Here is a 57154-nt window from a genome sequence, read left to right as displayed (position 1 = left end):
CTTTTGACGCGACCTTTTTGCACCGGGCCGGGATGGTGGCGCAGATCTGCACCGCAGAGGGGATGGAGGCGGCGATTGAAGCCGAGGTCGCCGCCGTCCTCGACTGCGCGCCGGGCGCGGTCGCCTCGGCCAAGGCGCTGTGCCGTGCCCTCGCCGGTCCCGACCCGCGCGCGGCGGCGACCCTGACCGCCACTGCGCTGGCCGATTGCTGGGAGACCGAGGAGACCCGCGAAGGCATTGCTGCATTTTTCGCCAAGACCACCCCTTCATGGCGACAGCCGGCCTGATCCCCGGCAAGACGATCCGCCCGCCGCTTTTTCCGGGCGCGGCCCCTGTCCCGAACCGCCGGGCTTCGGGACAGCAAAGCTGCCGCTGTGGCGCAAGCCCCCGAGACGCGGCACGCTGAGACGCGGCAGGCTGAGACGCGTCACCCGGCATTGCGACGCGCGAAGAACTGGCACGCACAAAACCGGCACACAAAAACCGGCAGGCAAAGGATCTGGCGCGCGGACAACCTGGCGCGCCGCAGGAAACAACACCCGCGCCCCACGGACGCCCGCGCGTTCCGGCCTCCCCCCCCGCGCCAGGCATCCGGCGTGACGGTTATCCGGCGTGACGGGCATCCGGCGTGACAGGCCATGGTCACAAAATCCTAACCTTGATCCGGCAATTCAGCGCTTTGCCCCCGGGGTACAGACGTGAATTTACCAGTTGTTGCAGTTTTTGTGAAACACCCGAGCGTGAAACTCGATGGGATCGATGTCATGAAGAAATATGTTTACAGTGTTTCGGGTAAGCTGTTGTTGGCAGCAGGGGCAGCGATCACGGTCATTGTGCTTGCCTATACAGCCGTCTCCGGGTGGCGAACCTCGACCAAGGTCAATGCGCAGGTCATGGAACTCGCCACGCAAAAGGCCAGCTGGGCTGCGGGTCAGGTCGGCTTGCAGATGACCGTCGCCAGCTCCACCGCAACGGCGTTGAGCGCGATGATCGCGGGCTATATCGAGGCGGGCGGCGCGACCAAGGCCGGGGTCAAGGAGATGCTGGGGCAGGTGCCGTTGCAATATCCCAATCTCTACTCCGCCTGGATGGCCGGTATTCCCGACGGTCCGACCAACACCCTCCTGTCGGGTGACGACGGCAACAATGAAGATGGTGTTTTCACCCCCTATTGGACAAAGAACGCCAACGGCGGTCTTGATTTTTCAACCTTTGCCATTGCGCAGGATCAGGAATATTTTGCCGTGCCCCTGAGCAGCGGCAAAAGCGTGGCAACGATGCCCTATTCCGACACCAGCGGTGTCATGATGACCTCGCTCGCGGTGCCGGTGCGGTCAAATGGCCAGATCATTGGTATTGCCGGCGTCGACATCACGCTGAACAATATGTCGACGATGATGGCACAGATGGAGACATTCGACGGCGGTCGGATGATGCTGGTCGACAGCGCGGGCAATTGGGTCGCCAATCCGGATTCCGCGCTGCTGACCAAAGCCTATGAAGAGACCGGCAAAGATGACCTTCAGGCAGCCCTCGCCGACGGCAAGCCCCGTGTCGTGCGTGGTTTTAACGACAACACCACGCGCCTGATCTATCCGTTCACCGCCCCGGGCATGAACCGCACCTGGGCCACCATCCTCGACGTGCCCGCCGCCGTCTTTTCGACGCCGGTGCGCAATGAGGTGATCGCGACGATCATCGGGGGTCTGGTCATCCTGGCAATGACCCTCGTGACCATTGTCATCGCCTCCGGGCGCATGGTCCGGCAGCCGCTGGGCGACATGCTGGGCGCGGTCAACGCGCTGGCGGACGGGTCCTATGACATTGTGGTTCCCAGCGCCGACCGCCGGGATGAAATCGGCGATATGGCGAAATCGGTCGAGGCGTTGCGGCAGAACCTGTTGGAGAAATCGGGGCTGGAAGCCGAACAGGCGCGCCTGCGCGATCAGGCCGAGGTCGAGCGCGAGCGCCGCCTGGCCGATGAGGAACGCAGCCGGCAGGAACGCGAAGAGCGGCGGCTGCAGGATCAGGAGCGCGAGGCACGCACCCTGGCCGAGCGCGAAGAGATGCGCCAGAAGGACGAGCGCGAGCGGGCCGAACGGGCCGCAGAACTTGCCAAGGTCATCGACAATCTGGCCGTCGGTCTGCGCGGGTTGGCATCGGGCAATCTGGATGTCGCCATCGACGGGCAATTCCCGGCGGTCTACGATCCGCTCCGGCTGGACTTCAACAACACCGTTGACCACCTGACGCAACTGGTCTCCTCGATCAGCAGCGCCACCCGTGAAATTGCGGGCGGCACGCAGGAAATCAGCCGGGCAACCACCGATTTGTCGCGGCAAACCGAGAATACCGCCGCCACGCTGGAGGAAACCGCCGCCGCGCTGAACGAGCTGACCGCATCGGTCAAATCGGCGGCGCAAAGCTCGCGTCATGCCGATGGTCTGGTGCGTGAAACCTCGAAAAAGGCCGACACCACCACCACCGTGGTCGAGGAAACCGTGACGGCGATGCAGGCGATTCAGGCCTCCTCCGAGAAAATCTCGAAGATCATTGATGTGATTGACGATATTGCCTTCCAGACCAACCTGCTGGCGCTGAACGCCGGGGTTGAGGCCGCCCGCGCGGGCGAGGCAGGACGCGGCTTTGCCGTCGTTGCCTCGGAGGTGCGCGAACTGGCGCAACGCTCCTCTGCGGCGGCACGCGAAATCGATGAGCTGATCTCGAAATCGGGGGTGCAGGTGGCAAGCGGGGTGACCTTGGTCGGCCGCACGGGCGAGGCGCTGAAATCGATCATGGAATCGATCGGCGTGATCTCCAGCCATGTCGGCGACATCGCGTCTTCGGCCGATGAGCAGGCGGCGGGGATCTCCGAAATCAACTCGGCGGTCAGCCAGCTGGACCGCGCCCAGCAGGAAAGTGCCGCCACATTCGAGGAAACCTCGGCCGCCTGCATGGCGCTGGATGGTCAGGCACATGACCTGCAGCAGCTTGTAGGGCAGTTCCGCATGGGGCAGACCGGCGCGGGCTGGGCCACGGAACACGGCAGAGCGGCCTGAGGGCCACCGCGCGGCTCCCGGTGACGGGGGCCGCTGCCGATCCCAATGGCGCTTCGCGAGACCCCGCGCTTCAAAAAGCCCGGCGTGTCGCAAAGCCCTTGCCTGTCGCAAAACCCGGCGTTCGGAGCGCAGAGCCGGGCGCCATTCAGCCCTTGGCGGTGGCCATCATTTCGGCCACGCCTTTGCGCAGGATCGCCTGATCTGACCCGCAGACAAAGAACGTCACCCCTTTCGCCCGCCATGCCGGGATCTGCGCGGCCGCGCCCACAAACAGGCCCACCGCGGTGCCCGCGCGTTTGCCCGCCGCGATCACCCGCTCAATCGCAAGGTCGAGGTCGGGCGAGGGAAAGGCCAGGCCCATGGATTGCGACAGATCAGCAGGGCCGATGAACAGCATGTCGACATCGGCGCAGGCCGCAATCTCATCCAGATGATCCAGCGCGCTTTCATCCTCGATCTGGACGATCACCACGCTCGTCTCATCGCTGGCGGCGCGGTAGTCCGGGATGCTCATGCCGCCATAGTTTCCCGCCCGGGGCGAAGGCGACAGGCCGCGCTTGCGGCGTGAAAAGCGCACGGCGTCGCAGATTTTCTCGGTGCCGTCGCGGTCAAGCACATGCGGCACCATCACCCCGGTCAGGCCCAGATCCAGAAGCGGCGCAATCCAGTCGGTGCCCGCCCCCCAGCGCCGCGACAGCAAGGGCAACCCCACCGCCCGCGCCGCGAGCGAGAGCAAATCCATCTGCCCCAGATCAATCGGCGCATGTTCCTGATCGACCACCACGAAATCGAGCCCGGCGAGGCCCATGATTTCAACCGATTGCGGCGCGGGTGTTTTCAGGAAACTCCCGATCAGCACTTCGCCCGCCCTGATGCGCGCCCTCAGGTTCTGTGTCATCGCATTCTCCCTGTCGTTTCCCTTAAGATGCGGACGAAGCCAGAGCTTCGACCACCAAAGCAATCCCCTGCCCGCCGCCGATGCACATGGTCACCAGCCCGAACCGCCCGCCGGTGCGCTGCAACTCATAGAGGGCTTTCACGGTCAGAATGGTGCCCGTCGCCCCCAAAGGATGCCCCAAAGCGATGGCGCCGCCGTTGGGGTTCACCTTTGCCGCCGACAGACCCAGCAGACGGTTCACCGCAATGGCCTGCGCCGCAAATGCTTCATTGGACTCGATCACATCCATATCCGCAAGCGTCAGCCCAGCCCGCACCAGCGCCAGCGGAACCGCCTCGACCGGGCCGAGCCCCATGACCTCGGGCGGCACACCGGCAACCGACCAGGACAGCAGACGTCCCATCGGCACGAGACCGCGCGCGGCAACCTCGGCACCGCCCGCCAGCACCACGGCCGCCGCCCCGTCATTGATGCCGCTCGCATTGCCCGCCGTCACCGTGCCATCCGTGCGAAAGGCCGGGCGCAGGGCCGCCAGTTGCGCCGCCGTGGTGCCCGCGCGCGGATATTCATCCTGCCGGACAAGCGTGTCGCCCTTGCGGCTTGGAACCGGCACCGGCACCGGCACGATCTCGGGCAAGAAGCGGCCCTCGGCAAGCGCCTCCCCCGCCCGGCGCTGGCTTTCGGCGGCGAATGCGTCCTGATCTTCGCGGGTGATGCCGTGGCGCGCGGCCACAGTCTCGGCCGTGATCCCCATCGCGCCGCAGCCAAAGGGATCGGTCAGCGCGCCCAGCATCCAATCGGTCACCGTGGCATCACCCATTTTGCGGCCTGCCCGCATCTCGCCCAGCGAATAGGGCGCGCGGCTCATCACCTCGGCCCCGCAGGCCAGCGCGATGCGGCTCTCGCCCGCGCGGATCATGCTTGCCGCCGTCGCAATGGCCTGCGCCCCCGATCCGCACAAACGGTTGAGCGTCAGCCCCTGCGAGCTGGCCGGCAGACCCGCGCCCAGCCCGATCACCCGCCCGAGATAGAGATCGCCCGGCTGCGTCGGAATGACATTGCCCACCACCGCATTGTCCACCGCTTCGGCCGGGATGCCCGCGCGGGCAATCGCCTCCTTCGCGGCGATGATGCCCAGCCTGTCCGGCCCCAGACCAGAAAGCGCGCCGCCGAAACTGCCAATCGGCGTCCGTGCGGCCCCGAGAATGTAGATGTCCTGCTCTGCCATATCCTGTCCTTTTGCGGCGAAACCGCCGCTGCTGAGGTGTTTCGCGCCTGCCTCGGGCTTTGCTTCAGCCGTCCAGCCCGATGACCTGCGCGGCATTCGTGCTCACCATCGCGCGGATCTGCGCATCCGAATAGCCAAGCGCCAGACAGGTCGCCACCGCCTGCCGGAACCCCTCCAGCGGCGTCAGCGTGCCCACCTGCCCCAGATCCGAGCACAAAATCGTCCGCCCGGTCCCGACGCGGTCAATGAAATGCTGCAGCTCTTCCGTGGTCCGGGTGCGGAACTTCGACCCTTCAAGGAAGAAGGCCAAAGAATGCTCGACCTGCGCGCCCATATCGGCGATTTCCACCGTATCCTCCATGGTGGCGCCGACGATGTCCTCGGGATGGGTGAAAATCAGCCGCTCAACGCCGCGCCGTTTCGCCTCGGCAAAGACCTTTTTGGTTTCGCTGACATGGATATGCCCGCTGGCAAGCGCGAGCCCGGTGGCGGCGCAGACATCCAGCACGTCGAGCAATTCGGGCAGCATCCGGCCGCCCGCATCAAACAACGGCACCGCGCTTGCGGGGCGGATCTTTTGCGTCGAGGCCGGATGCGACCAGCCCGAACCCGCCTGCCAGCGCAGATGATTTTCGGCCGAGAGCGTCGGCAACCAGACGATTTTGCCATCCATCGCGGCGGTATGCTCCACCGCGTAGGCATTCAGCCCGCCCACCACATTGTTCAAGGCAATGCCCGAAAACACCCTGGTTTTCAGCTCGGGGTAATGATGGCCGATCATCGCGGCGCACATCACGCCGGCATAGTCGTGGTCCTTGGTTACCACCGCCGCGAAGCCTGCTTCGGACAGCATCCGGGCCAGTTCCAGATGATCCACCGCGCGCGGCGCGATCGAGGGGCCGCTGTGCACATGCGGATCCACCGCGCCCTGCAGGATATCGGCGATATGCGCCGCCTGCTCGGGGGTCATCGTATCCGAAGATGTCATGGTGTTTCCTTCCGGGTTCAGGTGCAGTTTTGCCCGCCGGACCGATGCGGCGGGACGGCAGCAGCTGCGGCAGCAGCTTGTCAGGGGCGGCAGGCCGCCAGCGCCTGCAGATTCAACTTGTCCCGCTGATCGGAACTGTGTTCTATTATTTTTCGATTGCTGCGCTTGTCAAGCGCCGAAGTGGCGCGTGGCGGCGCCGTTGATCGCGGATGCCGCCGAAACCTGCACGGTTGCACGGCGAAGAGATGCGGTTGTAAGACCTTGGAGAGACCTATGAGGAAGAAGATGCGGATGCCCGAGAATGACCTGAAATCAGCCGAGGGGCTGCAGTCCGTCATCATCACGCTGCAAATCGTTGAGCAGGTGGCGCGCACCGGACGCGGCGTCGGGGTCACCAGCCTTGCCACCGCCCTCGGCACCAGCAAGAGCCGCATCCACCGGCATCTGCAAACCCTTGTGCAGCAAGGATACGTCCTGCAGCACGAGGATTCAGAACGCTATGAAATCGGGTATAAGCTGGTGTCGTTGGGCCAGGCCGTGCTCGACAACAGCGGGTTGGTGGGCTCGACCCGGGATTCGCTGCTGGCGCTGCGCGACCGGCTCGGCCATTCCGCCGTGGCCTCGCAACTGACGCCCGACGGGATGCTGGTGATCACCACCATCCCCGGCCCCTCCCCCATTGAGATCGGCGTCCGCGTGGGATCTTTGCTGTCGTTTCACGGTTCAGCCCAAGGCAAGGTTGCCACCGCCTTCTCGTCGCCCGCCTTCCAGCAGCGGGTTCTGACCGGCACCCTGACGCCCTTCACCCCGCAGACGATCACCGACCCCGAGGCGCTGGCCGCCGAATTCGCGCAGATCCGCAAATGCGGTTGGGCGGTGGCGCCGAATCAGGCCGCGATGGGGCTGAACACCGTTGCGAGCCCGATCCTTGATGGCACCGGCATGGTCTGCGGCGCGGTGGGGATCGTCGACCTCACCCAGTCTCTCGGCGAGGTGCCCGCGCCCGCGCATATCGAGGCGGTGATGGACACAGCCCGCAAAATATCGGTCCTGATGGGCCATTCGGGCAGCTTGCCGCTCGGCTGAGCCGGGCCAAGCCCCGCCTCAGAAACACTTTCACGCCGCGCCTATCTCTGGCCTCCGCGTCTGTCACAGGACAGCGGGCGGGCCCCGGCTGCTCCGGTGTCAGCCGCGCGCGACGCCGCTGTTTCGCGCAATTACAGCCCGGGAGGGAGGGACTTGACAGCGCAGACCCTGGCCAAATATGTTCCGTTTGTAAGAACGATGTACCGCCAAGAGAAACATCATCGGTGAACACCGGCGCAGATGGCGGACGGCCACGGCGGCCTGGCTCCGCATCGGGGCGACCGGAAAGGCCAACAGAATATGGCGTCCCGTTCGCAGGGCGGCCGCCACAGACGCTGGGCAGAGGATCGCCCGAGAGAGATATCGGCAGCCCTCGGGCGGCCGGGAAAGGGAACCGATGTACGATAAATCCGACCCGCGCGCGGCACTTGCGGCGACCACAGGCCAATCGATGCTGAACCAGACCGGCCTCGTGGCCGAAGAGCAGGCCGCCCTGTTTTACGAGACGGGCCCGCAATGCAGCGGCCCGGAGGGAAAGACCTGGCTGCACCGGGCGCAGAACTTTCTGATCGCCTACAGTCAGGCAGCGCAGGGCGCGGTTTTTGAACGCCCCGCGCAGCCGGACGAATATTGCGTCCTGCTGCCGCAGAACGGCGCCGAGATCACCTGGAACGGCCAGACGACCTCGGTTCCCGGCTTTTCGATTGCTTTCGTGCCGCCGGGCGACAGCCGCGTCACCACGCGCGACGGCGGCGAACTGGTCCGCCTGTTCACCAGCCGCAATGCTGACCTCGTGGCCCTGTGCGGCAATGCCACTGCCTATGACACGCCGCGCCACCACATACCGCCGCTGCAGGACTGGCCGATGCCAACGGGCGGCTGGGCCCTGCGCCACTATTCCCTCGATGTCGCCCCCGAAGCGGGACGCTTTGGCCGGATCTTCCGCTGCACGACGCTGATGGTGAACCTGCTCGACCCGTTTGAAGGCCCGCGCGATCCGGCCAGGATGTCGCCGCATCACCATGATGATTTCGAGCAAGGCTCGCTGGCGCTGAAGGGGCAGTTCACGCATTACCTGCGCTGGCCCTGGACAAGCGATATGGCCGATTGGCACCCCGATCAGGCCTTGGAGATGGGCGCGCCTTCCCTGCTGATCATCCCGCCGCCGGTCATCCACACCACCCGCGCCTCGGGGGCGGGCACCAATCTGCTGGCCGATATCTTCAGCCCGCCGCGCGCCGATTTCTCGGCCAAGGCCGGTTGGGTGCTGAACGCCGCCGACTATCCGATGCCCGGCGCATAGATCCCAAAAGCAAGGGCGGGGTACATGCATCCCGCCGAATTGACCCATGACACTTCAGGGAGGAGACCCGAATGTTGCTCAAGAGAAGAACCCTGCTGCAAGGCGTCGCTGCGGCCAGCGCGCTGGTGGCCATGCCCTATGTCGCCCGCGCCGCCGGCCGGAAGATGCGCATCGCCCATGCGGCCAGCGAGGTGCATCCGGGGCATATCCTGACCACCAGCTTCCGCGATGCGCTGGAGGAATTGATGCCGGGCGGCTTTGACGTCCAGATCTTCCCGAACCGCCAGCTCGGCGATGACAAGCAATTGCTCGAAGGGGCGGTGGCGGGGCTGATGGATGTGGTGGCGGTCTCGGGCGTGCTGATCCCGCTTGTCACCGGGCGGCAGGCGATGAACGCCTGGCAAATGCCTTTCCTCGTGCGCGACTACGACCATTTTGGCGCGCTGGCCCTGGGCGAGACCGGGCAAAAGATCCTGGATGATCTGCGCCCTGCCGGTCTGGTCGGTCTGGCCACGGCCGACACCGGTCAGCGCAATTTCATGTCGGTCAAAAAACAGGTGAGCGCGGTATCCGACTTTGCCGGGCTCAAGACCCGCATCGTGCCGGTGCCCTTGCATCAACAGATCTGGGAGGCCGTTGGCACGGCGCCCGTCGGCCTGCCCTATGGCGAGATTTACGGCGCGCTCGAGACGGGCGTCATCGATGCGGTCGAGATCAACGTCTCGTCCATGATGGGCGAAAACCTGTGGGAGGTGGGCAAGCATTTCACCCTGACGGGCCATTACCCCTGGCACATGGCAACGCTGATGTCCGAACAGTTCTGGGACGGTCTGAACCCCGAGGAACAGGCCGCCGTCACCGAAGCGGGCCGCCGCTCGGTCACCAGCACCCTCACCTATGCCAAGACCCAGGACCTTGAGGGCCGCGAGGCGCTCAAAGGCAAAGGCGTTGAGTTCTCCGCCCTGACCGACCTTGCGGACATGCAGGCGCGGGTTGCCGGGCTGACCGCGGAATGGGCCGCGAAAGATGCGCTGATCGCGGAGCTGGTTGCGGCGGCAGGCAAGCCCGCCTGACGCATGGCCCCTGACCACCTTCCCCGCATCCGTGCCCACACGCGCGGGGAAGGCGCAACCTGAAAGGACGAATATGATGCAGGACAGGGCCGGAGGTTTTGCCCGTTTCGTTGCGGGATACGTCGGTATCATCCGCACGCTGGCGGGGCTGTGCATGGCGTTGATCGTGGTGATCATGCTGGCGCAGGTCTTTTACCGCTATGTGCTGAGCGACAGCCTGATCTGGGCAGAGGAGCTGTGCCGGTATCTCCTGATCTGGCAGAGTTTCCTCGTGCTGGGGCTCGCCTATACGCGCGGCGAATTCGTGGCGCTGGATTTTGTGCCGGTGATGCTGAGCCCGCGCTGGCAATGGATCCTGCGGGCGGTCATGGCGGTTCCGATCCTGCTGTTTCTGGGCGCAATGGCTTGGTACGGCTGGGACTTTGCTTCCCGCTTCCACCGCCAGACCATCCCCGCGCTCGACTTTATCTGGACCGCTTTGACGGGCGAGGCGCTCGGCCTGTCGATTTTCTACGTCTACATCAGCGTGACGGTGGGCATGGTGCTGCTGGCCCTGCATGTGGTGGCAGACCTCGTGATGACCTTTCGCCCGCAATGCCTCGGCAACCTGCCGTCCTGGCCTGCACATGACACCGCCCCGGAGACGATATGACCAGCTTTTTCCTCCTTTTTGCGGGATTCCTCGCCTCCGGCGTGCCGATTGCCCTGGGCCTGGGCATTGCGGGCACCGCTTACCTGTATCTCTCCGGCAACGGGATGATGGCCCTGATGCTGCCGCAGCGGATGATCGCTGGCATTGACCAGTTCGTGCTGTTGACCATCCCGCTGTTTCTGTTGGCCGGTGCGCTGATGAATGTCGGCGGCGTGACCGAGCGGATCGTCTCGTTTGCCCGCGCGATGGTCGGCCACCGGCGCGGGGGGATGTCCTCGGTCTCGATCCTCTCCTCAGGGTTTTTCGCGGGCATTTCGGGCAGCGCCACCGCCGAGGCCTCCGCGCTCGGCGCCATCCTCATCCCCGCGATGGCGCGTCAGGGGATGCCGCCCGCCTATGCCGCCGCGCTGATCGCCGTCAGCTCGGTCATGGGGCCGATCATTCCGCCCTCGATCACGATGATCATCTATGGCGTGTTGTCGGGGGCCTCGATCGGGCAGCTGTTCCTGGCCGGGATCGTGCCGGGGATCGGCATCGCCACCGGCCTGCTCTTCTATGCCAGCTGGCGCGCGCGGCGTGACGGCTTTCCCGTCACCGCCAAGATGACCCTGCACGAGCGTCTGTCGGCGACGCGGCGCACCCTGCCCGCGCTGATCCTGCCGCTGATCATTCTCATCGGGATCAAGGCGGGCATTTTCACCCCGACCGAGGCCGCCGCCGTTGCCGTTGGTTATGCGCTGATCATCGGCTTCATCTACCGCGACCTGACCATCGCCCGGGTCTGGGAATCCCTGATCGCCACCGCGCTCGTCTCGACCTCGATCCTGTTCATCACCTCGATGGCGAGCATCGTTTCCTTTGTCTTCACCCTTGAGCAGGTGCCGACGCTGATCGCCAATGCCATGCTCGCGGTGACCGACAATCCCTGGATGATCCTGCTGCTGCTGAACATTTTCCTGCTGATCCTCGGGATGTTTCTGGAGCCGATCTCGATCCTGATCCTGACCATGCCGATCCTGATGAAGTTTCAGGCGCTGATCGGCATGGACCCGGTGCAGTTCGGCACGGTGGTGGTGCTGAACGTGGTGATCGGCATGGCCACGCCGCCGGTGGGGATCTTGCTCTTCATCACCTCGGCAATCTCGGGCGTGCCGGTGCTCAAGGTCATCCGCGAAGCGCTGCCCCTGATCGGGATCTGCCTGCTGGTTCTGGCGCTGATCGCCCTCATCCCGCAGCTGTCGCTGTTCATTCCGCGCTTTATGATCTGAAAGATCCCCATGACCGAGCAACGCACCATCCTGATCGTCGTCGCCCACCCCGAGCCGGGATCCTTCAACCATGCCCTGGCGCAGGGTGCGGCCGCGCGGCTGCGCGCGGCGGGGCACCGCGTCACCCTCTCCGATCTCGCGGCTGAAGGGTTTCGCGCCGATCTGGGGCCGCATGACATGCAAAGCCGCGCGGACCCGGAGCGCTTTCATGTGCAGGCCGAGCAAGCACATGCAGCGCGGACGCAAAGTTACGCGCCCGAGATCCGGCGCGAACAGGCCCGCGTGGTTGCCGCTGACAATCTCATCCTGCAGTTCCCGCTGTGGTGGGGCGGGCCGCCCGCGCTGATGAAAGGCTGGATCGACCGGGTGCTGAGCTATGGTTTCGCCTATGTGGACGGGCGGCGCTTTGACACCGGCCTGTTCACGGGACGGCGGGCGATGATCAGCGTGACCACCGGCGGCACGCCCGAACGGTTTTCGGAAACGGGCGTCTATGGCCCGATTGAGCCGCTGTTGATGCCGGTCCGCCGGCTAGCCCTGGAATATATGGGCTTTGCGGTCGCCCCCTCCCATGTCGCCTATGGGGTGCCCCGCAGCTCCGAACAGGACCGCCAAGCCTATATTGAGCGCTTTTCTGACGCGGCCCTCGCGATGGCGGCAGAGCCTGTGGCCCCGACGAATGCCTGGCAGACCGCGCTCAGCGAGGTGCCGGACGGGGCCTGGGCGCTCAAACGCTGATCTCAAAAACGAGGCAAATCCCGCCCCCCCGGGCAGACAGTTTTGCCTGAAATGCACCGGCTGTCGCAGGTGCACAAAGGTTCACGCATCCCAACCCTGCCTTCCGCAAGCGCGGGCGGTGCTTTTCGCGGCATCGCCCGCGCAACCATACCTTAGCCCAGCCGTTGCCACTGCCCGTTGGCGCGCGACGAGTAGATGCAGGCCGCGATAAAGCGCATCCCCTCCAGCCCCGCGTCAATGCCGGGCAAATCCTCGGGTAAGGCGCCCGCGGTGATCGCATCCGCCGCCCCGGCATAGAGGGTGGCAAAGGCCTCCAGATAGCCCTCGGGATGCCCGGCGGGCACCCGCGCCGCGCCCTGAAAACCGGGGCCACCCCGGGTCAGGGTCTGCGCGGGTTCGCCCAGCCGGGTGAAGCGCAGCAGGTTCGGCGTGGCATGGTTCCATTCCAGCCCCGCCTCCGTCCCCATCACCCGCAGCCGGATGTCATTGTCAAACCCCGGCGCCACCTGACTGGCCCAGAGCATCCCGCGCGCGCCACCCGCAAAGCGCAGCAGCGCCTGCGCATTGTCATCCACCCGCCGCCCCTCGACAAAGGCGGTGAGTTCGGCGGCCACCTCCGTGATGGGCTGGCCACTGACATAGCAGGCGAGATGTGCAGCATGGCTGCCGATGTCGCCCACCGCGCCCCCCTCGCCCGAGCGGGCGGGATCGGTGCGCCATTCGGCCTGTTTGCCGCTCTCGGGTCGGGCCAGCCAATCCTGTGCATATTCCACCTGCACCACCCGGATCTGCCCCAGCGCCCCTGCGGCCACCAGCCGCCGCGCCTCGCGGATCATCGGATAGCCCGCATAGGTATGGGTCAGGATAAAGAGCGCCTCAGAGGCTTTGGCGATGCGGGCCAGTTCCTCGGCCTCGGGCAGGGTCGCGGTCAGCGGCTTGTCGCAGATCACATGGATACCCGCCTGCAAAAACGCGCGGGCGACGGGCAGATGCAGATGGTTCGGGGTGACAATCGCCACCGCCTGAATGCCATCCGGACGGGCGGCCTCGGCCCGGGCCATCTCTGCATAATCGCTGTAGGAACGGGCAATGCCCAATTCGTCGGCCGAGGCTTTGGCGCGGGCGGGGTCTGCCGAAAGCGCCCCCGCCACCAGATCAAACCGCCCGTCGAGCCGCGCCGCGATGCGGTGCACGCCGCCGATGAAGGCGCCCTGCCCGCCACCGACCATGCCCAGCCGGATCCGCGCGCCGCTCATGCGCCAAGCCCGAGCATGCTGCGGATCTGGCTGCGGTCGACGCTGCCCCCCGCGAAATCGTCAAAGGCATGCGGCGTCGGCTCGATCAGATGCCGGGCGATGAAGGGCGCCCCCTCTGCCGCGCCCTGCGCCGGGGATTTCAGCGCGCATTCCCATTCGAGCACCGCCCAGCCGGTAAAGCCATATTGCGTCAGCCGCGAGAAAATCGCCGAGAAATCAACCTGTCCATCGCCGAGGCTGCGGAAGCGGCCCGCGCGCTCGGCCCAATTGGCAAAGCCGGAATAGACGCCCTGCTGCGCCGTCGGATTGAACTCGGCATCCTTGACGTGGAAGGCGCGGATGCGGTCGTGATATCGGTCGATAAAGCCAAGGTAGTCCAGCTGTTGCAGCACGAAATGCGACGGATCGTAGGCAATCGCCGCGCGCGGATGGCCCTCCACCGCCGTCAGGAAACGCTCAAAACTGGCGCCATCCATCAAATCCTCGCCCGGATGCAATTCAAAGGCATAATCGACGCAAAGCGCATCATGTGCATCCAGAATGGGACGCCAACGGCGCGCCAGCTCGGCAAAGGCTTCGTCGATCAGCCCGGCGGGACGCTGCGGCCAGGGGTAGAGATAGGGCCAGGCCAAGGCACCCGAAAACCCCACCTGCACCTCAAGCCCGAGGTTGCGCGAGGCGCGCGCCGCCTTGATCACCTCGCCCGCCGCCCATTCGGCCTGCGCCTGCGGCTTGCCGCGCAGGGCCTCGGGGGCAAAGCCGTCGAATTGTGGCGCATAGGCCGGGTGTACGGCCACAAGCTGGCCCTGGATATGCGTCGACAATTCGGTGATCGCCACCCCCGCATCGGCGCAGATCCCCTTGATTTCATCGCAATAGGTCTGGCTGTCGGCGGCGCGGTCCAGATCGATGAACCGGGCGTCGCAGGGGATCTGGATCCCCTTGTAGCCGAGGCCCGCCGCCCAGCCCGCAATCCCCGCAAGCGTATCAAAAGGCGCGGCATCGCCGGCGAATTGCGCGAGGAAAATCGCCGGACCTTTCATGCGATCCTTTTTGTCATTCATGGGCATTTCAGAATTCCTAGGCTAGCAAAGCGCGCGCGGCATCGATCCCCAAAGCCTCGGGGCGGGCGCAGCGGGTGGTGAGCGGGATGAAGCGGCCTTCCTCGCCCGATTGCAAAATGGCGGTCATCACCTCGACCACATGCAGCGCGAATTCATCGTTGCAGCGGTGGGGGCGTCCCTCGGTGATTGCCTGCGCCATATCGGCCAGGCCCGCCGTGCGGTAATCGGCGACCATGCCGCGGGGGATCTCGCGGTTCGGCGGGCCGAGCGGGTGATCCCAGGCGGGCAGATCGGCGGGCTCGGCCCCCTTGGTCAGCCGCACCGGACCGTCAAAGAAATTCGGGTCCGGCACATGCAGCGTCCCCTCGGTGCCATACAGCGCCATCGGCGCCAGATCGTGCTGCCAGACATCCCAGCTGGCGACGAGCGTGATCACCGCGCCGCTGTGAAACTCCAGCAAGGCATGGATCGTGGTCGGGGTTTCCACCGGGATCACCTCGCCCCGCCGGGGTTCCGAGCCGATGGTGCGGGTGGGCGAGGGCGTGGCGCTCAGCGCCGAAACGCGGGCGACCGGGCCCAGCAATTGTACCAGATTGGCGATGTAATAGGGGCCAAGATCAAGGATCGGCCCGCCGCCTTTCAGGAAGAAGAAGTCCGGATTGGGGTGCCAGGCCTCCATCCCGTGGCTCATCACCGCGCAGGTGCCCGAGGTGATCCGCCCCACCGCGCCCGCATCAATCAGATGCCGCGCCAGCTGGTGCGAAGACCCAAGCACGGTATCGGGCGCCGAACCCAGCCGCAGACCGCGCGCCGCCGCGAGGGCGGCCAGATCGCGTCCCTCCTCCAGGCTGAGCACATAGGGCTTTTCGGAGTAGACATGCTTGCCCGCCTCCAGCGCCGCTTTCGATACCGCGTAATGCGCGGCCGGAATGGTGAGGTTGAGCACCATATCCACCTCCGGATGCGCCAAAAGCGCCTCCGGGGTCATCACCTCCACCCCAAATTCGGCACCGCGCGCGGCGGCGGCTTCGGGGTTCACATCCGCCACCGCGCGGAAGCTGATGTTCTTGAAATTCACCGCCCGCGACAGATAGGAGGTCGAGATATTGCCACAGCCGATCAGGCCGATCCGCAGAACTTGGGTCATGTCAGTCTCTCACAGGGCTTGGAACGAAGCGCGGGCATTGCGGGCAAAACGCGCGAAATCATTGGGATTGTCATGCTCGGCCACCAGAATTTCGCAGCGGCTGTGGGCCTTGAGCGCGGCATGGATCGCGGGCCAGTCCATCGTGCCAGTGCCCGCATCGGCCCAGCCGCTTTCATCCGCCTTTTCCCCCGCCGGGGCGAGATCCTTGAAATGCGCCGCAGTGATGCGGGCGCCGTGGCGGGTGATCCAGTCCACCGGATCGCCGCCGCCGCGCACGATCCAGGCGATATCCGCCTCCCAGTCGATCATCGGCGCCTCCGTCAGCAGGATCTCCATCGGCACCGAGCCATCGGCCAGCGGCGTGATCTCGAAATCATGGTTGTGCCAGCCAAAGGCCAGACCGCGCTCGGCCATCAGCGCGTGGCAGGTGACCAGCCGCGCCGCAATCGCGCGCCAGCCCGCCGCCTCGGTCGGGCGGTGATCAGGGTGCAGCCAGGGCGCGAAAACCCGCGACACCCCAAGGGTCTTGGCCAGCGTCTTGACCCCGTCAGGATCGGTCTCGACCATCTCGAGGGGGACATGCAGAGAGGGCATGGTCATGCCCGCGGCATCAAGGGCGGCGCGGGTCTCGTTGGCCTCGGCGAAATTGCCAAAATAGCCCTCGGCGGCGTTGTAGCCAAGCGCGCCCAGACTGGCGATGATCTTGGTATAGGGGGTGAAATTGCGGGCCGAGAAGAGTTGCAATGAGAGGATCATCAGACACCTGTTGGTTTAAAGCCGCAGCTCGCTGCGGGCGTCAAAAAGGGAGGAACGGGCGGGATCGAGCCCGATGGTGATGGTTTCGCCACTGCGAATGGCGGTTTGGCCGTCGATGCGGATGCGGAATTCATCCGTACCGATCCGGGTCCAGAGCAGCGTGTCCGCCCCCATCGGCTCGACGATTTCCACCACCACCTCGGTCTGCACCGGGGCGCGGGCGGCGGCCTCGCCCACCAGCACATGTTCGGGGCGGATGCCAAAGACGGCGGGGCAATTGGCGGGGGGCGGGGCGGCGAAATCATAGCCCGGCACCGGGATCGTCAGCGCCCCCTCAAAGCTGAGGCCCCGCAGATGGCCCTGCAGGAAGTTCATCGGGGGCGCACCGATAAAGCCCGCCACATAGAGGTTCGCCGGGCGGTTGTAGATGTCGAGCGGGGCGGCAAGTTGCTGGATGACCCCGCCCTTCATGATCGCGATGCGGTCGGCCAAAGTCATCGCCTCGACCTGATCATGGGTGACGTAGATCATCGTGTTCTGCAGGCTGTTGTGCAGCCGTTTCAGCTCGACCCGCAGCTCGGCGCGCAGTTTGGCATCAAGGTTCGACAGAGGTTCGTCGAACAGGAACACATCCACATCGCGCACCAGCGCCCGGCCGATCGCCACCCGCTGCCGCTGACCCCCGGAGAGGGCGGCGGGTTTGCGCTGCAACAGCGGCCCCAGATGCAGGATCTCGGCCGCCCGCGCCACCCGGCGGGCAATTTCTGCCTTGGGCAATTTGGCGTTCTTCAGGCCAAAGGACAGGTTCCCCTCGACCGTCATCTGCGGGTAAAGCGCATAGGACTGGAACACCATGCCGATGCCGCGCGCCGAAGGTTCGGCCCAGGTGACATTCTTGCCCTCGATCCAGATCTGCCCGCCCGAAGGCTCCAACAGCCCGGCGATACAGTTCAGCAGGGTGGATTTGCCGCAGCCCGAGGCGCCCAGCAGCACCAGAAATTCGCCCTTCGGAATGTCGAGATTGAGGTCTTTCAGCACCGAAACCGCGCCGAAATTCAGTTGCAGATCGCGGATCGAGACCGAAATCCCCTCCAGTGCCGTTTGGGATTCATCAAACATCGGATGTCCTTTCTCAGCCCTTGACCGCGCCCGCGGCGATGCCGCGCACGAAGAGCTTGCCGGAAATGAGGTAGATGGTGAGCGGCACGATCCCGGTGATCAGCGTCGCCGCCATGTTGACGTTGTATTCCTTGACCCCCTGCACCGAGTTGACGATGTTGTTCAGCTGCACGGTCATCGGATAGGTGTCGGGCTTGGTGTAGATCACGCCGAACAGGAAATCGTTCCAGATGCCGGTGATCTGCAGGATGACGGCGACGGTGAAGATCGGCACCGACATCGGCACCAGCACCTGCAGAAAGATCCGCCAGAATCCCGCGCCATCGACCCGCGCCGCCTTGAACAATTCCTCGGGCAGCGAGGAGAAATAGTTGCGAAAGAGCAAGGTGATGATCGGCATCCCAAAGACCGTATGCACCAGCACCAGCCCCCAGACCGAGCCCATCAGCCCCAGTTCGCGCAGGATGATCACGATCGGATAGATCATCACCTGATAGGGGATGAAGGCACCGAAGATCAGGATGGTGAAGAACAGCTCGGAGCCTTTGAACTTCCAGTTCACCAGGGCATAGCCGTTCACCGAGGCGACGATGATCGAGATGACCACCGAGGGCACGACGATGCGCACCGAATTCCAGAACCCGCGCGACAGGCCATCGCAGTTCAGCCCGGTGCAGGCCTCGGACCAGGCTTTGACCCAGGGTTCAAAGGTGATCTCGACCGGCGGGGCAAAAATGTTGCCCATGCGGATTTCGGGCATGCCCTTCAGCGAGGTCATCACCATCACCCAGAGCGGCAGCAGGTAATAGAGCGAGACCAGACAAAGCGTGCCATAGATCATCACCCGTTTGCCGGTCAGCCCGGTTTTCGGCCGCGCGCCCGCCGCGCCCGAAAGAAGACGTTGGGTCGAGGCCGGGGCCTGACGATGGAGGGGGGAAAAAGACGTATCAGCCACGGCGCTTGCCTCCGAATTCCAGAAGGGCCCAGGGGATCACGATCACCAGCACCGCGAGCAGCATCATGGTGGAGGCGGCAAAGCCCTGGCCGAGGTTTTGATTGGCGAACATGTAGTCATAGACATATTTCGCAGGGACTTCCGAGCTGATGCCCGGGCCGCCATTGGTCAGCGCCACCACCAGATCGTAGAGCTTGACGATGCCCGCCCCGACGATGACCACCGCCGTCACAAACACCGGCCGCAGGATGGGAATGACCACGACGAGATAGGTTTTCCAGGCCGGAATGCCGTCCACGCGGCTGGCTTTCCAGATGTCCTCATCCACCCCCCGCAGCCCGGCCAGCATGATCACCGTCACGAGGCCGGTGCCCTGCCACATCCCCGCCATCAGCAGCGCCACGATCACCAGCTGCGGGTTGTTCAGCGGATCAAAACTGAAACTCTCCCAGCCCATGCCGCGCACAATGCCCTGCAGGCCGAAATCCGGGTTGAGGATCCATTGCCAGACAAGGCCGGTGACGATGAAGGACAAAGCGTAGGGGTAGAGGATGATCGTGCGAAACGCGCCTTCAAAGCGGATCTTCTGATCCAGAAGCGCGGCGAAGACAAAGCCGAGCACCATGGACAGCACCAGCGCCAGAATGCCGTAGACCGCCAGATTTTCCACCGAAGCGACCCAGCGCGAGGTGGACCAGAGCCGGTCATATTGGTCGAGGCCGACGAAATCGAGTTTTGGCAGCAGCTTGGATTTGGTGAAACTGTGCACAACCGTCCAGAGCGAACAGCCGATGAAAATGACGGTCGCGGTGACCACCATCGGCAGGGCCGCGATCTTGGACATGGGATTGCGCAGAAGATGGCGGGGACGCGCGGTGCCGGACATGGGCGGATCCTGTCATGAAGGGCATCCCGGGCCGCCACTATGGGAGCTGCGGCGGCCCGGAACGGGGGAGGTTACTTGTCGTTCTCGATGATCTGGGCAAAGCGCGCCTGCGCATCTGCCGCCGTCATCGCGGACCCAAAGAACTCCGCCATCAGATCCTCGACCTGACCGCGCGAATCCGGCGAGATCAGCTGGTCCACCGAGGGGATCACATTCCCGGCCTTCAGCGTCGCCAGCCCCTTTTGCATACAGGCGCCCGCCTTGGTCAGATCGACATCGCCGCGCACCGGCAACGAGCCCTTCTTCAGGTTGAACGCCACCTGCGCCTCGGGCGAGATCAGCACCTGCGCCAGTTCCTTTTGCGCGGCGGTGACCGCCGGATCCTTGTTCACCGGGAAGTAGAAGGCGTCACCGCCGGTGGAGATGACCGGATCGCCGCCCATCCCGATAAAGCAGTCGTAATCCGTGCCCGCCACCTTGCCGGCCAGCGCGAATTCACCCTGCGCCCAGTCGCCCATCACCTGCGCACCCGCATCGCCGTTGATCACCTGGGCCGTGGCCAGGTTCCAGTCCTGGACATTGCTGTCCTTTGAGAGGTCGCGCGCCGTGGCCAGCTCTTCAAACACCTGTGTCATCTCGGGGCCGGTCAGCACCGCAGGATCCGCCTGCCCGAAAGCCGCCGTGTAGATTTCGGCCCCGGCAAGACCGGCAATCAGCGTCTGCAGCAGGGTGTTTTCCTGCCAGCCCTGCTTGCCCAGCGACAGCGGCACCTTGCCCGCGGCCACCAGCGCGGGGGCTGCGGCCTTCAGTTCCTCCCAGTTGGTGGCGGGCGCAACGCCTGCGGCCTCAAAGGCGGCGGGCGAGGTCCACATCCATTGCGGCGAATGGATGTTCAGCGGCACGCAATAGACTTTGCCATCGACCGTGCAGGCATCCAGCAACGAGACCGGCTGCACGATGTCGCGCCAATGCCCGGCCTCGGCAATATCGGTCAGGTCCTGCATCAGACCGGCCTCAACCAGTTCCTGCGCCTGTTGCCCGTGGTTCAGCTGCGTCGCCGCCATCGGATCGCCCCCGAGGATCCGCGAAATGATCACCGGGCGCGCCACCGTGCCCGAGCCCGCAATCGCGCCATCGACCCATTTGTTGCCGGTCTGCGCCTCAAACATCGCGGCCAGCTCTTTGACCGCCGCCGCCTCGCCGCCCGAGGTCCACCAATGGGTGATCTCCAGATCTGCGGCCGCCGCCACCGCGGGCAACAGGCCCACGGGCAGTGCCACAAGCGCGGTCGCGGCCAGCAAATGGCGCATTTTCTTGCCCGTTTGACGGGTGGTCTGATCGGTCATGGTCCCTCCTCCCTCAGGGCTTTCGCCCTTTTCCTGTGCCTGCGTCCGGCCCTGCCCGACGCGGTGCCAACGGCCTGCCGGGCCTGCCGCCCTGCAACCTGAACGAATGCTCAGCAACGCCTCCTCGCGTTCTGAAATCGTTTACATAGGCTGTCACGGGTTTTTCATTGCGTCAACAAGAAATGTAAAGCATTACATGGGAGAGATTTCAGCAGCAGCAAAACGACGGCACGGAGGCAGCTATGTCAGTGAGCATCAAGGATATTGCGCGCCTCTCCGGGGTCTCGACGGCCACTGTCAGCCGCACCTTGTCGAACCCGGAACTGGTCTCTGAGGAAACCCGGGCGCAGGTGATGGCGGTGGTCGAGGCACAGGGCTACCGGGTGAATTCCATGGCGCGCAACCTGCGCCGCCAGCGCGCCGATTCGGTTCTGGCGATCGTGCCGGATCTGGGAAACCCGTTCTTCTCGGCCATTTTCTCCGGCCTGCAGCAAAGCCTGATGGCGAGCGGCATGGATCTTCTGGTGACCGACAGCCGGTCCGCACTGGAACAGGGGCATTCGCTTTTGTCGCATCTGCGCAATGCGCGGGTCGATGGGGTGATCTGTCTGGATGGGGGCCTGCCCGCCGCGGTCCGCACCGAGCTGGCCAAGCCCGAGAATGCCGACCGCGTGGTCTTTGCCTGCGAATGGTTTCCCGAAGGCGGCTTTCCCTCGGTGCGCAGCGACAACCGCGCCGGGATGACCCTCGCGGTCGAGCATCTGGTCGGGCTTGGCCACCGCGACATCGCCTATCTCTCGGGACCGATGAGCAATGTGTTGTGCACCGAGCGGCTTGCGGGAACCATTGCGGCGCTGGGCGCGCATGGGATGGACCTGCCCGCGAGCCATATTGGCGACGGGGATTTTTCGCTGGAAGGCGGACGGGCGGCGGCGGAATGGGTGATGCAGCTGACACCGCGGCCCACGGCGGTGCTCTGCGCCTCGGATCAATTGGCCATCGGCCTCGCCTCGGGGCTGCATGCGCGCGGGATACGGGTGCCCGAGGACATTTCGCTGGTGGGGTTCGACGACATCCAATCGTCAGAATATGTCATTCCGGCGCTGACCACTGTGCGGCAGGACCGGTTGCGGCTGGGCGCCTGTGCGGCGGAACTGCTGCGGGCGCGGTTGTCGGCGGATCACCCGGCGGCGGATACGGTGATCACCATCCCCGTCAGCCTGCAAATCCGCGGCTCTACAGCGCCGCCGAAGACCCTGTAACAGATGGTGAAGCCGGGCATCGGCTGACGTCGCCCCTGGCGCCATCGGCATTTCTGCGGCGCCAATGTGACCCATCGTCTTTGGGGATGGCGGCGGTCCCCCGGTGCCGACACCGTTGCGCGGACAGCACTGCGGGGGCAGCACTGCGGTGACAGCACCGGGGGACCTCGGCCCCTGCATGATCATCCCCCATGCCGCTCCCGTCCCCGGCCTGACCCCGGGGTTCCCGTGAGAAACCCGGGACATATTCACCGCGCCGGGACGGACAGCACCCGGCTTTCGCAGCAGAAATCAGGCTATTTCTTCTGGACCACCTGCCGCCGCAACCAGGCGGTAAAGTCCGTGGCCAGCTTGCTCGTCCGCCCCATGGGGCGCGCGACGAAATAGCTCTGCCCCAGATCCGCCTCAACCGGGGCCAGACAGACCAGCCGCCCCTCTGCCAGCTCTGTCTGGATCAGGTAGCTGGGCAATATGGCAACCCCCATGCCCGAAACCGTGGCGGCAATGATCAGACTGAATTGGTCAAACTGACTACCCCCGCGCGGCGGCGGGCTGCCGGGCGCGATGCTCTGGCTGAAGCGTTCCCACAGATGCGGGCGCGACATCAGATGCAGCAGCGGCAAGGTCAGCACATCGGTGGGCGCGCGCAGCGGATGCGCCTCCAGCAAGTCGGGCGCCGCGACCACCATCAGATCTTCGGGGCAGAGCGGGGTCAGCTGCGCCCCGGGCCAGTCCCACCCCCCGAAGTGAACCGCCAGATCAACCTGCTCTTCGTTCAGATCAAACGGGTCCGAGCGGCTGTAGACCACGAATTCCACATTCTCCTGCTCGGCGCGAAAATGCTTGAGACGTGGCATCAGCCAGCGGGTGGCAAAGGTCGGCGGCGCCGCAATCGTCAGCACTTTGGCACTGACCCCCGCGGCCATCGCATGCCGCAGGGTGCGTTGCAACCGGTCGAGATCACCCAACAACGGCGTCGCAAGCGCGCGCCCCGCCTCGGTCAGCCGCACCCCCCGCCCCTCGCGCCGAAAGAGCGGCGTGCCGATCTGCGCCTCGAGGTCGCGCACCTGCCGACTGACCGCGCCCTGCGTCAGCCCCAGCTCCTCAGCCGCCTCGCTGAAACTCTCATGCCGGGCCGAGGCGCTGAAGCAGCGCAAGAGGGACAGGCTGGGAAGGCGGGCAGACAAGGGGCACCTCAACGCATGCAGGATATGCACAAATAAATGCAGGATGGTCGCATTTTATGCAATCAACTTCTTCGCTACTCTGCCCTCGGGAACAGGAGAGCTTGGATGGTTTTGCACAGCGTCGAATGGGAAACAGCCACCGGAACCGGGGACCACAGCGCCGTTCTGGCAGGCGGGGGGCATCATGCTGGATAGTCCCGCCGCCTTCCGCCGCTCGGCCCGGATGTCGGGGATCGAGATCTCGCAGATCGTGCAGATCACCGAACAGGCGGCGCAGCTGCGCGCCGAGGGGCATGACATTGTTGCCCTTTCCACGGGCGAGCCTGACTTTCCCACGCCGAATGCGGTGATCGAGGCCGCCCATGCGGCGGCGCTGAACGGGCAGACGAAATACACCGCCACGGCGGGTACGCCGGCCCTGCGCGATGCCATCGCCAAGATAAACGGTGTGACGCGGGCGCAGGTCGTGGTGTCGACCGGCGCCAAGCAGGTGCTGGCCAATGCCATGCTGGCCACGCTTGATCCGGGCGATGAGGTGATCATCCCCACGCCCTATTGGACGAGCTATTCCGATATCGTCGCGATGGCGGGCGGCACCGCCGTCACCATCCCCTGCGAGATGAGCAGCGGGTTCAAGCTGACCGCCGAGGCGCTGGCGCAGGCGATCACGCCCCGCAGCCGGTGGCTGATGCTGAACTCGCCCTCCAACCCCTCCGGCGCGATCTACAGCGCGGCCGAGATCCGCGCCTTGGCCGATGTGCTGGCCGATCACCCGCAGGTCTGGGTGCTGGCGGATGAGATCTATGAACATCTGAGCTATGTGCCCTTCACCAGCTTTGCCGCCGTCGCGCCGGAACTGGCCGGGCGGACGCTGGTCGTGAACGGCGTGTCAAAATCCTGGTCGATGACCGGCTGGCGGATTGGCTGGGGTGTCGGGCCGGTGCCGCTGATGCAGGCGATGGCGGCGGTGCAGGGGCAGATCACCTCGGGCGCCTCCTCGGTCAGCCAGGCGGCGGCGCTGGCGGCACTGACCGGCGATCAGGCGGATCTCGCCGTGCGACTTGAGGTGCTCGACACCCGGCGCAAGATGATGGTGGCCGGGCTGAACGCCATGCCGGGCATCATCTGCCCCGAACCCGACGGTGCGTTTTACGTCTTTCCCGACATTCGGGGGATGATGACCCGGGGCGGGTTTGCTACCTGTACCGAGGCTTGCCAATGGCTGCTGGACAAGGCGCATGTCGCCATCGTGCCGGGCGCGGCCTTTGGTCTGCCGGGGCACGCCCGTATATCCTTTGCCTATGGCGAGGATGATTTGAACAAGGGGCTGTCGCGCATGGCAAAAGCCCTCAAGACCCTGCGCTGACGCGCGACCCAAAAGGAGACATATCATGGATCACTCCACCGTTCTGACCGCGCTTGGTTTCACGCAGGCGGAACTCACCGGCGGCACATTGGCCGTCCGCTCGCCCATTGATGGCGCCACCGTTGCCACCATCGCCGAGACCCCCGTGGCCGAGATGGCGGGCGTGATCGCCACCGCGCAGGAAGCGTTCAAGGCCTGGCGTGCGGTGCCCGCGCCGCGCCGGGGCGAACTGGTGCGTCTCTTGGGCGAAGAGCTGCGGGCCTCCAAGGAGGCGCTGGGCGCGCTCGTCACGCTGGAAGCGGGCAAGATCACCTCGGAAGGTCTGGGCGAAGTGCAGGAAATGATCGACATCTGCGATTTCGCGGTCGGCCAGTCCCGCCAGCTCTATGGCCTGACCATCGCCTCCGAGCGTCCGGGCCACCGCATGTCGGAGACCTGGCACCCGATGGGGCCGGTGGGCGTGATTTCGGCCTTCAACTTCCCGGTGGCGGTCTGGTCCTGGAACGCGGCGCTGGCGCTGATCTGCGGCAATCCGGTGATCTGGAAACCCTCGGAAAAGACCCCGCTGACCGCGCTGGCCTGCATGAAAATCCTGGCCCGTGCCATTGCCCGCTTTGGCAAGGATGCGCCCGAAGGTCTGTGCCAGATTGTCATCGGCAAGACAGATGTCGGCGAGGCGCTGGTTGCCTCGAAACAGGTGCCGATCATCTCGGCCACCGGATCGACCCGCATGGGCAGCATTGTCGGGCCGAAAGTCGCGGCACGCTGGGGCCGCTCGATCCTTGAACTCGGCGGCAACAATGCGATGATCGTGGCCCCCTCGGCCGATCTCGACATGGCGGTGCGCGGCATCGTCTTCTCGGCGGTCGGCACCGCCGGCCAGCGCTGCACCAGCCTGCGCCGCCTGATCGTGCACAGCTCGATCAAGGCCGAACTGGTGGAGAAACTGAAGGCCGCCTATGCCAGCCTGCCCATCGGTGATCCGCGCAAGGCGGGCACACTGATCGGCCCGCTGGTGGACCAGGCCGCACTCACCACGATGACCACGGCGCTGAAAAACGCCACGGCCGAGGGCGGTGTCGTCTTTGGCGGCGCGGTGGTGACCGAGAATGTGCCGGGGGGTGCCTATATCCAGCCCGCTCTGGTCGAGATGCCGGGCCAGACCGAAACCGTCAAAACCGAAACCTTCGCGCCGATCCTCTATGTCATGAGCTATGAGACGCTGGAGGAAGCCATCGCGCTGCAAAACGACGTACCGCAGGGACTGTCGTCCTGCATCTTCACGCTGAACGTGCGCGAGGCCGAAACCTTCCTCTCCTGCACCGGCTCGGATTGCGGCATTGCCAATGTCAACATCGGCCCCTCGGGCGCGGAAATCGGCGGCGCCTTTGGCGGCGAGAAAGAGACCGGCGGCGGCCGTGAAAGCGGCTCGGACGCGTGGAAAGGCTATATGCGGCGTCAGACCTCGACGGTGAACTATTCCGCGCAGCTGCCGCTGGCGCAGGGCGTGTCCTTCGACATCTGATCCGATCCCCAACAGGCCGGGCCCCGCCGGGGGCCCGGTCCCAACGCACACTGATGCCTCCCCCCTCCGGCACTTCCCCACACCTGCATCACCGCACAGATGAAACGGCTGAACTCATGCATCCCGACGCCATCCGCACGCTCTTTTCGCAAGCCATGTCCGCCATGTACCGCAGCGAGGTGCCGCAATACGGCACACTGATGGATCTGGTTCGCGACGTGAACGCCCAAACCCTCGCCGCAGACCCCGCCTTGCGGGCGCAACTGGCAGCTGCGGGCGAGCTCGACCGGCTGGACGGTGAACGCCATGGCGCGATCCGGCTGGGCACGGCGCAGGAACTGTCCCTCATCCGCCGCATGTTCGCCGTGATGGGCATGGCGCCCGTGGGCTACTACGACCTTTCCGTCGCGGGCATTCCCGTGCATTCCACCGCCTTTCGCCCGGTCGAGGCGGCCTCGCTGCGCCACAATCCGTTCCGGGTGTTCACTTCGCTCCTGCGTCTCGATCTGATCGAGGACCGGGCGCTTGCCGCCGAAGCCGACGCCATCCTGAGCCAGCGAAAGATCGTCACCGACGGCGCCCTCGCGCTGATCGAGCGGGCCGAGGCCAAGGGCGGCCTGACCGAGGCCGAGGCAGAAGATTTCGTTCGCGAGGCGCTCGAAACCTTCCGCTGGCACAGCGATGCCACGGTGAGCGTTGAAACCTATGCGAAACTGGTGGCGGCGCACCGTCTGGTGGCCGATGTGGTCAGCTTTCGCGGGCCGCATATCAACCACCTCACCCCGCGCACGCTGGACATTGACGCCGTGCAGCGCATGATGCCTGAACGCGGCATTGACCCGAAAGCGGTGATCGAAGGCCCGCCGCACCGCGCCGCAGACATTTTGCTGCGCCAGACCTCATTCAAAGCCCTGCAGGAGGAAGTGCTGTTCCACGGCACCCCCGGCACCCATCTTGCCCGTTTTGGCGAGATCGAGCAGCGCGGCGTGGCGCTGACGCCCAAGGGCCGCGCGCTTTATGATGACGCCCTTGCCCGGGTGCGCGCCGCAGAGGAGGGCAGCTATGCCGAGCGGCTGGCCACGGGCTTTGCCGCCCTGCCCGATGACCATGGCGCGCTGCGCCGCGCGGGTCTGGCCTTTTACCGCTACCGCGCCGCACAGGGCGCGCTGGCGCGGCCTGCCGACAGCATCAAGGCCTTGATCGACATGGGCGCATTGATCGCCGATCCGCAGGTCTACGAGGATTTCCTGCCGGTCTCGGCCGCCGGGATCTTTCAATCGAACCTTGGCTCCGAAGATCAGTCGAACTACCGCCCCGCCGCGAACAAAGACGCCTTTGAGGCCGCGCTGGGCGCGCGCGTGGCGGATGAAATGGCGCTTTATGCCGCGACCGAGGCCGAGAGCCTGTCTGTGGCGCTTGCCGCCCTCGGACAGGCGCATCTTCTGGCGGGCCACAAGGCGGCCTGATGCAGAGGTCGCCCCTCCCGGACGGGCCGCTGGCCGCGTTTCGGCATCACCTGCGCGCCGGGGGCTTTGCCGGGGATCTGGCCGAAGACGGCGCCACCCGTGCCGTCTTTGCCACGGATAATTCGGTCTATGAACTGCCGCCCCTGGCCGTGGTTTTCCCCCGCACGCCGGAGGATCTGAACCGCATTGCCCGGGCCGCGACGGCCAGCGGCATCGCGATCACGGCGCGTGGCGGCGGCACCGGCACCAATGGCCAGTCGCTGACCGACGCCGTGGTCGTGGACTGCTCGCGCCATCTGACGGTGATCGAGGAGATCAACACCGAGGAAGGCTATGCGATTGTGCAGCCCGGTGTGGTCCTCGATCAGCTGAACCGGGCATTGGCGGGCAGCGGCCTCTTCTTTGCGCCCACGGTTTCCACGGCCTCGCGCGCGACGCTGGGGGGCATGGCCGCGACCGATGCATCCGGCAAAGGATCGCGCCTGCACGGGCGCACCTCGGACCATGTGCTGGGGATGGAGCTGGCGCTGGCCGATGGCAGCGATCTGACGCTGGAGGCGGGGCCGTCCGGCGCAAAAGGCGCGCGGGCCGCCGCGCTCTCTGCCCTCATCCGGGAGACGGCAGAGGCCGAAGCCGCCGAAATCGCCCGGGTGTTTCCGGTGATGAACCGGGGTCTGACCGGGTACAACCTGCAACAGGCCTGTCAGAATGGCACGGTGTCGCTGATCAAGCTGCTTTGCGGCTCGGAAGGGACGCTGGCGCTGACCAAACGCCTCCGGCTGCGGCTGGTGCCAAAGCCGCAGCGCCGGGCGTTGATTGTCTATGCCTATGACGACATGACCGCCGCCCTGCACGATGTCGGCCGCCTGCTGGCGGGCGACCCTGCGGCCATTGAATTCATCGACGACAAGATTCTGACGCTGGCGCAGCAAGACCCGGTATGGGGCGCGGTGGCCGGGGTTCTGGAGCATGACGGCAGCCGCCCGGTGCGCGGTTTGAACTTTGTTGAAGTGACCGGCGCGCATGACGCGGCGATCCGCACGGCGGTGGCCCGTTTCAGCGCCCTCGCGCCCGCCCCTGCCAGCCTCATCAATGCGCGCGCCGTGACCGACGATGCGACCATCGGCGAATTATGGTCGCTCCGCGCGAAATGCGTCGGGCTTTTGGGGCGGATGGACCCGACACGGCAGGGGACGCCCTTTGTGGAGGATGCGGCGGTTCCGGCGGAAAACCTGCCCGCCTTTGTCGCCGGGTTTCGCGCCATTCTGGATGCGCACGGCCTGAGCTACGGCATGTTCGGCCATGCCGATGTGGGCTGCGTCCATGTGCGCCCCGCGCTCGACATGCGGCTGCCCGATGACGCCGCCATGATCCGCGACATCTCGGATGCGGTCCACCGTCTGGCCCGCGATCATGGCGGGCTGATCTGGGGCGAGCATGGCAAGGGCTTTCGCGGTGAATATGTCCCCGATGTCTTCGGACCCCGCCTCTATACTGCCCTGTGCCGGATCAAGGCGGCTTTTGACCCCGACAACCTGCTCAACCCCGGCAAAATCGCCAGCCCCGATCCCGCACAGAAGCTGACCCCGCTGGACGCGGTGCCCTTCCGGGGGCCGCTGGATGCGCGGATCACCCCGGCACTGTCGCAAACCTATGCGGCGGCGATCAAATGCAATGGCAACGGCCAATGCATGGGGCGCGACCCCGATGAGGCAATGTGCCCGTCGTACAAGGCGACCGGCGACCGGCTGCGCGGCCCGAAGGGGCGCGCAGCCCTGTTGCGCAGCTGGGCGCGCCAGCAGTCGGCCGCCGCGGCGGGCGCCGAAACGCCCGGGTTGCGGGCACTTGAGGCAGAGCTTCATGACAGCCTCTCGGATTGCCTCGGCTGCAGGGCCTGCGCCGCGCAATGCCCGGTCCGGGTCGATGTTCCACAGATGCGCAGCCGCTTCTATGCGTCTTACTTCAGCCGCCACCGGCGCCCCCTGTCGCACCATCTGCTGGCGCGGATGGAGGATCTGGCCCCCCTGATGCGCGCGGTTCCCGCCTTCAGCAATGCCGCGCTGCGGCTTTTGGCGCCGGTGCTGCGCGCCACCGGGCTGACCGATCTGCCGCAAGTGCGCCCTGCCCCGCGGCACCGCCGCGGCCACCCCGGCACGCGCGGCAAAGTGATGCTGATCGCCGACGGCTTTCTGGGCACCTTTGATGGCGCGGTGATCGCGGCCTGCGCCGACCTGCTCGGCCATCTCGGCTATGAGGTGACCTGCTCAACCCCGGTCAAAACCGGCAAGGCGCTGCACATGCTGGGCCTGAGGCGGGCGTTTTCGCGGCGTGCCGCCGCCAGTCTGGCGCAGATGCGGGAGTGGCAGGGTCAGGGATACCGGCTGGTCGCGGTGGAGCCTGCTTTCGTGTCGATGTTCACCGCGGAATATGCGGAAGAAGGCACCCCCCTGCCCGAGGTTACCGCCATTGACCGCTTCTTGCTTGAGGCGACCGACCCCGCGGTTGATCCGGCGGCAATCTGGCGCGCAGACCGGCCGGCCGCCGCCGATGCCCGGCCCTACAGCCTGTTCAGCCATTGCACCGAAGCCGCTGCCGATCCGCAAACGCCCGCCCGCTGGGCTGCCGTGTTTGCCCGGTTCGGGCTTGCGGTGCAGTCCGAGCGCAGCGGCTGTTGCGGCATGGCGGGCACTTTCGGGCACATGCGCGACAAAGCCGCATTGTCAGAGCGGCTCTATGATCTCTCATGGCGGGGGCGGATCGAGATTGCGGGCGAAAGGGCACTGGCCACCGGCTTTTCCTGCCGCTGTCAGGCCAAACGCTTCTCCGGGCGGCGCCCTTTGCATCCGGTCGAGGTGCTGAGCGCGGCCTTGCGCCGCCGCTGACCCGCGCGCTCAAGCCAGAGCGTCGAATTCACGGTGAATCTTGCCCGAGACTTCGGCGGCGCCCGCAAAACGGTCAATCCCGTAGCCGGCCAGCATCGGCACCTCTGCCTCCCCCGCGATCAGCGCCGCAAGCGCTTCGCCGACGGCCGGGGCAATCTGAAACCCGCCGCCGCTGCCGCCAAAGGCGTGAAACAGCCCCGGCGTCGTGCTGCTGGCGCCGATCACCGGCAGCATATCGGGCAGATAGCCCTCAACCCCGGACCAGACACGGATGACCTCGGCCCGCGCCAGCATCGGAATCGCGCGCGCGAGCATTTGCATGCCGCGCAGGGTCTTGAAGGGCGGGACATGGGTGACCGCGCCGCCCGGCTGGGAATGCGTGCGCGGATAGCCCGAAAAGATGATATTGCCGCGCGCGATCTGCCGCACGATGACATCCCCCTCAACCATATGCACCGAAGGGTGCAGCCGATACGGCAAGGGCTCGGTCACGAATTGTGGCGGGCCTGCGCTGAACATCGGCACCGCCTCGCCAAACTGCGCGGCAAGCGCGCCAGACCAGGCACCGGCGGCATTCACCAGCACCGGCGCGGCACAGCGATGGCCCTGCCGGGTCTGCAGCACAAACCCACCGGAGACCGCCTCAACCGCGGTCACCTCGGCCTGCTCATACACCTGCCCCCCGGCCCGTTGCAGCGCGCGCGCCACCGGCGGTGTGCTCAGACGCGGATTGGCCACCGCGCTGCGCGGGGAAAAGGCCGCAAGGGCAATGTCGGCCGCCAGAAACGGGTATCGCGCATGCAGCTGATCGCCCTCCAGCAGCGTCGAGGTGACACCAAAGCGCTGCGCCGTCGCCACATCATGCCGCAATGTCTGCGCCCCTTCGTCGCTGCGCGCGAAATAAAGGTGACCCGTGCGCTCGATCTCGCAGGTTTCGCCGGTCAGCGCCTCGTAGCTTTCCCACAATGCCTGCGCGCGGATCGACAAGGGATATTGCCGGGCCGAACGCCCGTGCAGCCGCAGATTGCCGAAATTTGTCGCGCTGGCCTCCGCCCCGATCAGCCCGCGCTCGAACAGGGTCACGCGCAGCCCGCGCCGGGCGAGGAACAGGCCGGTGAAGGCCCCGAAGAGCCCGCCCCCGATGACCACCACGTCGCTTTCATGCCGGGCGATCATTCTGCGGCCTCGGCGCCGGGCGCCAGCAAGGGGATGGGACGGACCGGCGCCTGCGCGCGCAACCGCCCCGGCACCTGGACGCTGGCAGCGGCAACCAGTTCCGCCAGCGCGGGCGCGCAAAAGCGGCCCTGACAGCGGCCCATGCCGCAGCGGGTGATGGATTTCACCCGGTTGATCTCGGTCGGTCCCAAGGGGGCCGACAGGGCACGACGCACCGCGCCGATGCTGACGCGCTCGCAACGGCAGAGCGTTGTTTCATCGGGCAGATCACCGATGCGCTCGGCGGGCCAGCGGAAAGCGCCGGTCATCGCATCCTGAAACCGGCGCTGTGCCCGCAGGCGGCGGTGGTGCGCATTGACTTCCAGCGGATCGGCGGCGGGCAGCCCCAGAACCCGGAGCATATCTTCCGCCGCCAGCGCACCGGCTGCATCCGCCGCCTCGGCCCCCGCCGTGCGTGCGCCATCCCCCGCAATCCAGAGCCGCGCCCCTGCCCGGCCCATCGCATCGCAGCGCGCAAACCATTGCCGATGCCGCGGATCATGGTCGAATGCGGCGCCTGCCAGTTCGGCCAGTTGGGTTTCCGGCCGCAGGCCATATCCCAGCGCCACCGCATCCGCCGCCAGCCGCACCCGCTGCCCCGCCGCGGTGGCGTAGTGCAGGCCCATGACCCGGTCACCACCCTCGATCTCCAGAAGCCGCGCCGCCGAGATGATCGGCACGCCGCCCCGCCGCAACTCGGCCATCAGCGCCACGCCCTGCAGCGCGGTCCGGGGCGCATGGCGCAGCATCGCCGGAAAATGCCGCAGCTTTTGCGCGAAGGGCGTGGTGTCCAGCACGGTCAGCTGGCGATGGCCCAGCCGCAGATACTGCGCCGCCGCAAGGTAGAGCAGCGGCGACGACCCGGCGAAAATCACCCGCCCGCCAATGAAGGCCGCATGACGTTTCAGCGCCACCTGCGCGCCCCCCAGCGTGAAAACCCCGGGCAGCGTCCAGCCCGGCAGCGGCATCAGGCGGTCCGTGGCCCCGACCGCCAGCAACAGATGGCTGTAGCGCAGGCTGTCATATCCTGCCGGTCCCAGCAGCTCCAGTTGCGTTCCGTGACAGCCCCAGACCAGCGTATCGGGCCGAAAGTCACATTGCGCCAGCACGGCATCCTCGCCGCGCTCCCGGGCCAGAACGCCCGCCGCGGCGCCCCGGAACAGGCGGTCGCCATAGGCTGCCACAGCGGGCCCGAGCCTGCGGGTGCCCTGCCCGCCCGGGCGGGCCGCCTCTTCGAGCACCACCGGGCGCAGACCAGCCGAAACCAGCCTGCGCGCGGCCGCCAATCCCGCCGGACCCGCGCCGACAATGACAACCGACGGGCTAGTCATCGCGCCCCCCCGGCAAATCGGAAGGGCTGGGAAGATCGGAAGTGCTGGACAGACCGGAAGTGGTGGGCAGACCGGAAACCCCGGGCGCATCAGGCCCGACAGGCGCATCAGCACCGACGGGCGCATCGGGCGTGGAGCGCACCGACAGCCCCTCGCAGAGCTCGACCATGCAGGCGCGCAGGCGATGGCCGTCCGCATCCCAGACCGTGCATTCCTGACAGCTGCCCATCAGGCAAAACCCGGCGCGCGGCGTGCCGTCAAATTCAGAGATCCCGATCCGGGCCGCGTGGCGCAGCAACGCCGAGACGAGGGTCTCGCCCCGCTGTCCGATGATGTCAGCGCCATCGAAACGGATCACCACCGCGCCTGCCGAAGGGCCCGGGGCGGGGGCAGGATCGCGGTCCAACGGCAAAAAGAGGCCGGGCTGCATTTCTATCACCATGCAATAGGAATTATTCCCATATGAAAGTGACAAAACGGTCTGTGGTCAAGCCCCCGCGTGCAACCGAACCCTCACCGCGCGACAGAAGGGATCAGCCGAACGAGATCGACCGCGCCGCCGCCAGGATCATCGGCGCAAACGAAGAGACGATTTCCGCCCGGCTGTAGCGCAGGGTCGAGGCCGCGATGGAGACCGCCCCGATGACCCGCCCATGCGCTCCCAGAACCGGCGCGGCAATGGATGCGTCGCCGTGATAGAGCTCCTCGAAGGCCGCCGCAAAACCCTCGAGCCGCACCCGCGTGATGATCTCATGCAGCGCCGCAATGTCGGTCACCGTGTTCTGGGTGTGGGGCCGGATATCCGATGCGGCCAGTACGGCATCCACCTCCTCTTGCGGCATGCGCGACAGAATCGCACGCCCCGGCGCGACGCAATAGGCCGGCAGCCGGGTGCCAATGGTCACATCGGTGTGCAGCACATGGCGGCTGAGAAACCGCGAGATGAAGACGATCTCGGTTCCGTCGAGCACCGTCAGGTTCACCGTCTCTTCGGTTTCCTTGCTCAGATGCTGCAGCACAGGCATGGCCCGGTCCACCAGCCGCGAGGTGCGGGTGAAGTGATGCGCCAGATCGAGCGATTTCACCGACAGCTCGAACTGGCGGGTTTTGGAATCCTTGTCCAGATAGCCCAGCGTTTGCAGCGTATGGGCAAAGCGCTGCGCCCCGCTGAGGTCGAGCCCGGTCTGCTCGGCGATCTCGGAGAGGGTCATCCGGGGATGGCGCGAATCAAACGCCTCGAGCACGCGAAAGGCCTTGGCGACCGATTGCACCATCAGCGCGTCGGCCTTTTTCGCCGGCCTGGTTTCCTCTGAACTCACCTGATCCTCCACATTCTCAATCGTTGTCAGGGGCCTGATGCCCGATCTGTCCGCCCCTGTCCTGCATAAATCGCCGGAATCCCAGCGCCACGCAACAACAGGATTGACACATGCGCTAACCGCCATTTAATTCTAATATAAATTATCACAATGCAATGGACGCTATGACAAACTTCATTCTGACCGAGAAAACCGGCAATGTTCTGTGCATCACGCTGAACCGCCCCGAGAAGATGAACGCCTGGAATGCCCCGATGCGGGACATGCTGGTCGCAGCGCTGGACGCGGCCGAGGCGGATGACGACATTCGCGCCATCATCCTGACCGGCGCGGGGGACCGTGCCTTTGGCGCGGGGCAGGATCTGAGCGAGAGCAAGAGCTTTGACGCCGAGCGGGCGGAAAGCTGGATGGGCGAGTGGAAAACGCTCTACGCCAAGTTCCGCGAAGGCTCGAAACCCATCGTCGCGGCCTTGAACGGCGTGGCGGCGGGTTCGGCGTTTCAGGTCGCGCTGCTGTGCGATCTGCGTGTGGCGCATCCCGGTGTCCGCATGGGCCAGCCGGAGATCCTGTCGGGCATTCCCACCGTCACCGGCAACTGGATCATGCGCGAGATGATCGGCCTCGGCCGCACCATCGACCTGACGCTGACCGGGCGGATGCTTGACGCGGACGAGGCCTATCAGATCGGGCTGATCAGCCGTCTGGTCGCCGAAGATCAGGTGATGACCGCCGCGATGGCACTGGCGCAGGATCTCGCCAGCAAGCCGCCAGTGGCCATGCGCCTCAACCGTCAGCGCATCGCAGAAGTGACGCAGGCTGGCTATGACGACGCGATGACCTCGGGCATTCGCATTCAGCTCGAGGCCTACAAGACAGGCGAGCCGCAGGCGATGATGGAGGAATTCTTCGCCAAACGCGCCAAGGCCTGACCCCTGTCCGGCGCCCGAATGCCGGGCGCCGGGCCAATCAAAAAAAGCCGTAACCCACCAACAGCTGGAGACACCAGAATGACGTCAAAATCTTCCCTCTCCCTCAGCCGCCGCAGCCTTCTGGCCACCGGAGCCGCAGCACTTGCCATGCCGATGCTGGGCCGCCGCGCGAACGCTCAGGTCACCTCCATCACGGTGGCGGACCCCGGCGGCCCCTTTTCCTCGGGCTATCGCAAGGCCTTCTACGACCCGTTCACCGCCGCCACCGGCATTGAAGTCGTCTCGGTTGCCCGCGACGCAGAGCCGACGGCGCAGTTCAAATCCATCGTCGAGACCGGCAGCTATATCTGGGATGTCTGCACGCTGACCCTGTCGGCGCGGCTGATCATGGAGCAGCAGGATCTTCTGGACCCGCTGAACCTCGATCCGGCGCTGACCGCCGACATCATGCCCGAGGCGGTCCACCCCAACTTTCTGGGGATCGACGTCTATTCCAGCGTTTTTGCCTATAACACCGAGGCCGTGGAAAAGGCGCCCTCGAACTGGGCCGAATATTGGGACACCGAGAATTTCCCGGGCCGCCGGTCGCTGCGCAAGAACCCGATCGACACGCTGGAACAGGCGCTGATGGCCGATGGTGTCGCCCCGGCCGACCTCTATCCGCTGGATGTGGAGCGCGCCTTTGCCAAACTGGATGCGATCAAGGAAAAGGTCGACGTCTGGTGGACCGGCGGCGCGCAAACTTCGCAGCTGCTGCAAAGTGGCGAAGTGGACATGATCAGCGGCTGGAATGCCCGCCTTCAGGCCGCCATCGATTCCGGCGCACCCGCAAAAATCGTCTGGAACCAGGGGCTTTATTCGATCGAAGGATGGGGCCTGCCCAAGGGCGGACCCAAGGGTGATGCCGCGCGGCAGTTCGTCGCCTTCTGCACCAAGGCCGAGCAACAGGCCCTGTTCACCGACGATCTGTCCTATGGGCCGACCAACCTCAGGGCCTATGACCACATCGACCCCGAGCGCGCGAAAGTGCTGACCACCGCACCCGAAAACCTCAAGGGGATGACGCTGGCCAATGACGCCTGGTGGCAGGAACACAAGGACGAGATGACCGAGCGGTTCAACCTCTGGCTTCTGACCTGATCGCACCTCTGTCCCTGCAACGACTGCCGGCGGCGCCTGCGCCTGCCGGCGGCTTTTTCGCGCCCCGATGCGCGACTTCCGTGATCGGATTTCCATGACACAGCACACCGCCAAAATTCAGATCGATGGTCTGTCGAAGAACTACGGCACCTTCACCGCCCTGAAGCCCACCCATCTTGAGGTGCAGCGGGGCGAATTTCTCACGCTGCTCGGGCCGTCCGGTTCGGGCAAGACCACGCTGTTGCAGATGGTGTCTGGCCTCGTGCCCGCCACCTCGGGGCGGCTGTTGGTCGATGGCGCGGACTGGACCGACCGCCCGGTGCATGCGCGCGACATGGGGCTGGTGTTTCAGCATTACGCGCTGTTTCCGCATATGACGGTGGCCGAGAATGTGGCCTTTCCGCTGAAAATGCGCAAACTCGACGCTGCGGATGTGGCGCGGCGCGTGGGCGAAACCCTTGAAAAAGTGCAGCTTTCTGCCTTTGCGCACCGTTTTCCGCGCGAACTCTCGGGCGGGCAACAGCAGCGCGTGGCGCTGGCGCGCTGTTTTGTCTTTCGCCCCGAGGTGATCTTGATGGACGAGCCGCTGGGCGCGCTCGACAAGGCGCTGCGCGAAACGATGCAGCTGGAAATCCGCCGCCTGCACCGCGAATTCGGCACCACCCTGATCTATGTGACGCATGATCAGGAGGAAGCTCTGGTCATGTCGGACCGCATCTGTGTGATGAACCATGCGCAGGTTGAGCAGATCGGCACGCCGCATGAGATCTATTCGCATCCCGAAACGATTTTCGCCGCGACTTTCATTGGCCATTCCAACATCCTGCGCGGCCGGATCGCGGGGCGGGATGCGGATGGCATGGCGCGGATCGCCACCGCTGCGGGCACGTTTTCGGGCCGGTTCGGCGCGCGGGACGCCGAGGCGGCGGAACATGCGCTGATCGTGCGCCCCGAGCAGCTTTGCCTCGGCCCCGCCACCGGACCGGGCATGAACGAGCTTCACATCACCCTGCGCGACATCGTCTATATCGGATCGGACAACCGGCTGCTCCTGACCCTGCCGGATGGCACGGAATTCACCATGCGTCAGGACCCGGCGCGCACGCAGGGCCTGCGGATCGGCGAAAACCTGAGCGTGCATTGGCCGCAAACGGCCGGACGGGTGGTTTCATGAGCATGGCCCCCCTGACAGCGCGCCGCCCCTGGCTGCGCCCCGGTCCCCTCTGGCTGGCCGCCCCCGCGCTGGCCTTTGTCGCGGTGTTCCTGCTCTTGCCGATGCTGCGGCTGATCGGGCTAAGCCTGCAAGAGGCCGATACCGCCGCCTTCACCCTTGGCCATTACGAGAAACTCGCTGAAACGCCGGTCTATCTGCGCATTCTCGGCATCACCTTCCGCATCGCGGCGCTGACCGCCTTCTTTTCGGTGCTGCTGGGCTATCCCGTCGCCTCATGGCTCGCCGCCCTGCCCGACAGCAAGCGCAGCAAATGGCTGTTTCTGGTCCTGCTGCCGTTCTGGACATCCTATCTCGTCAAGACCTTCGCCTGGATGATCATGCTGGGCGACAAGGGGCTGATCAACTCGATCCTGACCGGGACCGGCATGGCCGAAAGCCCGTTCCGCCTGATGTACAACGAGTTTGGTGTCATCATCGGGATGGTGCATGCCATGATGCCGCTGGCCATCCTGACCATGGTCCCGGTCATGGTCAATATCGACAGCCGCCTGTCGCTGGCGGCAGGCAGCATGGGCGCGCGGCGGGCGCAGCGCTTCTGGCTGATCGAATTTCCGCTGGCCATGCCCGGTGTGGCGGCGGCGGGGTTGCTGACGTTCATCACCTCGCTCGGCTTTTTCATCGTGCCCGCCTATCTCGGCGGACGTGGGCAGACCATGCTGGCGCAGATCATCATCGTGCAGGTGCAAGAACTGGTGAACTGGGCCTTTGCGGCGGTTTTGTCGGTGATGCTCGTGCTGGCGGCATTGGTGGCGATCTGGTTTTATGACCGTCTCTTTGGCCTCTCCTCGCTGACCTCGGCCAGCACATCGAGCGGGAAATCCCACAACCCCTGGCTGCGCCGCCTTGGGCAAAAGGTGCTGGAGGGTCTGGCATGGCTCTCCGCGCCCTTTGACCGGATCGGACGGGGCGGCAGCGACCGGCAGCCGTTCAAATTCGCTTATGTGCTGATCCTGTTTTTGTTTTTGCTGGCCCCGGCGATGATCGTGCTGCCGCTGGCCTTCACCTCGGATCAGGCGCTGACCTTCCCGCCACCGGGCTATTCCACCCGCTGGTTCGCGCAATATTTCAACTCGCCCATCTGGATCTCGGCCACGATCCGCAGCTTTGGCGTGGCCTTTGCCACGGCAATCCTGGCGACGGTGCTGGGCGGCATGGCGGCGCTGGCGCTGGCCAGATCCGACAGCCGCTTTGGCAAGGCGATCTTTGCGCTCATGCTCGCGCCGATGATCGTGCCGCGCATCGTGATCGCCGTCGGGCTCTTTTATCTGATGGCACAGATCGGGCTGGTCGCCTCCAACATCGGGCTGATCCTCGGGCATACGTTGCTGGCCATTCCCTTCACCTTCATCGCAATCGGCGCGGTGCTGAAGGGCTATGACTGGCGGCTCAATCAGGCGGCGGCGACGCTGGGCGCCGGACGGCTGACCGTTTTGCGGCTGATCACCCTGCCGCTCCTGCAGGGCGGGATCATATCGGCGGCCCTCTTCGCCTTTGTCACCAGTTTTGACGAGCTGACCATCGCGCTCTTCATCAGTGGTGGCCTGAAATCAACCCTTCCCAAACAGATGTGGGACGACATGTATCTGCAGCTGAACCCGACGCTGGCGGCGGTCTCTGTGGTGGTGCTGGGCATCGTCACCCTGCTCCTGATCCTCGCGCAAAAGCTGCAAAAATCCTGACATCCCCAAACCTCCGGCAGGGCGAGCCCCTCGTCCTGCCATCTCTCCCCCATTGAGGTATGAAATGAACATCAAAGGCCTGGCAAAGACCTTTCACGATCTGGCCCAAGCGACGCCGGACCGCGTCTTTGCCCGTACGACAGACGGCACCGAAATCACCTTTGCCGCCCTTTCGGGCGCGGCGGATGCGATGATCTCCTGGTTGGTCGGGGCAGGTGTGGCTCCCGGCGACAAGGTGGCGGTGATGACGCGCAACAGCCCCGCCACGCTGGCGCTGGTGCATGGCCTGCTGCGCGCGGGCATGATCTGGGTGCCCGTCAACCCCGCGCTGGTGGGCGAAGGGCTGGCCCATGCCATCGGGCTGGTCGAAGCGGCGGTGGTCGTCTGTGACCCCGACCTGCGCGAGACGGTGGCCGCCTGCGCCGTGCAGCCGCGCGAGGGCATTCTGGTGCTGGATGCGGTTGCCCTGCCCGCCCCGCCGCAGGTGCCCCAACAATTTGCCTTCCCCGCCCCGGAGGCGCTGGCCTCCATCATGTTCACCTCGGGCACGACCGGGGCCGCGAAAGGTGTACAGGTCACGCAAAAGATGCTCGAAATCGCGGCGCGGGGGGTTGAACTCGCGGGCGAGGTGACGCCGGGCGACAATCTCTTCATGTGGGAACCCTTCTACCATGTCGGCGGCGCGCAGGTGATGGTGCTGCCGATCCTGTGCGACATCACGCTGACCATTGCGGACAAGTTTTCGGCGACCCGTTTCTGGGACGAGGTGGCCGAGGCGGGCTGCACCCATATCCACCATCTGGGCGGCATCCTGCAAATCCTGCTCAAACAGCCGCCCTCGCCGCTCGACCGAGCGCATCAGGTGCGCATCGCCTGGGGCGGCGGCTGCGCGGAATCCGCCTGGCGCGCCTTTGAAGAGCGTTTCGGGATCACCATCACCGAATGCTATGGCATGACCGAGGCCTCCTCGATCAGCGCCTGCAATACGGCGGGTGTGGTCGGGGCCATCGGTCATCCGCTGCCCTGGTTTGACATCCGCGTGCAGGACGAAACTGGGCGCATCCTCGGCCCGGGCGAGGGCCGGGGCGAAATGATCATCACCAGCCCCGAGCCCGGCGCGATTTTCGCGGGCTATTACCGTGCCCCGGAGGCGACCGCCAAGGCGCTGCAAGCCGATGGTTTTCACACCGGCGACATGGGGTCATGGGGCGCCGACGGCCTGTTGCGGTTTCATGGCCGCATGTCCGACAGCCTGCGCTGCAAGGGCGAAAACGTCTCGGCACATGAGGTTGAATCGGTGGCCAACCGCCACCCCGATATTGCCGAAAGCGCGATGGTCGGCGTGCCCGCCGAAATCGGGGAATATGACATCCAGCTGTTCATCCGACTGCAACCCGATGTCACCCCCGACCCGGAGGCGATCTCGGGCTGGCTGGCCGGGCGGCTGGCCCCCTATCAACAGCCGCGTTTCATCGCCTTTCTCGACGCCTTTCCCAAGACCCCCAGCCAGCGCATCCGCAAACATCTGTTGCCCATAGCCACCACACCGCGCTGGGAGCGGCAGACGCGAAAGGTCACCACATGACAAACAGCACGGAGGTTCTGATCACCGGCACCGGCATGTTCGCCGGCCGCATCGCGCTCGACATCGCGGCCACGGCGAAACGGCCGGTCACGGTGGTGATTGCCGGGCGCAACGCCGATCGGCTGGCCTGGCTGGAGACGGCGGGCAATGCGCGGGCGGCGATGTTCGGCACACCCGCCCGCTTTCGCGCCCACAAGATCGACCTGATCGAGCCGGGCGCGAGCGAGGCACTGCTCCGCCAGTATCAGCCAAAAATCGTGGTGCAGGCGGCCTCGATCCAGACCTCCTCGGTGATCTCGGACAGCGGGAACCGCTGGACAGCACTTGTGGCGGAGGGCGGCCTCAGCGCCACCGCCATTTTTCAGGCGCTGATCTCGGCGCGCATGGCCGGGGCGATTTCCCGCATCGCGCCACAGACGCTGCTGATCAACTGTTCCTTCCCTGATGTGGTCAATGGCATGATCCGGGCGATGGGCCATCAGGTGCTTTGCGGCACCGGCAATGTCGCCATCCTCTCCAATGTCTTTCAGGGCACGCCCGGGCGGCCCGAGGGCGACCTGAAGGTGCTGGCGCATTATCAATGTCTGGCCCCCTGGCGCCGCCCCCCGGCGGAACGGAGCGGCCCTGCCCCCCGCATCTTTATCGACGACAGCGAGATTGCCGATCCGTTCGCCACCTTTGCGGCCTGCCGCCTGACGCCGGAACCCGCCATCGAAATCTCGGGCGCGAGTGGCGTCACGCTGATCCTCGCGCTGGCGGCGGGGCAGGACTGGCGCGGCCATGCGCCGGGGCCGAATGGCCTGCCGGGCGGCTATCCGGTCAAGCTGCGCGGGGGCGAGATGACGCTCGATCTGCCCGCCGGTCTGAGCGACGCCGATGCCATCGCCTGGAACGATGCTTTCGAGGCCCGCTCTGGCCTGACCGTCTCGGGCGGCAATGCGCATTTCAACGGCGCGCTGGCCGGGGTGCTGGCCGAAGAGGGCTTTGCCCATGCGGCGGGGTTCGCGCTGGCCGATCTGGAGCCGGTATGCGACGAAATGCTGTCCCTGCGCGCAAGATTGCAGGCCCAGCCCATATAATGTCGGCACATCGCCCGCCCGGGGCCGGAGACAGCCTTCGGCCCGAGCTTTCGCCTTGCCGCGGTCCGCGCCTTCTCGCTATGACATTCTGCGGAACCGCGGGGCGGTTGGCAGGTGATGAAGGAGCGTGGTGTGGATCTTGGTCAGGACGAACCGGATGCCGGGGGCAAGGATGCCGATCCGCGGCTGTTCGTGTCGGGCATCGAACGCGCCATGCGGGTGATGGAGGCTTTTGAAGCGGGCCAGCAGCGCCTGTCCTTGGCCGATATCTCGACGCGGACCGGGCTGGGGCGCAGCGCGGCGCAACGCATCGTCTACACCTTGCACCATCTGGGCTATCTGCACCGGGAGGCCGACGGGCGTTTCTACAGCATCTCTTACCGAATGGTCGACCTCTGCCGCGGCCTGATCGGACGCGAAAGCCCGGCGCGGCGCCTCTTGCCCCTCCTGCAGGATCTGGCCGAGAAGACCGGCGAGACCACCGCCTGGGTGCAACTTGAGGGCGACAAGATCGTGGTGCTGCAATCGGTGCTGAGCACGCATTTCAGCCATGTGAATCTGTCGGTGGGGCAACATTTCGCGGCGCTGCCCTCGTCCTCCGGTCAGGCGCTGCTGGCACATGCCGAGCCTGCGCTGGCGGAGGGCCTGTTGCAAAGCGCGGCGGCGGCTGTACGTGCGCGGCTGCCCTTTGCCACGCCCGAGGCGATGCAGCAGCATTTCGCCGCCATCCGCACGACGGGCTATGCGCTGACCGGCAAGGACGAAGATCTCTACAGCGTCTCCCTGTCGGCCCCGGTTTTCGGGCCGACGGGGGCGGCGCTCGGGGCGATCAACCTGTCGGTGGTGGAAAGCCGGTTCCCAAAGGACACGGTGGGCGCGCGCCTGTCATCGCTGTTGCTGGCGACCGCCCGCGACGCCACGGCGCTGCTCAGCCGCTGAATGCCGCCCCGCCCGGCGCCGACCCCACCGGCAGCGGGCCCAGTGCCCCGGAGCGACGCACCGGGGCGCTGCACCGGGGCGACGCGCCCGCTAGCCAATCGCATTGGCGCTCACCGCCTCGGCGGTCTGCAACAGCAAAGGCACCAGCTGCGCCCGCACCTCCTCGGGCTGCATCCGCGCCCGCAGGACCGAGACATTGATCGCCGCAATCATCCGCCCGCGAAAGTCGCGCACGGGGGCCGAGATCGACAATGAGCTGAGATCAAAGTCCTTTTCGGTGAAGGAATAGCCCTGCGCCTTTTCCCGCGCGATCAGCGCAAGATATGCGTCCACGCTCTGATCACCCAGCCTTGCGCGCGTCTGCGCATCCGCAGCGTCATGGCGCGCGCGCACCTGTTCCGCGCTCAAATCTGCGAGGAACAGATGCCCGGAGGCGGCGGTCAGAATGTTGAAGCGCGCCCCCACCGGCAGCGCGATGGCGGTGCGGTTCGGGCTGGGGATTGTGCTGATGATGACAATCTCACTCTCCTCGCGCTCCACCCAGGACACGGCCTCGCCGGTCTGTTCGGCCAGACGCGAGAGCAGGTGAAAGGACTTGTCGAGCGTGGTGTTCGCCGACAGGATATTGCGCACGAAACGGAACGCCCGGTTTGACAGCTGGTAGGCCAGCGTCTCCGGATCGCGCCGCAGATAGCCCAGCATTTCCAGCGTATAGACAAAGCGTTGCGCCGCGCTGCGCCCCAACCCCGTCTTGTCGGCAATGCGCGAGAGGGTCATCGCCCGTTCCTCGTGATCGAATGCCTCCATCACCAGCATCGCCTTGCGCACCGACCCCACGAACAAACGGGTGTCGATCTCGGGTCGGTCGGTTTTCGGTGGTTTCGCGGTCATGCGATCTGGCCTCGTAATGGCGCGCTCAAGCCGATGACCTTGCTGTCCTGAGACGGGTGACTACCAACAATGCAAATGCCACGGGAAAGTGGCCCCGCCCTTATACGCAGCGCAGGTCCGGCGGCGCAACCTCGACGATTGCCCCGCCAGAGCCCGTGGCTATGTCCCGGTAAACCTTGGCTTTCGCTTTTGCGCAAAGGCGGCCGCCCCTTCGCGGTAATCCGCGCTCTGATCGGCCTGTTCCGAGAGCCGCTCGATCTGTGGCATCACCTCGTCCAATCGCCCCAGCGCCCGCGCGTCACAGGTCAATTTGGAGGCCCGCACCGAGAGCGGGGCGCTCAGCGCCATTTCCTCGGCCAGCGCCAGCGCCGTTGCCCGCGCGTCCCCCCCGGTGGCAGCCCATGCAAGCCCCGCCGCGACCGCCCATGCCGAGGGTATCTTTTGCCCGGAATAGAGCATGTATTTGGCCATGGTGGTGCCCACCGCATCGGCCAGAAGCGCGCAGCTTTCTGCCGGATACACCAGGCCCAATCGGGCCGGAGGAACCGCAAAAACCGCCCGCTCACCGGCAATACGAAAATCGGTGCGCAGGGCCAGCGTGCAACCACCTCCGATGCAAGGCCCTTCAATGGCCGCAATCACCGGCATGGGGGCGGCACTCACCGCCCGATAGGCGCGCATGATCGTGTCCCAATAGCGCTGCCGCCCCTGCGGATCGTCGCGCAGCGCGGCGAAGGCCAGAATGTCATCCCCCGCGCAAAAGGCCCCCGGCACGCCGGTCAACACGATGGCCCGCACCGCCCCGTCGGCCGAGAGGGTTTCAAAGGCCTCTGCCAGCGCGCGCCAGGCCGCCTCGTCAAGGGCATTGCGCTTTTCGGGGCGGTCGATGGTGACCACCGCGCAGGATGCGGAATGCCGCGTCACCCGGATGAATGTGCTCACTTGGTCTCTCCTTTTCGCAGCGGGGCTAGGTGCGGGCCAGATGGGGGCGCAGGCTCAGCGGGCCTTGCGGGCCAGACGATGGCCGGTAGCTTCGAGATCCCAGATGCCCTCGACCTCGCGCGACAGCTCCTTCTTGCGGATCCGCTGCGTGGGGGTCTTGGGGAATTCCCCGATACATTCCACATAGCGCGGCACCTGATAATAGGGCATCCGCGTCTCGCAGAAGCGGATCAGATCCAGCGGTTCAAACGCCGCTCCATCCACCAGTTTGACTACGATTTTCAGATCATCCTCACCCAGAGGGCTCGGCACACCGATCAGCGCGGATTCCGCGACGCCGGGGTGTTTGTTGACGACGGTCTCCACCTCCCAGGCCGAAATGTTGATCCCCCGGCGGCGCAGCATCTCTTTCTTGCGCCCGGCATAGAAAAGATAGCCCTGCGCATCCTTGCGCGCCAGATCGCCGGTCAGCAGCCAGCCATCGCGCACGGTGTCGCGGGCGGTCTGCTCGTTGCGGAAATAGCCGAGGAAATCCAACCCTTTCTGCCGTGCCCGGGCGACAATCTCACCCGTTTCGCCGGGCGGCACATCCTGCCCCGCATCATCGACCACCCGCAGGTCATAAAGCGCGAGTGGCCGCCCGCAGGACCCGACCACCCCCTCCTTGTTCAGGGTGACGAAGGTGATCAGCTCGGACAGCCCATAGCCTTCGCGCAGCGTCACGCCAAAGCGCGCCTCCATCTCGGCCCAGATCTCGGGCGGGCAACCGCCGCCCCAGGCGATGCGCACCTTGTGCTGCCGGTCGAGCGGGCTTGGCGGCTGTTTTAGCAAGAGCGGCAACACCCCGCCCAGATAGTGGATATGCGTCACCTCATGTTTGCGCACGTCGTTCCAGAACCCCGAGGCGCTGAACCGCTCGACCATCGCCAGCGTCACCTTGCCCAGCACCGCCGCGATGATCACCGCGACCCCGGCCCCGTGGTGCAGCGGTTCCCAAAGCAAAAACACATCGCCCTCGCGGGCATCGGTGATGTTCAACACCGCCATCGGCCCCGCGCGCAGGGTCCGGTCGGATTTCAGCACCCCCTTCGGCGCCCCGGTGGTGCCCGAGCTGGGCGTCAGCGCCAGAATGTCATCCGGCCCGAAATGGGTCTCAGGCTCGGCCTCGGAAGCCGCGGCGATCACCGCTTCATAGCTGTCCGGCGTGGCGGCGCCCTGGTTCCCCCGCCACAGAACGGGCGGCGCGGCAACCTCGTCAAAAGCCGCATGCAACGGCGCACGGTACTGCGCATCGGCGATCAGCAGGCTGAGGTCATAGGCGGTGAAGTAATGTTCGAGCGACGGGCCCTTGGCATGCACATTGACCGGCACCCGCACGAGGCCCGCCTTCATCGTCGCAAAAATCGCGATGATATGGTCGGGATGGCTGGGCAGCATCAGCCCCACGCGGTCCCCCGGTTTCAGCCCCTGCGCCAGCAGCGCATTGGCCACCTTGTTGGCGGCGCGGTTGATGTCGGCAATCGTGTAGACCTCATCGTGAAATCTGAGATAGGGCGCGTCCGGTTCCGTGCGTGCCCGCTCGGCGAGCACATCCCGGAAAAGCACATCGTTCACCGGGTTCATGGGTACAGTCTGAGGCATGTGCCGTCCTTGAATTGTGGTGTCTTGCCCGTCCGTGATGCGGCAGGCAGGGGGGTGTTCTGCTGCAGCCCCGCCCGATCCACGGGCAAACAGGGGCCGAAATGGCGGACCGGGGCACCAGATTGCGCCCCGGCATTGGCGGGTGCGGGCGACCAGAGCCGCCGCTTACTCGATCTCGATCTTGGCGATGCGCGCGCTCCAGACGTCGATCTCATTGGCATAGGCGGCAGCGGCCTCATCGGGGGTCTCGGTCGAGGGGACGATGCCGCGCTCGCTCATCTGGGTGGCAAAGGCCGCGTCCGTCACCACGCCGTGCAGGGCGGTTTTGAGTGTTTCCAGCGCCGCGGCATCAATGTCGCGGGGCGCCAACAGCCCATAGACCGAAGCGACGTTGAAGCTGTCCAATCCCACTTCTGGCGCACTCGGCACCTCGGGCAGGCTGGCGACGCGGTCGGGCAGCGCGATCGCCAGCGCCTTGACCATGCCCGCCTCAATTTGCGGCAAGGCGGTCGGCAGGGTCGCCACCATCAGCTGCACCCGCCCCGCCACGACATCCGCCATCGCGGGCGCGCCGCCGGTGTAGGGGATGTGCTCCAGCTCGATCCCGGCCGCTTCTGCAAAGACGATGGCGCCCAGATGCTCCGTCGAGCCCACACCGGAGGAGGCATAGGTCATTTTCAGATCCTGCGACTTGGCATAGGCGATCAGCTCTTCGACGGTGTTTGCCGGAACGTTGTTCGCGGCCACCAACAGCAGCGGCACCAGACCGACGATCCCGACCGGCGTCAGGTCATTCTTGAGGTCGTATCCGGCGGAGTCCGGCTTGATCGCGCTGGTGATCGCATTGCTGGTGACCGAGGTCATCAGGAGCGTGTAGCCGTCGGGCTTGGCCGATGCGACATGCTGAATGCCGATGCTGCCCGCAGCGCCCGCCCGGTTTTCAACCACAAAATTCTCGCCAAGCGCTTTTGACAGGCCCGCCGCCGTCACGCGGCCGACGTAGTCCACCGCGCCCCCCGCGTTGTAGGGCACCACGATGCGCACGGGTTTCTGGGGGAAATCGGCCGCCAGAGCAGGCGTTGCGACCAGTACAGCGAGGCAGATGGTGCGGAGTGTTTTGATCATCATTTTCGTTCCCTGTATTGTATTGCAATAATTATAATTGTATTTCTACAGTGGAAACACCGGCGGATGTTGTCAACTCTGTAAAGTCCCGGCCTGCTCACTCAGGGTGAAACAGGCAAAAGAGGACGCGGGGCTGCCGGAAAATTCAGCGCCAACAGCGAGGTCGAAACCTGAAATGTGGACTCCCCCAAGATCATTGCTCGCCACCGATACCCTTGCGGGGATTGGTGTTTTTACGATCAGCATCGCGTTTTGCATCGGCGCCGCCGCGCTGGACCTCGGCTCTCTTGCCCGGATGCAGGAGGGATTCTTTCCGCTGATGACCGGGGGGATCGGTGCGCTTTTGGGCATCGCGCTGGTGATCTCGGGACTGCTCTCCACGCCCGACAGGGTGATTCGCCCCGCCCTGCGGCCGCTGCTCTTCATCGGCGCCGCCTTTGTCGTTTTCAGCCTGCTGATCGACCGCGCGGGCCTCATCGCGGCCATCATCGCCTGCGGCACCATCTCCGCCCTCGCCAACCCCAAGACCCGGCTGACCGAAGCGCTGCTCCTGTCCGCCGGACTGGCCCTTGGCATATGGTTGCTGTTCGTTCAGCTGCTCGACATGCCGATCACCGTGATTGCGGGGCTGTGACCGATGGAGCTGTTGGCAAATCTGGGCGCAGGTTTCGTGCAGGCAATGTCGCCCGCGAACCTGTTTTACTGCTTCGTCGGCGTCTCGGTGGGCACCTTTGTCGGGGTCTTGCCCGGCATCGGCTCGATGATCGGCATCTCGATCCTGTTGCCCCTGACCTTTTATCTCTCGCCGGATGCCGCGCTCGTCATGCTGGCGGGCATATACTATGGCGGGGAATATGGCGGTTCGATCTCATCCATTCTGATCAACCTTCCTGGCTCTGCCTCGAGTGCGGTGACCAGCCTCGACGGCTATCAGATGACCCTGAAAGGCCGCGCGCCCGTGGCCCTGTTCATCACCGCCATCGCCTCCTTCATCGGCGGCTCGATCGGCATCGTCTTGCTGGCGGCGTTTTCCCCGGCATTGGCGCGCATGTCGCTCTCGTTCGGGCCGGCCGATTATTTCTCGGTCATGGTGCTGGGGCTGATCGCCTCAACCACCATGTCACAGGGCGCGGTGATCAAAAGCTGTGCCGCCGTGGTGCTGGGCGTGTTGCTGGGCACTGTCGGGACCGACATCAACACCGGGATCCAGCGGTTCACCTTCGGCTCGGTGGACCTTTTTGACGGCATCAGTGTGATCGCAATTGCGATGGGCATGTTCGGCATTTCCGAAATCGCGGCGAGCGTCCTGCAAAAAGACCACAAAGCCATCTCGGCCCGCGTGCGGCTGCGCGACATGCTGCCCAAGCGCGACGATGTGAAGACTAGTGTGATGCCGATCCTGCGCGGCGGCTTTCTCGGTTCGGTCCTTGGCGCGCTGCCCGCAACCGGCCCCACCATCGCGTCCTTTCTGGCCTATTCGCTGGAGAAAAAGGTCAGCAAACATCCCGAAAAATTCGGCACCGGCATCATCGAGGGGGTGACCGCCCCCGAGGCCGCCAACAACGCCGCCGCGCAAACCGCCTTTGTCCCCACGCTGACACTCGGCATTCCGGGCAGCGCCACGATGGCGCTGATCCTGGGCGCGCTGATGATCCACGGCATTCCGCCGGGGCCGAAGCTGATGGTTGATAATGCCAATCTTTTCTGGGCCTTGGTGGCTAGCTTCTGGATCGGCAATCTCATGCTTCTGGTGCTGAACATCCCGCTGGTCGGGCTCTGGGTGCGGCTGCTGAACATCCCGTACCGCTTTCTCTACCCCGCGATCATCTGTCTGATCTGTGTCGGGGTTTACAGCATCAAGCTGGCCAGTTTCGATGTGCTCGTGGTGCTGGGGATCGGCGCACTCGGCTTTGCAATGCGGCTGGTCAAGATGAGCGGCGCCCCCCTGCTGATGGGCTTTATCCTCGGCCCGATGATGGAGGAATATTTCCGCCGCGCGCTTCTGCTCTCGCGCGGGGATCTGACGGTTTTCGTGACCGAGCCGATCAGCGCCACGGTCATTGTGGTGACGGTGTTGCTGCTGATCTGGTCCGGCTGCAAAGGCCTCAGGGCGCGCCCCGCGCGCGACCAGCGCTGAGGCGTGATCCCCTCATCCCCGCGCGGGAACGCGGCGGCGACCTTGCGGGTCCCGTCTGCGCCCGAGCAGAAAGCACATGATTGCGGCGCCCTGGACAAGGGCTGCCCCCAGAAAGAGGAGCATGGCGCCTGATCCCGATTGCGGCCCCCCGCCCACCGCGCGCAACAGGCCAAAGGCGAGCGGCGCAAAGGCGTATCCCGCCTGACCGATGGCCACGATCAGCGGCACCACCCGTGCCGTTTCGGCGGGCAGGAATTCACGCTGCGCGATCAGCGGCGGCAGCGAGGTTGCATTGCCGATCCCCGACCCGAACAGGACAATACCCGGGATGAGCCACAGGCTGCCAAAGGGCACCGACAGGATCAGAAACACCGAGCCTGTCAGCTGCAGGCCATAGCTCAGGCAGGCGACCAGACGCCGGTCGGCATCGGCGGGCATCAGCCAGCCGACGGCAAAGCGGCCCGCGATCGCCGCCACCGTGGCGCCCCCCATGACAAGCCCGCTGGTCTTTTCGCCGAGCATGGGGACCAGCACAGAAAAGAGATGTGCCAGCAATCCGATCTGCGCAAAAAGGCCCAGCATCATCCCGGCCGCCAGCGTCACAAACCGGCGATCCCGCCAGAGCGTGTGGCCCATCGGGAGCACCGCTGCGGCTGCGCGGGTCGGCTCGGGCGGCGCATTCTCCCCATCCGGGGCCTGCCCCAGGCTTTCCGGCGTGCGGGCAAAGACGCGGAAGGACAGCAGGGCCACCACTGCCACCATTGTGCCCCCCACCGCCAGAACGGCCGGGACAACGCCAAGCGCGCCGATCAGCACGATCCAGAGCGGCGAGAAGATGACCCCGCCAAGGCTTGCCCCATTGTAGGCCATGCCAAGCGCCGCGGGACGGCGCAGGCTGAACCAGGGCGCGATGAGCGCGTTCACCGCCGCGGCGCCCATCGCAACCCATCCGGCCCCGCTGAGCGTGGCGGCCAGAAAGAGATGCCAGCGATGCGAAGCCACTGCCCAGCCCAGAATGCCGATGGCCAGCACCGTCGCGCCCAACAGGGTCACCCGCGGCACGCCGAGCCGCTGATAGAGCCCGGGCAGATTGGCGACCACGAACGCGCCGACCAGAAAATGCAGCGTCACCGCCGCCGAGACCAGCGCCACCGGCCATCCGGTGCGGGACACGACAGCGTAGAAGAACACCGGCGGTCCGTAAAAGCCGACACCCCAGCCGAAAACGGCCAGCAGAAATGTCGCCGCAACGACGTGCCAGCCAAAGAACGGGACTGTGCCGGGCGCAGGTGAACGTCTCATTCGCATCCTCCATGGGGTTGGCCCCGGGTATGACAGGCCCATGCCTCGGATGCTTCGCGCGAGGGCGAACTGTTCCGGCCCCCGATCCATCGTAGCGGCGGCAGCGCGCGGCGCGGTGCAGACACCGGATTTCTGTTGAGAAACCGCTCCGGGATTTCTGTGAACCCCGAGAAAACCTGCGACAGAGGTCGTGAGCGTGGATGCCACGCCACACCCCTGTGTTGCCGCCGGCCGCCGCGCATTTGGTGCAGCGCGGCCCGGCGAAACGGCGCGACCAGGGGAGCGGGTCCGGCGCCGCAGCCCCGGCGCAAAGAGCCAGATCCGGCGCCGTTTACCACTTTTGAATGCCTGCGCGGTTACCCTGCGTCAGGCGTGCGGTCCCCCACCGCCAGAGAGAAAGCGGATGGCAACCCGACACATCTATCAACCCGGATACAGCGGCCCCCTCGGCCCTGATGATATCGTGCTGAGCGGGTCCGGTCAGGTGTTGTCGGTGACCAACCCGGCCGATATCTATGTCGTCGGGGCGGATGTGACGCAGAGCTTCTCGTTCAGCAACGGTGTGGGATCAGCGCCAATTTCGGCGCAGGTGCATTTCGATGCCAGCGCCAGCAACAGTTCGGTCATCCATACCGTAACTTTCAATGCCGGGATCAACCCGGATGTCGTGGTTGCCGATGGCGTCGACATGGGCAATTTCAATCTGACCTCGGCCTGGGGCGGCACCTCGCTTGACCAGTTCAATCTCACTTTGGGCGACAATGCCGCGATCGGGCGGGTCTATCTGTCAGGTTCCGGCGCCGCGGGCGCGCATAATGACATCAACATCGCACTGGGCGACGGCGCGACGCTTGGCAACGCCGGTGGCACGGCGATTGATGTGGGCGGCAGCTATCTTGATGTCACGATCACCAGCGGGCCCAACGCGGTGATCGACGGCGCCATCGCGATCGGCGGCGGCTATGGGAGTTACGAGCTGACACTGGGGGCAGGCACGGCGGTCAATGGCGCCATCACCTGGGGCGGGTCGTCGAATGTGAACACCGCCACTTTCGGCGACGGGGTGACGGTGGGCGGCGGCATCTATCTTGGCGGTTCGGGCAACACCCAGACCTTCATCGCGGGCGACAACGTCCATATCGCGGGCCCTCTGGCCGTTGGCGGCGGCAATAACGACAACACTTTCACCTTCGGTGACGGTGCCACCATCGACGGCGCCGTAACGGGATCCATCTCGGGCAGCGAGACATGGACCTTTGGCGACAACTGGTCCTTTGGCTCGAGCTTTTCCCTGCAGGGCGGCGATGACACGCTCATCCTCGGCACAACCAACCGCGACAGCAGCGGCACGATCAGCGGCGGCTCGGGCAATGACACGCTGGTCCTGCACATTCCCCGCGATCAGGAGGCCGCCTTCGCCAGCAGTGCCACGGCGGCGGGCTGGACGCAGAACCCTGATGGCAGCTGGAACACGCAGGGCCACGCCCTGACCTACAACGGCGCCACATTTACCTCCTTTGAGGCTGCCCGCACCTTTCCCTGTTTCGCAAGCGGCACACGGATTGACACGCCGGACGGCGCCCGCCCGGTCGAGGACCTTCGGGCGGGCGACCTCGTGCTGACCCGCGATTGTGGTCCCCTGCCGCTGATCTGGGTTGGCGCGCGGCGGGTGACCTTCACCGACGCCGGGTCGCAGCAGCGCCCGATCCGGCTGCCCGCGGGCGCACTGGGCCCGGACCAGCCCTGCCGTGCCCTGATCGTCTCACCACAGCATCATCTGCTCGTGCATCAGGCCGATGCGCCGCAAAACGTGCTGGTGCCCGCCAAGGCGCTGGTGGGCATGTGGGGTGTGCAGGAGATGCGCGGGTGCAAAGAGGTGACGTATCACGCCCTGCTCCTCGACGGCCATCACATCCTCTCGGCGGAAGGGGCGGCGGTTGAGAGCCTCTATCCCGGCCCGATGGCGCAGCGGATGTTGGGGCGGCGCAACTGGGTCGATCTGGTGCGCCGCCTGCCTTCCCTCTGCGGCGCAGATCACGCGGCCTTTGGCCCGCACGTGCGCCCGACATTGCGCAAACGCAAAGCCTGCGAAATGCTCGCCGCCGGGGCGTTGCGCAAAGCAGCGCATCAGCTGCACTGATGCCCCCGTCTGCGCAGAAGCGCCGCACGGGGGCATCACGCCGAACAGGGCCGCACGGCCCCTTCGGGCAGATCGGAGGAGCGCTGACCCCCGAAAGACTGCGCCCTCACACGGCAAGCTCCGGGTGCAGATAGCGTTGCAGCCCCGCGCGGCAATCATCCGGCCAGGGATGCGATTTGTGGTCTTTCGTCGAGGTCATCACGATCAGCTGTTCAATCGTCCAGATCACATCGTCGCCAACCTTGACCACCGTGTAGAGATCAAGCGATGACCTGCCGATCTTGCGGACATGCACGTTGAAATCAAGCACATCCCCATAGGTTGCGGGCTTCTTGAATTCGATCTGCATCCGGACGCTCGGCAGGCCCAGATGGCGCTCGAACATCAGCTCCTTCCAGGTCACCCCGAACGAGGCAAACATCGCCTCATTCACGTCAACCAGCATTGAGAGATATGCCGGGTGATAGGCGATCCCGGTCAGATCACAATCACCAAAGCGCATCGGTTTCGACATCATAAAGGGCATCGGGGGGGGTCCTTGTTCCTGTGTATCGCGGCACGGGCAATGGCCAAGCGCCTGCAGTTCCTGTGGGGAAAGCCGCCACACCGCGGCTGCCGGGCCGATTATTGCTTTATGTTTAAACTATATGAACATCCGCCGATGGGTCAAGGCTTTTCCCGAAGCCCGCCAAAGACGCGGCAGCGCCCAGAGCACCACCTCCGGGAAGCGAATGCTTTCTTTGCGGCAGTCCATATATTTTATACTTGAAATAAATTCACGGTGCGGTACTGTCGGGGCAAGCCAAACAACGGAAAGCCTGCGCCATGAAAGTTGCTGTTCTCGGCGGGGGGCCTGCGGGCCTCTACTTCGCCATCTCGATGAAACTGCGCGACGCCAGCCATGAGGTCACGCTCTATGAGCGCAACCGTGCCGACGACACATTCGGCTGGGGTGTTGTGCTGTCGGATGAAACCATGAGCAATTTCGGGAGCAATGACGCGGTCTCGGAGGCGATGATCCGCGAGAATTTCGCGTATTGGGATGATGTGAAAACCGTGCGCGGCGATGAGGCGATGACCTCCGGCGGCCACGGTTTTTGCGGGATTGGCCGGATGAAACTGCTGTTGCTGCTGCAAGAGCGCGCGCGCCAGCTGGGTGTTGTGCTGCAGTTCGAGAGTGACATCACGCCGGAAAAGATAGAGGCACTGAAGGCCTCGCATGACCTCGTTGTCGCGGCGGATGGGCTGAATTCAAAGACCCGGACGATCTACGCCGACCGGTTCCGCCCCGACATCGACATGCGCCGCAATCATTTCGTCTGGCTGGGCACGCATCAGAAATTCGATGATGCTTTCACCTTCATCTTTGAAGAGACCGAGCATGGCTGGATCTGGGCACATGCCTATCAGTTCGACGCCGATACCGCGACCTTCATCGTGGAATGCGGCCCGGAGACATTCAGGGCTTTTGGATTTGACCGGTTGAACCAGCAAGAGAGCATCGCGCTCTGCGAGAAGATTTTCGCCCGGCACCTTGGCGGGCACAAGCTGATGACCAATGCCAACCACATCCGGGGATCGGCCTGGATCCAGTTCCCGCGCGTCACCTGTGAGCGGTGGTATTTCGACAATGTCGTCCTGTTGGGCGATGCCTCGGCGACGGCGCATTTCTCGATCGGGTCGGGCACCAAGCTGGGGATGGAAAGCGCGATTGCGCTGGCCGAGGTGCTGAATGCCGGCACCCCCCTGGAGCAGGCGCTGCAAACCTATGAAGAAGAGCGCAAATTGCAGGTGCTGCGGGTGACTTCGGCGGCGCGCAACTCCACCGAATGGTTTGAAGAGGTGGAGCGCTATCTGACGCTGGATCTGACGCAGTTCACCTATTCCCTGCTCACCCGCTCGCAGCGGATCAGCCATGAAAACCTGCGTTTGCGCGATCCCGCCTGGCTTGCCTCGGCGGAGGCCTGGTTTCAGAAAGAGGCAGGCGGCGAGGCGGGCCGCAGCCCGATGTTCGCACCGTTCAGGCTGCGCGACATGACGCTGGCCAACCGCATCGTGGTGTCGCCAATGGCGCAATACAAGGCGCGTGACGGCATGCCCAATGACTGGCATTTCGTGCATTACGCCGAGCGCGCCAAAGGCGGTGCGGGCCTTGTGTTCACCGAGATGCTTTGTGTCAGCATGCAGGGCCGCATCACCCCGGGCTGCGCCTGCCTTGGCCCGGAGCAAGTGCCGCTGTGGCAACGGCTGACGGCGTTTGTCCATGGCGAAACGCGCGCAAAGATCTGCGCGCAGATCGGCCATGCGGGCCGCAAAGGCTCGACCCGTCTGGCGTGGGATGGCATCGATCAGGCGCTGCCCGAGGGCGAGAACTGGCCGCTGCTCTCGGCCTCCGAGGTGCCGCTCTTGCCCGGCAACACCATCCCCAAGGCGATGGACCGCGCCGATATGGATCAGGTGAAGGCCGAGTTTGTCACGGCGGTCCGCGCCGCGCGCGACTCGGGCTTTGACATGATCGAAATGCACGCTGCCCATGGCTATCTGCTGGCTTCCTTCATCTCGCCGGTCACCAATCAGCGCCGCGATGACTATGGCGGCACGCTCGAGAACCGGATGCGCTATCCGCTGGAGATTTTCCACGCGATGCGCGCCGAATGGCCTGCCGAGAAGCCGATGACGGTGCGGATCTCGGCGCATGACTGGATGGGCGATGCCGGGGTGACGCCCGAAGAGGCCGTGGCCATCGCGCGGATGTTCACCGAGGCCGGGGCCGATGCGATCAACGTCTCCTCGGGCCAGACCGACAAGGCCGAACAACCGGTTTATGGCCGGATGTTCCAGGTGCCCTTCTCGGACCGCCTGCGCAACGAGATCGGCGCGCCAACGATGGTGGCGGGCAATATCTACGAGGCGGACCACGTCAATTCCATCCTGATGGCGGGGCGTGCCGATCTGGTGCTGCTCGCGCGGCCGCATCTGGCCGACCCCTATTGGACGCTGCATGCGGCGGTGGCTCTGGGTGACAGCAAACAGGCCTGGCCCGCGCCCTATGAGGGCGGTCGCCGTCAGGCGATCACCCTTGCCGAACGCGCCAAGGCGATGGCGTCATGAGCCTCGCGGGGCGCAAAGCGCTGGTCACCGGCGGCGGCTCCGGCGTCGGCGCCGTCATCGCCCTGCGGCTGGCAGAGGCGGGGGCAGAGGTGCTGATCTGCGGTCGCAGGCCAGAACCTCTGGCCGAGGTTGCCGCCCGGCATCCGCGCATCTCAACCACAGTCTGCGACATCACCGACGAGGCGGCAATGGTGGCGATGGTGGCGGGATTTTCGCCCGATATCGTCATCGCCAATGCGGGCGCCTCGGAAAGCGCTCCCTTCGCGCGCACCGAACTGGCGGCCTTTGAGCGGATGCTGACGACCAATCTGACCGGCACGTTCCTGACGCTGCGCGAGGGCACCAAAGCCTTGCAGAACAAGCCCTGGGGGCGGCTGATCGCCATTGCCTCCACGGCGGGACTGAAGGGCTATCCCTATGTGGCGCCCTATGCGGCGGCCAAACATGGGGTGATCGGCATGGTCAGATCGCTGGCCCTGGAGCTGGCGCGCAAAGGCATCACCGTCAATGCGATCTGCCCCGGTTTTCTTGACACCGAGATGACCGAACGCTCGATCGCCACGATCGTCGCCAAGACCGGCCGCAGCCCCGAAGAGGCGCGCGCCTCGCTTGAAGCGTCCAACCCGATGCACCGCCTTGTGCCGCCGGACGATGTGGCGCAGGCGGTGCTCTGGCTCTGCGCGCCGGGCTCGGATATGGTCACCGGCCAGGCCATTTCGGTCTCCGGGGGCGAAACATGACCGAGGCTTTCACCCTGCGCCGACAGGTCGAATTCAACCACTGCGACCCCGCCGGGATCGTTTTCTACCCGCGCTATTTTGAGATGACCTCGGCCCTGACCGAGCGGTTCTTTGCGGATGGCGTCGGCCACAGCTGGGCCCGAATGGCCGCGCAAGACGGTGCAG

The 57154-nt window shown here is 65.4% G+C and carries 47 protein-coding genes (1 of these 47 cut by a window edge); 25 read left to right on the top strand and 22 right to left on the bottom strand.

What is annotated here, in order from left to right:
* Both ACEN2S_RS14550 and ACEN2S_RS14545 read left to right on the top strand, forming a co-directional pair.
* Nucleotides 1-287 carry the final stretch of a crotonase/enoyl-CoA hydratase family protein gene (locus ACEN2S_RS14550; protein WP_441866965.1) on the top strand. The gene continues 505 nt to the left of window position 1, outside the view, so 287 of the gene's 792 nt are visible here — the last part of the coding sequence; its start codon lies off the left edge, out of view; the stop codon is at nt 285-287.
* A 477-nt stretch (nt 288-764) separates the two neighbouring features.
* Nucleotides 765-3059: a methyl-accepting chemotaxis protein gene (locus tag ACEN2S_RS14545; RefSeq protein WP_441866964.1), complete on the top strand. Its 2295-nt coding sequence runs from the start codon at nt 765-767 to the stop codon at nt 3057-3059.
* A 145-nt stretch (nt 3060-3204) separates the two neighbouring features.
* On the opposite strand, the gene ACEN2S_RS14540 is transcribed toward ACEN2S_RS14545, so the two are convergent.
* From ACEN2S_RS14540 to ACEN2S_RS14530, 3 genes are all read right to left on the bottom strand, one after another.
* Complete coding sequence (locus ACEN2S_RS14540; RefSeq protein ID WP_441866963.1) at nt 3205-3957, bottom strand: HpcH/HpaI aldolase family protein; 753 nt, start codon at nt 3955-3957, stop codon at nt 3205-3207.
* Nucleotides 3958-3979: 22 nt separating this feature from the next.
* Complete coding sequence (locus tag ACEN2S_RS14535) at nt 3980-5185, bottom strand: acetyl-CoA C-acyltransferase (protein WP_441866962.1); 1206 nt, start codon at nt 5183-5185, stop codon at nt 3980-3982.
* 64 nt (nt 5186-5249) lie between these two features.
* Nucleotides 5250-6173 (bottom strand): DUF6282 family protein, encoded by a 924-nt coding sequence (locus tag ACEN2S_RS14530; protein WP_441866961.1) that lies wholly within the window; start codon nt 6171-6173, stop codon nt 5250-5252.
* 273 nt (nt 6174-6446) lie between these two features.
* On the opposite strand from ACEN2S_RS14530, the gene ACEN2S_RS14525 reads away from it, so the two are divergent.
* The 6 genes from ACEN2S_RS14525 to ACEN2S_RS14500 all read left to right on the top strand — a co-directional run bounded on the left by ACEN2S_RS14525 (nt 6447) and on the right by ACEN2S_RS14500 (nt 12293).
* A complete protein-coding gene (locus ACEN2S_RS14525) occupies nt 6447-7259 on the top strand; it encodes an IclR family transcriptional regulator (RefSeq protein WP_441866960.1) in 813 nt (270 codons plus the stop codon).
* 397 nt (nt 7260-7656) lie between these two features.
* Complete coding sequence (locus tag ACEN2S_RS14520) at nt 7657-8562, top strand: hypothetical protein (RefSeq protein ID WP_441866959.1); 906 nt, start codon at nt 7657-7659, stop codon at nt 8560-8562.
* Nucleotides 8563-8633: 71 nt separating this feature from the next.
* Nucleotides 8634-9635, top strand: coding sequence for a TRAP transporter substrate-binding protein (locus ACEN2S_RS14515; protein WP_441866957.1), 1002 nt, complete (start codon nt 8634-8636; stop codon nt 9633-9635).
* 76 nt (nt 9636-9711) lie between these two features.
* A complete protein-coding gene (locus tag ACEN2S_RS14510; RefSeq protein ID WP_441866955.1) occupies nt 9712-10287 on the top strand; it encodes a TRAP transporter small permease in 576 nt (191 codons plus the stop codon).
* The gene (locus ACEN2S_RS14505; protein ID WP_441866953.1) at nt 10284-11555 is read left to right on the top strand and encodes a TRAP transporter large permease; all 1272 of its coding nucleotides are present in this window, start codon (nt 10284-10286) and stop codon (nt 11553-11555) included. The genes ACEN2S_RS14510 and ACEN2S_RS14505 overlap by 4 nt, the downstream gene beginning before the upstream one ends.
* 9 nt (nt 11556-11564) lie before the next feature.
* Nucleotides 11565-12293 carry an NAD(P)H-dependent oxidoreductase gene (locus tag ACEN2S_RS14500; protein WP_441866951.1) on the top strand — a complete coding sequence of 243 codons (729 nt, stop codon included), beginning with the start codon at nt 11565-11567 and terminating at the stop codon, nt 12291-12293.
* A 152-nt stretch (nt 12294-12445) separates the two neighbouring features.
* Here the strand turns inward: ACEN2S_RS14500 and ACEN2S_RS14495 are convergent, their stop codons facing one another.
* The 8 genes from ACEN2S_RS14495 to ACEN2S_RS14460 all read right to left on the bottom strand — a co-directional run bounded on the left by ACEN2S_RS14495 (nt 12446) and on the right by ACEN2S_RS14460 (nt 20822).
* Nucleotides 12446-13549 (bottom strand): Gfo/Idh/MocA family protein, encoded by a 1104-nt coding sequence (locus ACEN2S_RS14495; RefSeq protein ID WP_441866949.1) that lies wholly within the window; start codon nt 13547-13549, stop codon nt 12446-12448.
* The gene (locus tag ACEN2S_RS14490; RefSeq protein WP_441866947.1) at nt 13546-14619 is read right to left on the bottom strand and encodes a sugar phosphate isomerase/epimerase family protein; all 1074 of its coding nucleotides are present in this window, start codon (nt 14617-14619) and stop codon (nt 13546-13548) included. Before ACEN2S_RS14490 ends, ACEN2S_RS14495 begins: the two co-directional genes overlap by 4 nt.
* A 10-nt stretch (nt 14620-14629) precedes the next feature.
* On the bottom strand, nt 14630-15760 hold the full coding sequence (locus ACEN2S_RS14485) for a Gfo/Idh/MocA family protein (RefSeq protein ID WP_441866945.1): 1131 nt from the start codon (nt 15758-15760) through the stop codon (nt 14630-14632).
* 9 nt (nt 15761-15769) lie between these two features.
* Nucleotides 15770-16516 (bottom strand): sugar phosphate isomerase/epimerase family protein, encoded by a 747-nt coding sequence (locus tag ACEN2S_RS14480; protein WP_441866943.1) that lies wholly within the window; start codon nt 16514-16516, stop codon nt 15770-15772.
* Nucleotides 16517-16531: 15 nt separating this feature from the next.
* Nucleotides 16532-17635, bottom strand: a complete 1104-nt coding sequence (locus ACEN2S_RS14475; protein WP_441866942.1) for an ABC transporter ATP-binding protein — start codon at nt 17633-17635, stop codon at nt 16532-16534.
* Nucleotides 17636-17648: 13 nt separating this feature from the next.
* Entirely contained in the window at nt 17649-18494 is an 846-nt protein-coding gene (locus ACEN2S_RS14470; protein WP_441867136.1) for a carbohydrate ABC transporter permease, read from the bottom strand.
* An 88-nt stretch (nt 18495-18582) separates the two neighbouring features.
* Nucleotides 18583-19476, bottom strand: a complete 894-nt coding sequence (locus ACEN2S_RS14465; protein WP_441866940.1) for a carbohydrate ABC transporter permease — start codon at nt 19474-19476, stop codon at nt 18583-18585.
* Between the two features lie 71 nt (nt 19477-19547).
* On the bottom strand, nt 19548-20822 hold the full coding sequence (locus tag ACEN2S_RS14460; RefSeq protein WP_441866938.1) for an ABC transporter substrate-binding protein: 1275 nt from the start codon (nt 20820-20822) through the stop codon (nt 19548-19550).
* A 242-nt stretch (nt 20823-21064) separates the two neighbouring features.
* Between ACEN2S_RS14460 and ACEN2S_RS14455 the strand changes: the two genes are divergently transcribed.
* Nucleotides 21065-22084 carry a LacI family DNA-binding transcriptional regulator gene (locus ACEN2S_RS14455; protein ID WP_441866937.1) on the top strand — a complete coding sequence of 340 codons (1020 nt, stop codon included), beginning with the start codon at nt 21065-21067 and terminating at the stop codon, nt 22082-22084.
* Between the two features lie 296 nt (nt 22085-22380).
* On the opposite strand, the gene ACEN2S_RS14450 is transcribed toward ACEN2S_RS14455, so the two are convergent.
* Nucleotides 22381-23271, bottom strand: a complete 891-nt coding sequence (locus ACEN2S_RS14450; RefSeq protein WP_441866935.1) for a LysR substrate-binding domain-containing protein — start codon at nt 23269-23271, stop codon at nt 22381-22383.
* A 184-nt stretch (nt 23272-23455) separates the two neighbouring features.
* On the opposite strand from ACEN2S_RS14450, the gene ACEN2S_RS14445 reads away from it, so the two are divergent.
* From ACEN2S_RS14445 to ACEN2S_RS14430, 4 genes are all read left to right on the top strand, one after another.
* Nucleotides 23456-24637 carry a pyridoxal phosphate-dependent aminotransferase gene (locus ACEN2S_RS14445; RefSeq protein WP_441866933.1) on the top strand — a complete coding sequence of 394 codons (1182 nt, stop codon included), beginning with the start codon at nt 23456-23458 and terminating at the stop codon, nt 24635-24637.
* Between the two features lie 25 nt (nt 24638-24662).
* Nucleotides 24663-26162: an L-piperidine-6-carboxylate dehydrogenase gene (gene amaB, locus ACEN2S_RS14440; RefSeq protein ID WP_441866931.1), complete on the top strand. Its 1500-nt coding sequence runs from the start codon at nt 24663-24665 to the stop codon at nt 26160-26162.
* A gap of 116 nt (nt 26163-26278) precedes the next feature.
* Nucleotides 26279-27628 carry a 2-oxoadipate dioxygenase/decarboxylase HglS gene (gene hglS / locus ACEN2S_RS14435; protein WP_441866929.1) on the top strand — a complete coding sequence of 450 codons (1350 nt, stop codon included), beginning with the start codon at nt 26279-26281 and terminating at the stop codon, nt 27626-27628.
* Nucleotides 27628-30510 (top strand): FAD-binding and (Fe-S)-binding domain-containing protein, encoded by a 2883-nt coding sequence (locus ACEN2S_RS14430; RefSeq protein WP_441866927.1) that lies wholly within the window; start codon nt 27628-27630, stop codon nt 30508-30510. The genes hglS and ACEN2S_RS14430 overlap by 1 nt, the downstream gene beginning before the upstream one ends.
* A gap of 9 nt (nt 30511-30519) precedes the next feature.
* Here ACEN2S_RS14430 and ACEN2S_RS14425 read toward each other — a convergent pair whose 3' ends face one another.
* From ACEN2S_RS14425 to ACEN2S_RS14410, 4 genes are all read right to left on the bottom strand, one after another.
* Entirely contained in the window at nt 30520-31686 is a 1167-nt protein-coding gene (locus ACEN2S_RS14425) for an NAD(P)/FAD-dependent oxidoreductase (RefSeq protein ID WP_441866925.1), read from the bottom strand.
* Entirely contained in the window at nt 31683-33056 is a 1374-nt protein-coding gene (locus ACEN2S_RS14420; RefSeq protein WP_441866923.1) for an FAD-dependent oxidoreductase, read from the bottom strand. The genes ACEN2S_RS14425 and ACEN2S_RS14420 overlap by 4 nt, the downstream gene beginning before the upstream one ends.
* On the bottom strand, nt 33049-33486 hold the full coding sequence (locus tag ACEN2S_RS14415) for a (2Fe-2S)-binding protein (RefSeq protein ID WP_441866921.1): 438 nt from the start codon (nt 33484-33486) through the stop codon (nt 33049-33051). Before ACEN2S_RS14415 ends, ACEN2S_RS14420 begins: the two co-directional genes overlap by 8 nt.
* Before the next feature lie 103 nt (nt 33487-33589).
* On the bottom strand, nt 33590-34375 hold the full coding sequence (locus ACEN2S_RS14410; RefSeq protein ID WP_441866919.1) for an IclR family transcriptional regulator: 786 nt from the start codon (nt 34373-34375) through the stop codon (nt 33590-33592).
* A 164-nt stretch (nt 34376-34539) separates the two neighbouring features.
* Here ACEN2S_RS14410 and ACEN2S_RS14405 point away from each other — a divergent pair, with 164 nt between their 5' ends.
* From ACEN2S_RS14405 to ACEN2S_RS14375, 7 genes are all read left to right on the top strand, one after another.
* On the top strand, nt 34540-35304 hold the full coding sequence (locus ACEN2S_RS14405) for an enoyl-CoA hydratase/isomerase family protein (RefSeq protein WP_441866917.1): 765 nt from the start codon (nt 34540-34542) through the stop codon (nt 35302-35304).
* A gap of 78 nt (nt 35305-35382) precedes the next feature.
* Nucleotides 35383-36444, top strand: a complete 1062-nt coding sequence (locus ACEN2S_RS14400) for an ABC transporter substrate-binding protein (RefSeq protein ID WP_441866915.1) — start codon at nt 35383-35385, stop codon at nt 36442-36444.
* Between the two features lie 94 nt (nt 36445-36538).
* Nucleotides 36539-37618: an ABC transporter ATP-binding protein gene (locus tag ACEN2S_RS14395; protein ID WP_441866913.1), complete on the top strand. Its 1080-nt coding sequence runs from the start codon at nt 36539-36541 to the stop codon at nt 37616-37618.
* Nucleotides 37615-39357 (top strand): ABC transporter permease subunit, encoded by a 1743-nt coding sequence (locus ACEN2S_RS14390; protein WP_441866912.1) that lies wholly within the window; start codon nt 37615-37617, stop codon nt 39355-39357. Before ACEN2S_RS14395 ends, ACEN2S_RS14390 begins: the two co-directional genes overlap by 4 nt.
* Before the next feature lie 64 nt (nt 39358-39421).
* On the top strand, nt 39422-40942 hold the full coding sequence (locus ACEN2S_RS14385) for a class I adenylate-forming enzyme family protein (protein WP_441866910.1): 1521 nt from the start codon (nt 39422-39424) through the stop codon (nt 40940-40942).
* Nucleotides 40939-42021 carry a hypothetical protein gene (locus ACEN2S_RS14380; protein ID WP_441866908.1) on the top strand — a complete coding sequence of 361 codons (1083 nt, stop codon included), beginning with the start codon at nt 40939-40941 and terminating at the stop codon, nt 42019-42021. The genes ACEN2S_RS14385 and ACEN2S_RS14380 overlap by 4 nt, the downstream gene beginning before the upstream one ends.
* 117 nt (nt 42022-42138) lie before the next feature.
* Entirely contained in the window at nt 42139-42960 is an 822-nt protein-coding gene (locus ACEN2S_RS14375) for an IclR family transcriptional regulator (protein WP_441866906.1), read from the top strand.
* A gap of 90 nt (nt 42961-43050) precedes the next feature.
* Here ACEN2S_RS14375 and ACEN2S_RS14370 read toward each other — a convergent pair whose 3' ends face one another.
* The 4 genes from ACEN2S_RS14370 to ACEN2S_RS14355 form a co-directional block, all read right to left on the bottom strand.
* A complete protein-coding gene (locus tag ACEN2S_RS14370) occupies nt 43051-43851 on the bottom strand; it encodes an IclR family transcriptional regulator (RefSeq protein WP_441866904.1) in 801 nt (266 codons plus the stop codon).
* 159 nt (nt 43852-44010) lie between these two features.
* Complete coding sequence (locus ACEN2S_RS14365) at nt 44011-44793, bottom strand: enoyl-CoA hydratase/isomerase family protein (protein WP_441866902.1); 783 nt, start codon at nt 44791-44793, stop codon at nt 44011-44013.
* Between the two features lie 54 nt (nt 44794-44847).
* Nucleotides 44848-46434 (bottom strand): AMP-binding protein, encoded by a 1587-nt coding sequence (locus ACEN2S_RS14360; protein ID WP_441866900.1) that lies wholly within the window; start codon nt 46432-46434, stop codon nt 44848-44850.
* Nucleotides 46435-46599: 165 nt separating this feature from the next.
* Nucleotides 46600-47559: a Bug family tripartite tricarboxylate transporter substrate binding protein gene (locus ACEN2S_RS14355; protein WP_441866898.1), complete on the bottom strand. Its 960-nt coding sequence runs from the start codon at nt 47557-47559 to the stop codon at nt 46600-46602.
* A gap of 175 nt (nt 47560-47734) precedes the next feature.
* On the opposite strand from ACEN2S_RS14355, the gene ACEN2S_RS14350 reads away from it, so the two are divergent.
* On the top strand, nt 47735-48193 hold the full coding sequence (locus tag ACEN2S_RS14350; protein WP_441866896.1) for a tripartite tricarboxylate transporter TctB family protein: 459 nt from the start codon (nt 47735-47737) through the stop codon (nt 48191-48193).
* A 3-nt stretch (nt 48194-48196) separates the two neighbouring features.
* Nucleotides 48197-49696 carry a tripartite tricarboxylate transporter permease gene (locus ACEN2S_RS14345; RefSeq protein WP_441866894.1) on the top strand — a complete coding sequence of 500 codons (1500 nt, stop codon included), beginning with the start codon at nt 48197-48199 and terminating at the stop codon, nt 49694-49696.
* 12 nt (nt 49697-49708) lie between these two features.
* On the opposite strand, the gene ACEN2S_RS14340 is transcribed toward ACEN2S_RS14345, so the two are convergent.
* A complete protein-coding gene (locus tag ACEN2S_RS14340; RefSeq protein ID WP_441866892.1) occupies nt 49709-50998 on the bottom strand; it encodes an MFS transporter in 1290 nt (429 codons plus the stop codon).
* A gap of 403 nt (nt 50999-51401) precedes the next feature.
* On the opposite strand from ACEN2S_RS14340, the gene ACEN2S_RS14335 reads away from it, so the two are divergent.
* Nucleotides 51402-53138, top strand: coding sequence for a Hint domain-containing protein (locus ACEN2S_RS14335; protein ID WP_441866890.1), 1737 nt, complete (start codon nt 51402-51404; stop codon nt 53136-53138).
* A 106-nt stretch (nt 53139-53244) separates the two neighbouring features.
* Here the strand turns inward: ACEN2S_RS14335 and ACEN2S_RS14330 are convergent, their stop codons facing one another.
* The gene (locus ACEN2S_RS14330) at nt 53245-53664 is read right to left on the bottom strand and encodes an acyl-CoA thioesterase (protein ID WP_441866889.1); all 420 of its coding nucleotides are present in this window, start codon (nt 53662-53664) and stop codon (nt 53245-53247) included.
* 299 nt (nt 53665-53963) lie between these two features.
* Here ACEN2S_RS14330 and ACEN2S_RS14325 point away from each other — a divergent pair, with 299 nt between their 5' ends.
* Together ACEN2S_RS14325 and ACEN2S_RS14320 are read left to right on the top strand one after the other, a co-directional pair.
* Nucleotides 53964-56249 (top strand): bifunctional salicylyl-CoA 5-hydroxylase/oxidoreductase, encoded by a 2286-nt coding sequence (locus ACEN2S_RS14325; RefSeq protein WP_441866887.1) that lies wholly within the window; start codon nt 53964-53966, stop codon nt 56247-56249.
* Complete coding sequence (locus ACEN2S_RS14320) at nt 56246-56989, top strand: SDR family NAD(P)-dependent oxidoreductase (RefSeq protein ID WP_441866886.1); 744 nt, start codon at nt 56246-56248, stop codon at nt 56987-56989. The genes ACEN2S_RS14325 and ACEN2S_RS14320 overlap by 4 nt, the downstream gene beginning before the upstream one ends.
* Nucleotides 56990-57154: the final 165 nt, after the last annotated feature.

This window comes from Phaeovulum sp. W22_SRMD_FR3 (genome assembly GCF_052113705.1).
Lineage (GTDB): Bacteria > Pseudomonadota > Alphaproteobacteria > Rhodobacterales > Rhodobacteraceae > JBGQOG01.
The sequence above is the reverse complement of the archived record's forward strand: the minus strand, read 5'-3'. Positions and strand labels throughout refer to the sequence as shown.

What these genes read in the sequence shown, in the direction of transcription:
- ACEN2S_RS14545 (WP_441866964.1), top strand. Translation starts at nt 765, where the DNA reads ATGAAGAAATATGTTTACAGTGTTTCGGGTAAGCTGTTGTTGGCAGCA.
- ACEN2S_RS14540 (WP_441866963.1), bottom strand. Translation starts at nt 3,957, where the DNA reads ATGACACAGAACCTGAGGGCGCGCATCAGGGCGGGCGAAGTGCTGATC.
- ACEN2S_RS14535 (WP_441866962.1), bottom strand. Translation starts at nt 5,185, where the DNA reads ATGGCAGAGCAGGACATCTACATTCTCGGGGCCGCACGGACGCCGATT.
- ACEN2S_RS14530 (WP_441866961.1), bottom strand. Translation starts at nt 6,173, where the DNA reads ATGACATCTTCGGATACGATGACCCCCGAGCAGGCGGCGCATATCGCC.
- ACEN2S_RS14525 (WP_441866960.1), top strand. Translation starts at nt 6,447, where the DNA reads ATGAGGAAGAAGATGCGGATGCCCGAGAATGACCTGAAATCAGCCGAG.
- ACEN2S_RS14520 (WP_441866959.1), top strand. Translation starts at nt 7,657, where the DNA reads ATGTACGATAAATCCGACCCGCGCGCGGCACTTGCGGCGACCACAGGC.
- ACEN2S_RS14515 (WP_441866957.1), top strand. Translation starts at nt 8,634, where the DNA reads ATGTTGCTCAAGAGAAGAACCCTGCTGCAAGGCGTCGCTGCGGCCAGC.
- ACEN2S_RS14510 (WP_441866955.1), top strand. Translation starts at nt 9,712, where the DNA reads ATGCAGGACAGGGCCGGAGGTTTTGCCCGTTTCGTTGCGGGATACGTC.
- ACEN2S_RS14505 (WP_441866953.1), top strand. Translation starts at nt 10,284, where the DNA reads ATGACCAGCTTTTTCCTCCTTTTTGCGGGATTCCTCGCCTCCGGCGTG.
- ACEN2S_RS14500 (WP_441866951.1), top strand. Translation starts at nt 11,565, where the DNA reads ATGACCGAGCAACGCACCATCCTGATCGTCGTCGCCCACCCCGAGCCG.
- ACEN2S_RS14495 (WP_441866949.1), bottom strand. Translation starts at nt 13,549, where the DNA reads ATGAGCGGCGCGCGGATCCGGCTGGGCATGGTCGGTGGCGGGCAGGGC.
- ACEN2S_RS14490 (WP_441866947.1), bottom strand. Translation starts at nt 14,619, where the DNA reads ATGCCCATGAATGACAAAAAGGATCGCATGAAAGGTCCGGCGATTTTC.
- ACEN2S_RS14485 (WP_441866945.1), bottom strand. Translation starts at nt 15,760, where the DNA reads ATGACCCAAGTTCTGCGGATCGGCCTGATCGGCTGTGGCAATATCTCG.
- ACEN2S_RS14480 (WP_441866943.1), bottom strand. Translation starts at nt 16,516, where the DNA reads ATGATCCTCTCATTGCAACTCTTCTCGGCCCGCAATTTCACCCCCTAT.
- ACEN2S_RS14475 (WP_441866942.1), bottom strand. Translation starts at nt 17,635, where the DNA reads ATGTTTGATGAATCCCAAACGGCACTGGAGGGGATTTCGGTCTCGATC.
- ACEN2S_RS14465 (WP_441866940.1), bottom strand. Translation starts at nt 19,476, where the DNA reads ATGTCCGGCACCGCGCGTCCCCGCCATCTTCTGCGCAATCCCATGTCC.
- ACEN2S_RS14460 (WP_441866938.1), bottom strand. Translation starts at nt 20,822, where the DNA reads ATGACCGATCAGACCACCCGTCAAACGGGCAAGAAAATGCGCCATTTG.
- ACEN2S_RS14455 (WP_441866937.1), top strand. Translation starts at nt 21,065, where the DNA reads ATGTCAGTGAGCATCAAGGATATTGCGCGCCTCTCCGGGGTCTCGACG.
- ACEN2S_RS14445 (WP_441866933.1), top strand. Translation starts at nt 23,456, where the DNA reads ATGCTGGATAGTCCCGCCGCCTTCCGCCGCTCGGCCCGGATGTCGGGG.
- amaB (WP_441866931.1), top strand. Translation starts at nt 24,663, where the DNA reads ATGGATCACTCCACCGTTCTGACCGCGCTTGGTTTCACGCAGGCGGAA.
- hglS (WP_441866929.1), top strand. Translation starts at nt 26,279, where the DNA reads ATGCATCCCGACGCCATCCGCACGCTCTTTTCGCAAGCCATGTCCGCC.
- ACEN2S_RS14430 (WP_441866927.1), top strand. Translation starts at nt 27,628, where the DNA reads ATGCAGAGGTCGCCCCTCCCGGACGGGCCGCTGGCCGCGTTTCGGCAT.
- ACEN2S_RS14425 (WP_441866925.1), bottom strand. Translation starts at nt 31,686, where the DNA reads ATGATCGCCCGGCATGAAAGCGACGTGGTGGTCATCGGGGGCGGGCTC.
- ACEN2S_RS14420 (WP_441866923.1), bottom strand. Translation starts at nt 33,056, where the DNA reads ATGACTAGCCCGTCGGTTGTCATTGTCGGCGCGGGTCCGGCGGGATTG.
- ACEN2S_RS14415 (WP_441866921.1), bottom strand. Translation starts at nt 33,486, where the DNA reads ATGCAGCCCGGCCTCTTTTTGCCGTTGGACCGCGATCCTGCCCCCGCC.
- ACEN2S_RS14405 (WP_441866917.1), top strand. Translation starts at nt 34,540, where the DNA reads ATGACAAACTTCATTCTGACCGAGAAAACCGGCAATGTTCTGTGCATC.
- ACEN2S_RS14400 (WP_441866915.1), top strand. Translation starts at nt 35,383, where the DNA reads ATGACGTCAAAATCTTCCCTCTCCCTCAGCCGCCGCAGCCTTCTGGCC.
- ACEN2S_RS14395 (WP_441866913.1), top strand. Translation starts at nt 36,539, where the DNA reads ATGACACAGCACACCGCCAAAATTCAGATCGATGGTCTGTCGAAGAAC.
- ACEN2S_RS14390 (WP_441866912.1), top strand. Translation starts at nt 37,615, where the DNA reads ATGAGCATGGCCCCCCTGACAGCGCGCCGCCCCTGGCTGCGCCCCGGT.
- ACEN2S_RS14385 (WP_441866910.1), top strand. Translation starts at nt 39,422, where the DNA reads ATGAACATCAAAGGCCTGGCAAAGACCTTTCACGATCTGGCCCAAGCG.
- ACEN2S_RS14380 (WP_441866908.1), top strand. Translation starts at nt 40,939, where the DNA reads ATGACAAACAGCACGGAGGTTCTGATCACCGGCACCGGCATGTTCGCC.
- ACEN2S_RS14375 (WP_441866906.1), top strand. Translation starts at nt 42,139, where the DNA reads ATGAAGGAGCGTGGTGTGGATCTTGGTCAGGACGAACCGGATGCCGGG.
- ACEN2S_RS14370 (WP_441866904.1), bottom strand. Translation starts at nt 43,851, where the DNA reads ATGACCGCGAAACCACCGAAAACCGACCGACCCGAGATCGACACCCGT.
- ACEN2S_RS14360 (WP_441866900.1), bottom strand. Translation starts at nt 46,434, where the DNA reads ATGCCTCAGACTGTACCCATGAACCCGGTGAACGATGTGCTTTTCCGG.
- ACEN2S_RS14355 (WP_441866898.1), bottom strand. Translation starts at nt 47,559, where the DNA reads ATGATCAAAACACTCCGCACCATCTGCCTCGCTGTACTGGTCGCAACG.
- ACEN2S_RS14350 (WP_441866896.1), top strand. Translation starts at nt 47,735, where the DNA reads ATGTGGACTCCCCCAAGATCATTGCTCGCCACCGATACCCTTGCGGGG.
- ACEN2S_RS14345 (WP_441866894.1), top strand. Translation starts at nt 48,197, where the DNA reads ATGGAGCTGTTGGCAAATCTGGGCGCAGGTTTCGTGCAGGCAATGTCG.
- ACEN2S_RS14340 (WP_441866892.1), bottom strand. Translation starts at nt 50,998, where the DNA reads ATGAGACGTTCACCTGCGCCCGGCACAGTCCCGTTCTTTGGCTGGCAC.
- ACEN2S_RS14335 (WP_441866890.1), top strand. Translation starts at nt 51,402, where the DNA reads ATGGCAACCCGACACATCTATCAACCCGGATACAGCGGCCCCCTCGGC.
- ACEN2S_RS14330 (WP_441866889.1), bottom strand. Translation starts at nt 53,664, where the DNA reads ATGCCCTTTATGATGTCGAAACCGATGCGCTTTGGTGATTGTGATCTG.
- ACEN2S_RS14325 (WP_441866887.1), top strand. Translation starts at nt 53,964, where the DNA reads ATGAAAGTTGCTGTTCTCGGCGGGGGGCCTGCGGGCCTCTACTTCGCC.
- ACEN2S_RS14320 (WP_441866886.1), top strand. Translation starts at nt 56,246, where the DNA reads ATGAGCCTCGCGGGGCGCAAAGCGCTGGTCACCGGCGGCGGCTCCGGC.